A 57,671-nucleotide genomic window follows, 5' to 3' on the forward strand; every position below is an offset into this window, starting at 1 on the left:
TTGTCGACACCACGCCCGAGCAGTGGAAAGCGCAGATCGACACCTGCCTCTATGGCGCGATCCATTGCTGCCACGCGGTTGCTCCGTACATGGAAAAGCAGAACGGTGGCCGTATCATTTCGTTGGTGGGTGACAGCTCTCGCATCGGCGAAGCCAATCTGGCGCTGGCGGCTGCCGCGCGCGGTGGCACCATCGCTCTGGGCAAATCGTTGGCGCGTGAACTGGGAAGGTTCAACGTCTGCGTGAACACCGTTTCGCTCGGTCTGGTGCAGACCGCGCATTCGGACGCTGCGTTCCTGGAAAAGCACATGGAAAAGATCGTCAAAGCCTACCCGGTGCGCCGCATCGGCAATCCGAACGACATCGCACCGATGGTGGCCTTCCTGTCGTCTGACGAGGCGTCGTGGATTACCGGTCAGGTGATCTCGGTCAACGGCGGGTTCTCGATGGTCTGACGTCATCGCGGCGCGCAGCATGGGAACGAAGATCTCATGCTGCGCACCGATCTGATCGCTCTGAACCCGGACCCTGTGGCGCGGCAGAACAAGGCCGCGCCAGAGAGGCTTGCGGATGGGGCGGCCAACCGCAAAATTACCTTTGTATGACAACGCGGTTCAAACTGAACGATCTGTTCGAAGCCAAAGCGTGACCCACAACCCAAGGACAAGGACATGACTCCCTTTACCTTCAACACCACCAAATCGCTGGTTTTCGAGACCGGCGCTGCCGCGCGTCTGGCCGAGGTCGCAGGTAAAACGCTGGGCAACACCGTCCTGCTGATTACGGACCCGGGCCTGCGCCAGCTGGGTCTGGCTGATCCCGCCATCGCTTCGTTGGAGGCAGCCGGCCATACTGTCGCGATCTTTGACAGCGTCGAGGCCGACCCCTCACGCGAAACCCTTATGACAGCGGTCGAATTCGGGCGTGACGCAGGCGCGACAGGGGTTCTGGGCTTCGGCGGTGGTTCTTCATTGGACGTGGCCAAACTGGTGGCGCTGCTGCTGGGGTCGGGAGAAGATCTGGACGAAGCTTGGGGCGTCGCCATGGCCAAAGGCCCGCGCCTGCCCCTCGTGCTGGTGCCGACCACGGCCGGAACAGGGTCCGAGGTCACGCCGGTCTCGATCATCACCGTCGGGGCTGAGGAAAAACGCGGTGTGTCCTCGCCCGTAATCCTGCCTGACATCGCCATACTGGACGCTGACCTGACCGTGGGCCTGCCTGCTCATATCACCGCAGCCACCGGCGTTGATGCGATGGTGCATGCAATTGAGGCCTATGCCTCAAAATCTGCCAACAACAACCCGCTGTCCAAGATGTTGGCGCGCGAGGCTCTGCGTCTGCTGGGGGCCAATATCGAAACCGCCGTCTTCAATGGTCAGGACAAGGACGCGCGCGGCGCGATGCTGCTGGGCTCGATGCTGGCCGGACAGGCGTTTGCGAACTCACCGGTTGCCGCTGTTCACGCGCTGGCCTACCCGATCGGCGGCACGTTCCACATTCCGCACGGGCTGTCGAACGCGTTGGTCCTGCCGCATGTGCTCCGCTTCAACGCACCTGATGCACATGGTCTCTACTCTGAGATCGCAGCGGACGCCTTCCCGCATCTGGCGCAGGTCGAGGGTTCTCAGGCCCGATGCGCCGCGTTCATCGACGCGCTGGCCGATCTGTCCTCGAAACTGGGCATGCAAACCCGCTTGCGCGATGTGAACATCCCCGAAGACGCCATCGGCAAAATGGCCTCGGACTCGATGCTTCAGCAGCGGCTGCTGGTGAACAACCCGCGCGAGGTTTCGGAACAAGACGCATTCAACATCTACAAGGCAGCCTGGTAATGGGTGAGAAAAAACCAATCACAACCCGCGCGGATTATGCGGATTTCTACCCTCTGCAAACGCGCTGGATGGACAACGACATCTATGGCCACATGAACAACGTGGTCCATTATTCATTGTTCGACACTGCCGTGAATGGCTGGCTGGTCGAACGAGGCCTTCTGGACCCGCGCAGCAGCGAAACTTACGGTCTGGTGGTCGAAACCGGCTGCAAATACCATGCCGAGATGGGCTTTCCTGACCGCGTGACCGCGGGTCTGCGTGTGGCGAAACTGGGCAATAGCTCGGTCCGTTATGAGGTCGCCCTGTTCCGCAATGACGATGACAGCGCTGCTGCCGAAGGGTTCTTTACCCATGTCTATGTCAACCGCAAAACGCACCGACCTTCGCCCATCGAAGAGGCCCGCCGCACCGCGTTCCAAAGCCTGATGAAAGAAAAAACCTGAAATGACCCTGAAGCTTTCCGACCCGTCCCTGCTGAGTACCAAGGCTTTGATCGGCGGCCAGTGGCTGCCCGCTGTCGACGGCAAAGAGCTTGTGGTAACCAACCCGTCGACCGGGGCAGAGCTGGCACGTGTTCCATCAGTGTCAGCGGACGAGGTCAAAACCGCGATCAAAGCAGCAGATGCGGCACAAAAAGACTGGGCTGCACGAACCGGCAAGGACCGCGCCGCCATTCTGCGGCGGTGGTTCGAACTGCTGCGCGAAAACCGCGAAGATCTGGGGCGTATTCTGACGGCAGAACAGGGTAAACCACTGGCCGAGGCCATTGGAGAGATCGACTATGCCGCAAGTTTCATCGAATGGTTCGGTGAAGAAGCCAAACGTGTTTATGGCGACACCATTCCCGGACATCAGCCTGACAAACGTATCGTGGTCATGAAGCAGCCCGTCGGCGTGACCGCTTGTGTAACCCCATGGAACTTCCCGGCGGCGATGATCACACGCAAGGCGGGGCCAGCGCTTGCGGCCGGGTGCTCTATGATCATCAAACCGGCAAGCCAGACACCTCTGTCTGCGCTGGCGCTGTGCATTCTGGCAGAGCGCGCGGGCGTTCCGGCAGGGGTTTTGTCTTGCGTCACCGGCTCTGCCCGCGTCATCGGTGCAGAGCTGACGTCCAACCCGATCATCCGCAAACTGTCCTTCACCGGCTCCACCGAAGTCGGCAAAGAGCTGATCAAGCAATGCGCGGATACGGTCAAGCGCACCTCGATGGAGCTGGGCGGCAATGCGCCTTTCATCGTCTTTGATGACGCTGATCTTGACGCAGCCGTCGAAGGCGCAATCGCCTCAAAATACCGCAATGCCGGTCAGACCTGTGTCTGCGCCAACCGATTTTTCGTACAGGCCGGTATCCACGACGCGTTTGTTGAGGCTCTGACCAAACGGGTTAAAGAACTGACCGTAGGCGACGGCTTCTCTGACGGCGTACAGATCGGTCCGATGATCGACATGCCAGCGGTCGAGAAAGTCGAAGAGCTGCTGGCCGACGCGGCAACACGAGGCGGTCAAACCTTGGTCGGCGGCAAACGCCACGCGCTTGGGCAAAGCTTTTTTGAACCAACCGTCGTGACGGGTGTGACATCCGATTTCCAGATCTTCAACGAAGAGATTTTCGGCCCTGTCGCGGCGATTGTTAAGTTCCAAGACCCCGAAGATATGTATGAGATGGCCAATGATACACCCTTTGGCCTTGCCGCCTATTTCTATGGGCAGAACCTGAGCCGGGTCTGGCGCACAGCCGAAGCTTTGGATTTCGGCATCGTAGGCGCAAACACCGGCATCATTTCAACCGAAGTGGCACCTTTCGGCGGCATGAAAGAAAGCGGCAACGGTCGCGAAGGATCAAAATATGGAATCGAAGATTACTTGGAGATCAAGTACTTATGCCTGTCTGTCTGAACAGGCTCTGGTTTGAACTTCAACACGACGCAGACCCAACGGCGCCCTTACAACAACCGGCACAATAGAAAGTTAACCACATGAACACAGCCTTGGCATACCTTATCGCGGTCATTCTCATTGGCGGAGGGGCCGGGCATCTGTTGCAGCCGGACTTCTTTATCGGATTTGTTCCAAGTTGGCTTCCGGGACCTCAGGTGGTGTTTCTGACCGGGTTGATGCAGATCGCGTTGGGCGTCATCACATTGTTGCCGAAAGCCCGTCCTTTCGGAGGCCTGCTGTTCGCCCTTTTGTGCCTGGGCTATATGCCGCTGCACGTTTGGGATCTGTTCCGGGACGATCCGGTTATTGCGCCGCTATGGGTCGCTGCTGTCCGAATCCTGTTTCAAATCGGATTTATTTGGGCCGGTTATCGGGTGTGGTCCGGATACAAAGCTTCTTCCGCACGGTGATCGGCCGCAAAGTCTGGTATCCGGAGGGCCCATTCTGCCATCTGATCGCCAAGGGCGTCGGAAGCGAAGACCTCAAGGAAAAAATACGTAAAAAGAACGGCTTACGAACATCTAACGGCCTGATACGGTTTAAGGAAACGCGCGATTTTTTGGATGTAATAATAAGGAGCGACCCTTGCTTGGTTTCTTACGTAAAAAATCTGCCCCGATTGCGGCGCCGCTTGTCTCTTCAACGGGCAAACCGCCGCGGTTTCCGATTACTCAGAACGAAATCGCCCGGCAAGTTCACATCTTCTACGCCTATGTGCAGGCGGATCACGAGTTATCGGACGTGCTGAACCGCTATATCGAAGACTGGAACGCGCATGAGAAAAAACTTCGGGCGTTCTGGGCCAAGGTCCTGCTGCACGAGCCCGGCTACGAAGGCGCAATGAACCGTGCACATGACGGGGTGGCCGAGTTGTCGCCCGACCTTTTGGAACGGTGGCTAGAGCACTTTCACGACGCCGCTCATGAGGTTCTGCCCGCTGACAGCGCAGACGAATGGGTGCGGATTGCACGGCAACTGGGCAAAAGCGTGATGGCAAATGCTCCGACGCCGGTTCAGGGCGCTGAAACCTGATCCGCGCGCTGATTTTACACAATAAAGAGGGGGCGATTTCACGGCCCCCTCTCTATCGCGTTTGACGCGAAACTGGTCTTGAGCGGCTAACGCGCACCGACAGCGGATCGTCTGAATCAGCCAACTAATAGCAATGCATCAGCACGCATTTGTTAGTATCGACAAAGCTTGGAAAACTTACGGGCGGAGCGAACCGAGAGCGTTAGACGCTCCGCCCGAAGCCCGGATCTCAGGGAAGGAGTGGCGAGAGTCCGGGTGGGAGACGTAATAGGTCTTGCGATTACTGCTTGGTCCAGTTCTGCGACCGGCAAATAATGCCGCCCAGAACGCAGCCTGCGACTTTGAGCTGACCGTTGCTTTTCAGCTCAAGATTGCCGTTGTACCATCTTTCGGTATCCGGTGCGTAGATTTTGCCGCCGCTGAATTCGTTTTCCCCGTCAGAAACCATGTCCTTGATGATCTGCGTGCCAACTGGGGCGCCGTCCTCGGCGTTAGTTTCGGTCATACTACCGCAAAATCCCGCGCCACAGGGCTGGATGTCGACAATGATATAAAGGCCCTCATCATTGGCTTCACTTTTCCACTTGCCGGTGATGTCGGCCAGTGCGGGCATTGCACTTAGCCCCAGGACGGCAGCAGTTGTCAGAATGCGCTTCATGGTGTGATCCTCCCTAGATCAGTTTGGTTATTTGCGGCGTTCATCAAGACCGAGGCTGCGACCGATGATTTCCTTCATGATCTCTGACGTGCCTGCATAGATGCGGTCGATGCGGGCATCCGCGTACAGGCGACAGATCTCATATTCCTCCATGTATCCGGCGCCTCCGTGCAGCTGGACACATTCATCGACGACCCAGCCCTCGACCTCGGAGGTATAGAGCTTGGCCTGGCTGGCCAGTTCGGCGGTCAGCTGTCCGTCGACGGCTTCCATCACGCAGTGATCCACCAGCGTCCAGCAGGTGTCGATCCTGGTGCGCGCGTCGGCCAGCTTGAAGCGCGAGTTTTGGAAGGTGCCGATCGGGCGGCCAAAGGCCTTGCGTTCCTGCACGAAGTCCAGCGTCAGACCAAAGGCCCGTTCGGCGCGCGCGGTGAAGCACCCGGCCGAGACCAGACGTTCTTCGGCCAGGTTCGTCATCAGTGCCTTGAAGCCTTGCGTAGGATTGCCCAGCACGTTCTCTTTCGGGATTTTGACATCCTCAAAGAACAGCTCGGCAGTGTCCTGACTGTGCAGGCCCATTTTCTTCAGCTTGCGGCCGCGCTTGAACCCTTCCATGCCCTCTTCGACCAGAAACAGGCCGACGGCATAGGGGTTTTCGGGGTCGGTCTTGGCCGCCACGATGCACAGGTCCGAGATGATCCCGTTCGAGATATAGGTTTTTGATCCGTTCAGAACCCAGTGGTCGCCCTTGTCGACCGCCCGCGCCTTCATCCCCGCCAGATCCGAGCCCGTCCCCGGTTCGGTCATGGCAATCGACAGGATGGTCTCGCCCGAGGTGACCTTGGGCAGGAACCGCGCCTTTTGTTCGTCATTGGCCAGCATCTTCAGATAGGGGCCGACGATGCGGTTGTGCAGCGGCAGGAAAAAGCCGGGCTCGATCCCCGCCATTTCCTCGATCAGAACCTGATCAAAGCGGAAATCGTCGATCCCCAGCCCGCCATGGTCTTCTTCGGCCCACATGCACAAAAAGCCCTGCTCGCCCGCGGATTTCCAGACATCCTTGGACACGAACCCCTGCGCGCGGAACTCTTCGGTCCGGGGTGCAAGCTCGGCCTGCACCCACTTTTGAACCGAATCCCGAAAGAGGGTGTGTTCCTCTTCGAAGAGGCGACGGCGGATCATTCTGCCGCCACCTGGATTGCGCCGCGCATCTTGTCCAGTTGCGCGTCAGTGATGCGGAAGCGGTCGCCGTATTTCTCGGCCAGCTCATCGGCGCGGGCCTTGAAGGCCTCAAAGCCAACGCCGCGGATGAACTGCAACGCACCGCCGGTATGGGCCGGGAAGCCGATGGCGAAGATCGAGCCGATATTGCCCTCGACCTCGGTGTTCAGCACCCCTTCGTCCAGACAGCGCAGGGTCTCGATGGCCTGACGGTAAAGGATACGGTCTTCGGCATCCTGCATGGACACGTTCAGGTCACGCTCCTTGAACTGGCTCAGCCCGTCCCACAGCGACTTGGAGCCGTCTTCGTGGTAGGTGTAGAAGCCTGCCTTGTCCCAGTTGCGGCCCGCGCGCTTCAGCTCGATCATCTTGTCGCCAACCGCGCGGGTTGCAGTCATATCGACCGGGTAACCATTTTCGACGCCCAGACGTTCATCCAGCGCTTTGTGCGTCTCATAGACCTTGCGCGACAGAACCATCGACACTTCGTCATGCACGGCCAGCGGGCCGACTGGCATGCCGACTTTCCACGCAGCGCGTTCCACGGCAACGGCGCTCAGGCCGTCCTGCAACAGGGCCTGACCTTCATCCATGAAAGTGCCGAACACGCGCGAGGTAAAGAAGCCGCGGCTGTCATTCACGACGATCGGCAGATAGCCGATCTGCTGGACGTAATCATAGGCCTTGCGCAGGGTTTCCTGGCTGGTCTGTTCCCCCATGATGATCTCGACGATCTTCATCTTGTCGACGGGCGAGAAGAAGTGCAGGCCGATGAACCGGCTGGGATCGGGGCAGCTTTCGGCCAGCAGGCTGATCGGCAGGGTCGAGGTGTTCGAGCCATAGATGCCGTCATCGGCCAGTTTCGCGAAGGTGGCCGGGATGACCTTTTCCTTCAGGGCGATGTCTTCGAACACCGCCTCGACGATCAGGTCGGTGCCGGCATAGGTGTCGTCATCATCGGTGGGGGTGATGCACTCCAGCAGCGCCTGCGCCTTGGCGTCGTCCATGCGGCCGCGCGATTTGGCCTTCTCGGTCAGTTTCACCGAATAGCCTTTGCCTTTCTCGGCATTCTCCAGCGACAGATCCTTCAGCGCGGTTTTCAGGCCCCGCGCACCATGGGCATAGGCAATGCCCGCACCCATCATGCCCGCGCCCAGAACGGCCGAGCTGCTGGCCTTCCACTGCTCGTCTTCGGGGCGGACCTTGCCGGATTTGATGCCCTGCATGCCGAAGAAGAAGGTGCTGATCGCAGCCTTGCATTCCGGCGTCTGCATCAACTCGACAATCCCGCGGGTCTCAACCCGCAACGCGCTGTCAAAGCCCATCCGCATCGAGTTGATGGCGATGTCCATGATCTTGGCCGGAGCAGGCAGCAGACCGCGCGTCTTGGCATACAGCATCGTCGGGGCCATCTGCGCCACCTGACGGATGTTCGGATCGGTCGCCTGACCGCCGGGATATGTGAAGCCACGCACGTCCCAGGGCTGGGTCGCCGCTTCGGGGTTGGCCTTGATCCAGGCTTTCGCAGTTGGGATCAGGGCGTCGGCCTCTTCGACCAGCGCATCCACCAGACCGGATTTCAGCGCGGCCGCCGGTTTCAGCTGCTTGCCTTCAACCAACAGCGGCAGCGCCTTTTCCAGACCAATCGTGGCCACCAGACGCACCACGCCACCGGCGCCGGGCAGCAGGCCCAGCGTGGCTTCGGGCAGACCGACAACCGCCTTGGGCGTGTTCAGCACAACGCGATGGTTGCAGGCCAGGCACAGCTCGTACCCGCCGCCCAACGCCGCGCCGTTGATGGCCGCAACCGCCGGAACCGGCAGTTTGTCCAGGCGGCGGAACGGTGCCTTGGTGCGCTCAACATCCGCAAACAGCTCGGCCGAGGTGGCGGTGGCGTTCAGGATCTCGCCCAGATCACCGCCGGCAAAAAAGGTCTTCTTGGCCGAGGCAAACACCACCCCGGTCAGCCCCTCTTCGGCCTCAAGGCGATCCATGATCTCGGTCATGGCGGCCTTCCACGCGGCATTCATGGTGTTGGCCGACTGGCCCTGCGCGTCAAAGGTAACGGTTACGATGCCGTCGGCATCCTTGTCGTAGATATATTCAGCCATTTTCTTATCCCTCACACGCGTTCGATGATGCTGGCGATGCCCATGCCGCCCGCGACACACATGGTGATCAGCGCACGTTTCAGATTGCGGCGTTCCAGCTCGTCAATCATGGTGCCCACCAGCATGCCACCGGTCGCGCCCAGCGGGTGACCCATCGCAATCGCACCACCCACGACGTTCAATTTCTCGTCCGGCACATCCAGATCGCGCTGCAAACGCATCGCGACCGAGGCGAAAGCTTCGTTAATCTCCACCAGATCAATGTCGTCGATGGTCAGACCCGCCTTTTCCAACGCTTTCTTCGACGCCGGTCCGGGGCCGGTCAGCATGATGGTCGGCTCCGACGCGGTCAGCGCCACCGAGATCACACGGGCACGCGGGGTCAGGCCCAGCTCTTTTCCGATCTTTTCATTGCCAACCATGACCAGCGAAGCACCGTCCACGATGCCCGAGCTGTTGCCGGGGGTGTGGACATGGTTGATCCGTTCAATCTCGGGGTAGCGCGACAGGGCCACCGCATCAAAGCCGAACTGACCCGGCTTGACGAAGCTCGCCTTGAGCCCGCCCAGAGTCTGCATATCAGTGTTGGGCTTGATGAAGTCGTCGCGCTCCAGAATGGTCAGGCCGTTGTCGTCCTTGACCGGCACCACCGATTTGTCGAACCAGCCATTGTCGCGGGCATGGGCCGCGCGGCGCTGGCTTTCAACGGCAAAGGCGTCCACGTCGTCGCGGCTCCAGCCTTCGACGGTTGCGATCAGGTCGGCCCCGATGCCCTGCGGCACGAACCCGGTTTGCTGAACGGTTTCCGGGTCTTCCATGAACGGGCCGCCATCCGATCCCATTGGAACGCGGCTCATGCTTTCATAGCCACCGGCGCAGATCAGATCTTCCCAACCCGACGCGACGCGGGCAGCCGCCGCATTGAACGTGTCCAGGCCCGAGGCACAGAACCGGTTCAGCTGCGCACCGGCAACCTTTTCGTCCCAGCCCGCCTTTTGCAGCGCGATCTTGGGCAGCACCGCGCCCTGTTCGGCCACCGGACCCACACAGCCCAGCACCACGTCATCGACGCGGGCGGTGTCCAGATCGTGACGGCCCTGCATTTCATCCAGCAGAGTGGTTACAAGGTTGATCGGTTTCACTTCGTTCAGCGCACCATCGGCTTTGCCCTTGGAGCGCGGTGTCCGGATCGCGTCATATACGAATGCGGCTTCGGTCATCGGAAGTCCTGTATGTTGGATTTGGATTGAGAACCGGCAGCGCGGGCCGCCGGTGGGAATATTTAGGAAATGCCCCGGTCATGCCCTTCCCAGAAGGGCGCGCGCAGCTCGTTCTTGAGCACTTTGTTCATCGCGGACAGGGGCAGCGCGTCGATCAAGGAAATCGAGCGCGGGCATTTGTATCCGGCGATTTTGTCATGCGCATAGGCGCGCACATCGTCAAATGTGGGTTCTTTCCCTTCGGCCGGTACGATCACCGCGTGAACGGCCTCGCCAAACTGCTCATCCGGGATACCGATCACGGCAACCTGAGCGATCTCGGGGTGGGTCGACAGCGCGCTTTCAACCTCGGCCGAATAGACGTTTTCGCCACCCGAAATGATCATGTCCTTGGCCCGATCTTTCAGTGATAGAACGCCATTTTCGTCCAGAACGCCCACGTCACCGGTGCGATAGCCGCCGTTGCGGCGCACTTCGGCGGTTTGCTCGGGGTCGTTGTAATAGCGGCTCATGATGCCCGGGCTATAGAGGACGATTTCCCCGACCTCTCCGGCCGGCAGCGCGGTGCCGTTGTCGTCCTCAATCGCGATGCGCAGCATGGGCGAGCCGGACTGACCAGCCGCCGCGGGATTGGCCAGCGGACCGGTATGGAACTGATGGCCCAGAAAGATGCCGATGCCCGCTTCGGTCATACCGTAAGCTTGCGTCATCTGAACATGCGGCAGGGTCTCAAGGAACTGATCCAGCAAACCCTTCGAGATCGGGGACGCACCGTAGATCTGTTGCTCCAACCCCGAGAAGTCGTCCGCGTCAAAGGCCGGATCGTTCAGATACATCTGGATCATCACCGGCGCCATGCCGATGGACCCGATGTTGTATTTCTTGATCAGCGCCCCGATCAGATCCGGGCGGAAGGCAGGCATCAAAACCATCGGCTGGTTTTGCAGAAGCCGGGAAAACAACAACCCGAAGCCCGCGATGTGGAACAATGGCATCACATTGATGTAAGTCCGTGTCGCAATCGGGAAGTTGTTCGACGCTTGAATCAGCGACGATGCCAAGAGCGAGCGATGGGTGTGCACCACCCCTTTCGGAAAGCCAGTTGTGCCGCCGGTGTAAGAGATCAGGCAGTCGGTCTCGGGGTCACGATCCAGTTGCAGGTCGACGGGATCACCCAGCAGGCTTTCATAGGCGATCGACCCCTCGGGCGCTTCTTTCTGACCGGCATAGATCGAAATCTTCAGCGTCTTCGCCTGATCCTTGATGGCCGCGACGGCGGGCGCAAAGACATCATCGAACACGATCGCTTCGATGCCCGAATGATCCATGGCATAAATCAACTCGGCCGGAGACCAGCGGATGTTCAGCGGAACAGTGACCATTCCGGCCAGCATCGTGCCAAGCATACCCTCAACATATTCCAGCGAGTTCAGGCTGAGGATCGCAACCCGCGCACCCTGCTCCAGGCCCAAACCCTGAAGGCCACCCGCCAGCTTTCGGCTGCGCAGCACGAATTCTTGGGCAGTTTGCGCGCGATCCGTTGTCTCGGTCAGAAGATTGAAGCCGGTAACACTATTATCCAAATGCGCGGCAAGCATGTCCAGATTCATGGACAACGCCATTCCAGAGTTCTGGGCCTCGAGATTCGACATGCTTTCCTCCCTTCAAGCATATGATCCAAACATCGAACGCGGACGGCACCAAGCGGTGGTGCGGCTCGCTATGTTAGTTGATGGCTGTTTAGCAAATAAAACTCAAGCTGCCAATACGGAATTTCACCCCAACGTTGCGGCAGTCGCTTTTACGAGCCCTTGGCGGGCCTCGGCAGCAGTTGGTAAGCACCTGATTTAAGGCTGCTAATCGGTATCGTTTGGTGGAGACGATGCTGAACGGCAGCACCCAGAAGATAGCTGCCAATCATGATCGCAGCAGGAATCGGCTCGATCTCAGGGCTGAATTCACCGCTGTCGATTCCCTCTTGGATGAACCGTGCGATGATGTCGCGAACAAATTCGTGCGCCTCGATCACCGAATCTTTCAACAAAGGCGTATCGGTCAGACTCCCCGCCACCAGAACGAAGTAGGCATTATAACCCGGGTCATTTTGCAGGTCGTCGAAATGAACATCGACATATGTCCGCAGAGCCTGTTCTCGGCTCATGTTATCATTGATAGCGCTTTTGAGTTTATCCAGCTGCGCATCTTTCAAGCGCTGAATCAGCTTCGCGAACATTTCGTCCCGCCGACCCAGCCGCGTTGTTGTCAGTCCTCGACTATACCCCGCCTGCGTCGCGATGTTTTCACATGTCGCCGCCGCGATCCCCTCATCAATGATGATGTTGATCAACGCGTCGAACAGCTTGCGCTCGGACTCTTCGCGGCGCTCTACTTGCTTTCGCGGACGTTTCTGAGCCACTGTCGATGCCACCATGTCTTCCTCCGATACAACCCTGCATAGCAAGTGGTTAGGGATACTTCAAAAACCTTCTACAACATTTCGATTTAACTTAGTAGATGGACATTTAACAAACTTCTTGATATTTACCCTGCGAGGACTTGCTGACTCGCGGCCTTCACCGCCAGAGTCGGGTTTAGAGGAGGAGAAACATGTCCGTTAGCCAACCTGCCGGTGCCAACGTTGCGTTCAAACAGATGAATTTTGAACATCCCGATGGTCCCGAATATGCGCGTCCGCGTGGTCGAGGACAGAATCCCGCCGTCCAAAAAGAGATCGAGTCGCTGGATCCGGTCAAGGATTGTCAGCGCATTGCGTACCTAATGGTGGCCTATGAGTTCCCTCAGGAAATCAACCATGCGCTCAGCATGGCCTACTTCGGCTCGGGCGCGACCAAAGCGGTTGCTGATATCCTGGGCCGTTCGGATTTTCGCGCCGACCCGGTCAAACGTTTCGAAGACACCAAGTTCCTGATCTGGAAGTTCATGGAAAGCGGCTGGGACAATGATCAGGGCCTTCGCGCGATCCAGCATATGAACAAGATACACGGGCATTACAAAATCCGGAATGAAAACTTCCGGCAGGCCCTGTGCGCGTTTATCACCGCCCCCGTCCAATGGATTGACAACTTTGGGTGGCGCAAACTGACCGAGAATGAGCGTCAGGGGTGGCTGAATTTCTGGGTGCGCGTTGGTGAGCTGATGGAAATTGAGGATATCGTCAAATCTCATGAAGAATCCGCTGCCCTCTTGGACTCATATTTCACCGGTGATGAAGAGCTGTCAGAGTACAGCCCCGAGATCGGCGAAACGCAGTTCCAGGCCTTTGTTCAGTTTGCACCGTGGTACAAGAAACCGTTCGAGCGCTATCGCATCAGGGCATTGATGACCCCGGGTCTGGCGCGGGCATATGATCTGAAATACATACCTTTGCCCGGAAAGCTGCCTGTCGTCTTTTACTACAAGCTGAACGCTGTGGCGCGTCGGTATTTCTCGAAATTCGCCTATCCCTACAACATTGACGCTGACCGTGGGCTGCTGACCTATCCGGAACAGCCTCCGATCGTCGAGGACGCAGGCCCGACCTACATCGTCAACAGAATCAAAAAGAAAGCGGCGGAAGCGACGGCAGCTCAGTAAGAGCTGCCTCCGGCACCAGCAAGCGATGGAAAAATCATGAAGATTCAGAACGACTTCACCCGCAAACTGGGTATCGAAAAGCCCATCGTCCAGGGCGGCATGATGTGGGTTGGCCGAGCCGAGCTTGCCTCGGCCGTGTCCAACGCGGGCGGTCTTGGGCTGTTGACCGCCCTGACCTTCCCAACACCGGATGATCTGGCAGCGGAGATTAAACACTGCCGGACGATGACCGACAAACCGTTCGGGGTGAACCTGACCATTCTGCCCTCTGCTTCACCGCCGCCTTATGATGAATACCGTCAGGCCATCATCGACAGCGGTGTGAAGATTGTGGAAACCGCCGGAAGCAATCCCGGACCCCATATCGAAGCCTTCAAATCCGCGGATATCACCGTGCTGCACAAATGCACATCGGTCCGCCACGCGCGGTCTGCCGAGCGTATGGGCGTGGACGTCATCTCGATCGACGGGTTCGAATGTGCGGGCCATCCGGGTGAAGACGACGTACCGGGGCTGATCCTGATCCCGGCAGCCGTGGACGCCGTCAATATCCCCGTGATCGGATCGGGCGGATTTGGCGACGGGCGCGGTCTGGCCGCGGCGCTGACGCTGGGCGCACAGGGCATCAACATGGGCACCCGCTTCTGCGCGACGGTCGAGGCCCCCATTCACGACAACGTCAAACAGCACATCGTTTCGACCGATGAGCGTGGCACCAACCTGATCTTCCGCAACCTGCACAACACCGCCCGTGTCTCAAAAACCGGAGTGTCGGATGAGGTTGTGGAATTGCTCGCCCAGCCGGATGCAACCTTCGAGAACGTGGCCCATCTGGTGCGTGGCTACAAAGGTCGCGAGGCGCTTGAAACAGGTGATCTGTCCGCGGGCCTGGTCTGGGCCGGTCAGGTGCAGGGTCTGATCCACGACATCCCAACCTGCGCTGAACTGCTGGATCGTATCATCTGTGACGCAGGCGAGATTCTGAAGCGCCAAGCGGCACTGGTTGCCTGACAACGCTGACCGTTCCCCGCCTTAACTCTGCAAGGCAGCACAGAACTAAAACCAAACAGCCCGGCATGATCTGTGCCGGGCTGTTTGGTTCTGTGCACGCGATCAGAAGTAACCGCGTCAGGCCACGTTCTGATACCGTGAAACAAATTCTTTCTGCTGATGGTTTTCCGGGATAAACGCGGCTGCCTCAGGTCTGATATCCGGTGCAATCTGCTCGGGCAGCAAATTTCTGACTTGCTCGACATGTGCCTCAGAAAGCGTATTCAAAGCCTCTGGCCCCAGAAACAGGCTTTCGCTCGGCGCTCCGTTGGCAATGACAACCTCGTGGCTGTCCAGCAGGACATGGAAATACTCCACCTCTTTCACGCTATCGTCGACAAAAACGCCGGGCAATGCGGTCAGCTTGATCGCAGAGATCAATACGTCCTCAACTCCGAACATGGTTCTGGCAATATCAGAACTGATCAGCATCCTGTGTTGACGGGACACCAGCAAGTCGCTGACGGGTAAGTTGTTGCCCAATGCGCCTGCCGTTATTCGGATCGGGCGCAGCTTGTGGTTTTCCTCCAACTCTGCGGCGCTGATCGCAGTCCGACCGATCCAGCGCAGGGGCCGTGCCTCACCGCTGATGGTCACAACTTGATCGGCATTCGCTGGGTACGAACAGGATGGTCTCAGATCTTCGACCTTCTTCACGCCTTCAGTGGTCTCGATCAGAGTACCGGAACAGAAACACACGACCGACGTCGTGGGCGTAGGCGGTTCATCAACGCGATTCCCGAAAAAGTCGAACTGAACGCTTGAGCCGGTCGGAGCTGGCGGAATGGTTGTCGTGGTCAGCCCATCCGCCGCACCGCCGACGGCCGTAATGTTTGAAGTCGACGAAACGCCGTCAATCTCAAAAAACGAAATTACGTCACCGCCAGGGCCGGTGTCCGTCAAGGCGTATGCCTCGACCGGGCCCCCGCCATTGTCCGGTCCGGTCAAAAAGCTGGTACCACCTTGCACGATCCCGGCAGGAACGTCAGACACCCCAACCTGAAAGATCACAAATCCGGGCGACGTGGGATGTGGAAACGAGGTGACGGTATCAAGCGAAACCTCGGCGGCCAGCGATCCATCCGCCTGATACAGGGAAACGACAAAATCGGACGATCGCGCGGCTTCATCCACGCTCAGCGTCACTTCGAGGAATTCGGGTTCTCCTCCCGGCGCCAAACTGATGAAGTCCTGATAGTGAATTTCTGAGATGAACGCCATTTCGTTTTCCGCAGTCCGAGTTTGCACGGTACACGACGCTTCTTGAAACGAGGGGCGAAAAGGATTCGAATTGAAGATTCTTCACTACAAGGATCTTCAGGATGTTCGGATTTCTCCTCACCCCTCTGATGACAACGCTAAGCCCACATTTTGATCTGAGCAAGACGCGATTGGAGACCCTGGCCATAATGCTGATTGGTCTGGCAAACGGTCGAACTGTGAACCTTGGTCATCTGGCGAGTCAGTTCCCCGGCAGCGCTCTTCATGCATCGAGTTATCGCCGCCTTCAGCGCTTCTTCCAGCATGTTCGATTGGATGGAGATGTGGTTGCGCGGTTGATTATCTGCCTGCTTGATCTGAAGGGTCCAAAGCTCCTTGCGCTGGACCGGACCAACTGGAAGTTGGGCAAGACCGATATCAACTTTCTGGTTCTGGCGATCGTGACACGCCGCTTCAAGGTGCCTCTGATGTGGTCGCTTCTGGGTAACAGCGGTAATAGCTCAACGCGGCAACGCAAGAAGTTGATCCGACGATATCTTCGAGTGTTCGGGGCATCTTCCATTGAGGCTCTGCTGGCAGACCGGGAGTTCATTGGGGATAAGTGGTTGGATTTTCTCGCTGAAAACAACGTTCCATTCGTCGTCCGCTTACGCGAAAACATGCACATCCACACCGAAGACGGACGCCGGTTCCAGTTGCGTTCGCTGCTGCGCAAACGCCGCAAGGGCCAATGGAAAGGCTGGCTGGGCGGCATGGCGCACACGCCCAAGAACCTATTTCGCTTTCAGGGGAAACGGATCAAAGGTGGCGAGTTGATTTGGGTCGCAACAAACATCGACGCCCCAAAAAACCCACTCAAACTCTATCGCAAAAGGTGGGGCATTGAATGCCTCTTCGCAGATGCCAAAACTCGTGGCTTCAATATCGAAGACACTCACATCACCGACCCGCACAAGCTTGCGACACTCCTTACGATCGTTGCGCTGGCCATGACCTGGGCATACCGATGCGCAAGTCAGGCGATGGGCCGACAGGGGATCCCGAAAAAAGCCCACAAGCGGCGGGCAACGTCATGGTTCAGGGTCGGGTTCGACGCGCTCCGACGTTGGATCTTATATAACCCGGAAAAGGCTCTTCAGGCCTGGCGACGAACCTGCCCAAAGCGGTCGCTTTCAAGCCCCAAAATGGAGCGCGTTTGGCCATGAGTCGTGTACCATGCCGAGTTTGGGAGATATGGTAGTAAGTAGCTTATTTTAATTGGTTTCTTAGGGTTAGCCTTATCAGGTAAATTCACAGCAATGTAATATCCCTTGTTCGCTGTACCGCCGTGATTTGCAGTTTTTTGCTGACCACGCGCATTGCTTACCAAAACAGTTATTTTCCCGGATCGTCTCTATGGACGAATGTTTGCCCGTCCCTTTCCAATAGGGTCTGATCAACAGATTGCGCCATTTATTGGTTTCCGGCAGGCGACCAGGAATTGGCACTTTGATCGTGGCGGGGGTTGGCTCTCATGTCTGAAATGCTTCTCAACACTGCCGACGGTGCAGTCTCACGGGTGCGCATGATTACCAGCCGCCGCAGTTTAACCGAGATCAAAGCATCCTGTAGCTGACAAGGACAAACACATGAAAACGCGTTTCACCGAAATGTTTGGCATCGAGCACCCGATCGTGCAGGGCGGCATGATGTGGGTCGGCACGGCCGAGCTTGTCGCCCCCGTAGCCGAGTCCGGTGCGCTGGGATTCCTGACGGCGCTGACGCAGCCAACGCCCGAGATGCTGGCCAAAGAGATCGCCCGCTGCCGTGATATGACGGACAAGCCCTTTGGCGTGAACCTGACGATCCTGCCCTCGCTGACACCCCCGCCTTACGAGGAATACCGGGCGGCCATTATCGAAAGCGGCGTGCGCATTGTTGAAACGGCGGGGTACAAACCGGCGGAACATATCGAGGATTTCAAATCCCACGGGGTGAAGGTTATCCACAAATGCACCGCCGTGCGCCATGCCCTGTCAGCTGAGCGTATGGGCGCCGATGCCATTTCCATCGACGGGTTTGAATGCGCAGGCCATCCGGGGGAAGACGATATTCCCGGTCTCGTGCTGATCCCCGCCGCCGCCAACAAAGTCTCGATCCCGATGCTCGCCAGTGGCGGGTTCGGCGACGGGCGCGGTCTGGTCGCGGCCCTCGCGCTTGGCGCAGACGGGATCAACATGGGCACCCGGTTCTGTGCCACGAAAGAGGCCCCCATTCACGAGAACTTCAAGCAGGCGCTTGTCGATGGCGATGAAACCGCCACCGATCTGATTTTCCGCTCATACCGCAACACCGCCCGTGTCGCGCGCAACCCGATCAGTCAGGAGGTCCTGAAGCTCGAAGCCGAGGGTCGCCCGTTCGAGGACGTCGCCCATCTGGTCAAGGGCGCGCGTGGGCGTGAAGGTCTGGAAACCGGCGACACGTCTCATGGCATTTGGACGGCGGGGACTGTTCAGGGGATCATCAACGACATCCCCTCAGTGCAGACCCTTGTCTCTCGCATCATTCAAGAGGCCGAAGAGATCATTTCCGGCAGGCTGGACGCGACGCTGGGATAAGACCGCGCGCGCATCCGCCTGTGGTTACTGCAACAGCCCGATCTTTCGCCCGATTGCGACGGCCTGACCGCGGCTGGACACGTCCATTTTGGAGTTGATATTGCGCAAATGCGTGCGAACGGTGCTGTTTGAAACAGAAAGCGCGTCGCTGATATCCGAATTGGAAAACCCTTGATTCAGCAACTCGAGGATTTCCAGCTCTTTCGGTGTCAGCGGCTCTAGCGGCAGGCCCAAGTCTTCTTGCGTCGCGACCGGCGGGGTTGGGAACAATGTCAGCAACTCTTGCAGCCAGTCCACAAACAAAGGGTCTCGCATAGCGCGATTTCCTTGCAGCGCGCCCTGAGCATAAGCCTGAATTGCCTCGGCCACGGCCGGGCCTTCGTCCAGAATGATCCGCAGATAGCCTTCACTGGCGCATTGGTGCAACAACCGCTCCAGCTTGGGCTTGGCCTCGGCCAGATTGCCCATCCGGTTCAACGCCGCGCAGTCAAGCAGGCCCAGAACCAACGCACGACGGAGGCGGTTCTGTTCCCGGCACTGACGCAGATGCGGTTCAATCATGTCTCGCGCGGTTTGCGGGTCTCCGTCCAAAAGCTCGACCCGAATTTGATGCAACGCCGGGGTTTCCAGATCGCTGGCGATGAGATGCTCGCCTTCTACCCGCTTCCACAAGTCGTCATCCGCGGTATTGACGATTTCCTTGCGTGCCAGATCATACTGGGCGAGCCGCATGTAAATCCGAGCCCGTTCCAGCCGCGCCCCATGGGACACGCGGGTCAAGCCTTGCCGCAGACCCAGTTCTTCAAGCTCGGCAAGGTAGTAGAAAGTCTGATCCAGATCACCGTTTACGAATGCGATCCGCGCCAGCATGACATAACACAGCACAAGGTGGTCAATCGGACCGACTTCACGAACAAAAGGCAGATGAAACCGCAGTTGCGTTTCCGCGCGTTGAAGATCGTTGGCTTCGTAGTAACAACAGGCCAGCGGAATACCGGCCATCAGGTTGCCGTTGGTTTTATGACGCGCACCTGACCGCGTCGTTCCTGCTGCCACCCGAAAGCGCGCGGTTGCTTCACGCAGCCGACTTTCCATCAGGTCGATCAATCCCTGTACGGATTCCGCGAACATCACATTGAAAACATCGTCATCTTCGGGGTTCAGAGACCGCGCCTGCTGAAGTGTTTTGCGCGTCGCAACGTAACGCCCTTTGATAAAGTAGGCATAGCCCAGAGCGTTCAGAAACACCGTTGCGACATAGCTATCGACCTCATCCACATCGGGCAAAGCCTGCACGCCGACCTCGATGGCACTGTCAAAATCATCCATGAAGGACAACAATTGCATACGCAGGCACAAAGCTTCGACATTCATAGAGCTGGAGTGTGTCCAAACTTGATTGTCGATCAAACTGTGCGCTTTTTTGGGGCCTTCCGAAAACAGAACTGCCCAGGCTTGCTGAAGCATCAGATCAGGCTGCGCGTTGATCATCTCTTTTGGCAAAGCCCCAAAGCATTGGTTCAGCAGACGGAACCGACCCTGGCGCAAAAGGGCTCGGCCGACGCGAGACAACAGACTGATCGCTGACTCAGTGTCGCCACCCCTGATCGCGTGATCTATCGCCCGAACCTCGCGACCCTGTTCGATGTGCCATTCCATGGCCGCACGATGTAGGCCTGCAATGAGATCGGGGTGGTCTCGCTTCGCGCGATCTTTCAAATAGCGCAGAAACAACCCGTGATACCGATACAAAAGTCCGTCGGCCCCTTCGATCTGCGATACAAAGACGTTCTTTCGCATCAGATCGAGGAGGATTTCAGCACTGTTGCCCGGTTCATAAATCCGGTCACAGAGTTCGGGATTCAGATCCTTCAGAACCGAAGTGCGCAACAGAAAATCCTGAATCTCAGAAGACTGCGCATCGAAGACCTCATTCGCCAGAAACTCGGACAAAGCCGAGTTGCTGCCCGTGAGTTGAGGCAACACCTTGCCCAGATCGGTCCCGCGCTCGATCAGCATACGCACAAGGCGCAAGGCCAGCGGCCATCCTTCCGTGCGGTCGTTGATTTTCTGCACGTCAACAACCGACAATGCTGATTGCTGACCTTTGCTGAGAAACTCCAACGTTTCGTCGACCGAAAACTGCAGATCTGTCTGGTTCAGTTCCAGCAGTTTCCCCCGCGCACGCAGCATCGGAAGCCTGAGTTCCGGCAGGCTGCGTGTCGCAAGAATGATACGGCCATGTGACGGCAGAACGTCTACCAGCTCCCTGAGAAATTCAAGCACCGGCCATTCGGTCAGGTGTTCCCCTTCATCCAGAAAAATGGCGAAGGGTTCTGAGGCACGACCAACCGTTTCAAGCAAAGCCGCCGCTTTTTCTTCATCAGTTCCGAACCCGGTCTGCCCGGCTGTTTGTCCGGTTTCGACCAATCGCTGCATACATTCGTTCAAGCACGTCAGAAACCGGCCCAGATCGTTGTCAGCTGAATCCAGCGTCAGCCATGCAACCCGCGTGCCGCGCTGACTCAATCGGCGGCAGCAATCCGACAGGATCGACGTTTTTCCGTACCCTGACGGAGCAAACACCACCGTCAACGGGGCCCAATGCCCTTCGTTGATGCGGCGCACAACTTCGGGTCGTGTGATCTGATCCGCCGACGAACGCGGCATCTCAAGCTTCGAGCGGATTTGCGACCGAATTCCGCTGTCACTGATTTGACGGGGGTCCTTGGTCACAGTTTGCATTTGGCAGTCCTACAGCTTTTGAGCCCCACCATACGCAAGATTTTGGCGGTCTGCATCCACCGCAACGTGGCGAGTTCGTCCAAAGCGACGAAGCCCAAAGGGGTAAGCCATCCTATAAACACGTGAATCGCGCGCCAGCAAGGGGGGAGAGCTTTGCAACTGACGCACAGTCTCAGGACCGTACCGCTAACACCGCTTTTGTCGTCGGTGCGCAGAAATTCATCCGCGAATTCGATCAATTGACCCTCAATCGAAATGATCAACTGCTGGAGGCCAAGCTCACGCCTTCGCTCGGTCGGCTCAAACACTGATCGAAAGCCATTCCATACACAGGAGGAGATTTTATGAAAAACTCAATTAAAGCGGCACTCGCAGGCGCGTCGATTGCCTGCGCCAGCATGGCCAGCGCGGCTGATCTGAACTTTGCGGGGGGTTGGCCGCCAAATTCCGGCCCGACAAAAGCCATCGAAGGCTTTGCAGAGGCCGTAGGTGAATACAGCAACGGCGAAGTCAACGTTCGGGTATTCCCGCTCTCCCTGCTCAGCTTTGGCGAGATCAATGGCGGATTGCAGGACGGCATCGCCGATATGGCCGTGAACCTGACGCCCTATTTCCCGGCAGAGTTCCCCAACCTGAACATGCTGGCGGAATACGCGATGCTGACCGAGTTGGAAGAGTTTTCGGGCGAGCTTGCGGCGGCCGCCTATTCCGGCGCGATCACCGAATATATCATAACGAACTGCCCGGACTGCATGAATGAAGTCGCAGCCCAGAACCAGGTTTATATGGGGTCGGCGTCAAGCTCGGTCTATGCGCTGCAATGTGTTGTGCCGCTTGAAACGGTTGACGATCTCAAGGGCAAACGCATCCGCGCGGCGGGCGCATACTGGGCGCGTTGGGCAGAAACTGTTGGCGCGGTTCCGGTTTCGATGTCGATCAACGAAACACTGGAAGGTCTGAACCAGGGTGTTGTCGATTGTACCGCTAGCAACACGGCCGACTTCCTGAACTTCGGCTTTGTCGACGTTGTTGACCACGTCTATCTCGGCCTGCCGGGTTCTCTGTTCATCGCGCCTTTCTCGATGAACAAGGACACATGGAACGGGCTGTCGGCTTCGGAAAAAACAGCGCTGATCAAAGGCAACGCCAAGCTGATGGCCGACATGACCTGGGTTTTCGTGGAAGAAGGTCGCGCCGGACGTGAGAAGGCCGAAGAAAAGGGGATCACGTATGAGACCGCATCCCCTGAACTGGTCGCTCTGAACCGGGAATTCGTGGCCAATGACAAAGATGGCGTGGCCGCGATCTACAAGGAACGGTTCGGCATCGAAGGCGGCTCGGACGCGCTGGCTGCCATGACCGAGTTGCTGGGCAAGTGGACGGCCCTCGTCTCTGACGCGACCGGCCCAGAAGACCTGAGCGAGATCTACTGGAACGAGATTTTCGCCAAGATGGATGTCGCGAACTACGGCAAATAAAGCCCGTTCGAACAAAACCACTCAGGCGCGCATGGTCAGCGCCTGAGTGATCAGATTTTGGAGGCCACAAATGTACATGATCGGGCGGTTTCTCTCGCTGCTGTCGAAATCCGCGTCGATGATCGGAGCCGTTTGCGTGGTCCTGATGATGCTGCATGTGACCGCAGATGTTGTCGGACGATATGTATTCAACGCGCCTTTGCCCGGCACAATCGTCATCGTGGCGAATTACTACATGATCATCCTCGCCTTCATCGCTCTTGGCGTGACCGAGGAAAAGCGCGGCCATGTTTCGGTTGATATCTTCTACAACCTGTTTCCGAAAAAGGCCCAGACCGGCCTCAGCGTTTTGGGCGGGCTGTTTACGGTGGCGGTCATTGGTGCCTTGATGATTGCGGGCTGGTCAGAGGCGGTCAAGAAGACCAAGGCCCAGACCACCATGGAACAGGGATCGAGCCTGATCGAAGTCTGGCAAAGCTATTGGGCGATCCCCATCGGCGCGGGCCTGATGCTGCTGATCGCGGCCTATCATCTCATCACAACACTCACAGGTGCGCGCAGCGGCCTGGATGATACTGACGCAGAAGAGACTTTCATCAATGACTGATGTTGGAATTGGCCTGACGGGCCTTGCAACCCTGATTGCGTTGATTGCAGCACGGGTGCCGATTGGGGTGGCCCTGATTGGTGTCTCGTTTGGCGGGTTGTGGATTCTGGTCGGGCCGCGGGTTGCGTGGGGCGCGCTCAGCCTCGTGCCGTATAAATTTACGTCAAGCTGGATTCTCAGCTCTGTCCCGATGTTCCTGTTTCTGGGCTTCATCAGCTATCACACCCAGCTGACGCGTGGTATGTTCAACGCCGCCCGGATTTGGCTGTCGAGCCTACCCGGCGGGCTGGCCATCGCCTCGATCTTTGGCTCGGCCGGTTTTGCGGCAGTATCTGGGTCGTCCATCGCCTGCTCGGCCGCCATGGGTCGGATCGCGATCCCGGAAATGATGAAGCACAAATATCACCCCGAACTGGCCACTGGCACAGTGGCGGTCGCGGGTACGATCGGAGCCATGATCCCTCCGTCCATCATCCTGATCCTCTACGGGGTGATCGCGCAGGTGTCGGTGTCCAAGCTGTTTCTTGGCGGCATTGTGGCCGGTTTGATGACCGCGTTTGGCTATACGATGGTGGTGCTGATCCGAGTCTGGTTGAACCCGTCTCTGGCCCCCGAACGTGATCCCAGCGTGGGATTTGCCGAAAAGATCGCTGCGCTCAAGGAAACCTGGCCCATTCTTCTGATCATGGTCGGGATATTTGGCGGCTTGTTCGGCGGCATCTTCACCCCAACCGAAGCAGGCGCGGTCGGCGCTTTCCTTGCCTGCCTCGTGGCGATTTTCACCCGGGAAATGACCTGGGGCAGGTTTTCACAAGCCATCCGGGAAACACTTGTGACCACCTCTGCCCTGTTGCTGATCGCCGTTGGCGCAAGTTTGCTGACCCGCTTTCTGGCGCTTTCGGGCGCGGGCGATTTCCTGTCCGGCAGCATCCTGTCCTTGACGTCAAATCCCGTACTTCTGCTGGTCGGGATCGTCTGCGTTTACCTGCTGATCGGCATGTTCCTGGAACCGATCGGAGCGATGCTGCTGACCCTGCCGATTGTCCTTCCGATTGTGGATTCCTCAGGCTGGAGCTTGCTTTGGTTCGGCGTCGTGCTGACCAAGCTTCTTGAGATCGGCATGATCACAGCGCCCATCGGCATGAACGTCTTTGTCATCAAAAGCGTGGTGGGGAACCTTGTCTCGACCTCAGCGATCTTCCGGGGCGTGGCCTGGTTCATCGTCATGGACCTCATCCTTGTCGCCATACTCTGCGCCTTTCCGCAACTGGTGCTCTGGCTACCGACACTGGTCGGATAGGACGTTCGATGCCGCATCAAACACTGACACAGAGGCTACGCCTCGAACCCGAGAAAGGAAACGCGCGTGTCTATCAATGAATTCATGACGACCATCGCGGCGCCATTGATTTTGGCCAGCGTGATGTTCTCGCTTGGGCTTGAACTTAAACTCGCCGACTTCACGCGCCTGCTGCGACAGCCCAAAGCCGTCCTTGTCGGCCTTGGCAATCAGATGCTGCTGCTGCCTGTCGTGGCCTTCGCTTTGTGCTACGCGTTCAAGCTTCAGCCGGAACTGGCGGTTGGCCTTATGATCATCGCGCTGTGTCCCGGAGGGTCCACGACCAACGTGCTCTCCAAACTTGCAGGTGGCAACGTGGCGCTGTCGGTGTCTCTTACGGCATTGGCGTCTCTGCTGGCCTTCCTGACCGTGTCGCTGCTGGCCAGTTTTTCGGTGGTGCATTTCATGGGGGTTGATCCCGGTGAAATTGACACGGCGAAGCTGACATTCAGCCTGTTCCTCATGTCGTTCTTTCCGATTGTTCTGGGCATGGGGCTGACGCATTTTCTGCCGCGTGCAGGAACGGCTTTGGCAAGGTTCATGATGCCCGTTTCGCTGCTGTTGCTGCTGCTTCTCGTGGTCGGGATTCTGTCGCGGAATACCCACCTTCTGGTCGAATGGGGCGGCATTCTGCTGGCACCGATCTGCCTCATGATCGCGGTCATGCTGGCACTCGGCCTGCTAAGCGCCAAGGTGACGGGACTTGAATCCCGGGACGCCACGACAATCTCTATTGAATCTGGCATTCAGAACGGAACCATGGCCATCGCCGTCGCGGTAATCCTGAATGCGCAGGTCCTCGGCACCCCTCAGGGCGCGGAAACGGCGTTTATGATGCCCGCTGCCATCTACACCTTTGTCATGTACGGAATGAGCATTCCGTTCGTAATGTGGCGTCGCAAATATCATGCCGCGCAACGGCCCGGCGGCCTCGAAAGCCAGTCCGCCTGATCGGACCATCAAGGGCCAAATGAACCATATCAGGCTGGGAATCACCCGGGCTGATTGCTTGTCGGCCTTTGCGATAGGTTCAGGACTACCGCGTGTCACCCCGTACAAACCTATATTTTTCTGGCGTCCGCCGAAAATTTGCGGCGTTGAGCCCTCGCCTCGTCTCTTGCGACGATGCCGTTCATGTTCCGCTGGACTAGGTTTCTTCAGCTTCGTTTCGTCCGAGGAAGGAATGGCGCTATCGCAAATGCAGGGGGCAGCGGGCCATGAGCCGGTTCAAGCATATCATCTATGGCGTGGAGGCGCGGATCGCGACGATAACGATCAATCGCGCTGAGCACATGAACACGATTTCCGTGCCCGTCATGTATGAGATGATTGATGCCTTGGACAAGGCCGATGCGGATGACGATGTCCGCGTGGTGATCTTCACCGGGGCCGGTGACCGCGCCTTTTGTGCAGGCGCCGACCTGTCGGGCGGGTCAGACTCGTTCGATCTTGAAGGCGGTGAATCTAAGGTAGACCTGCCGAAGATCGACGGGGTTTATCGCGATTGGGGCGGGATGCTCACAACGCGCCTGTTTCGATGTCTCAAGCCGGTGATTGCAGTCGTGAACGGAGCCTCTGCCGGGATCGGCGCAACGATGCAGGCCGCGATGGATATCCGGATCGCATCGAACAAAGCCAAATACGTCTTTCCGTTCACCCGTCGCGGGATCGTGCCGGATGCTGCCTCGTCGTGGTTTCTGACACAGATTGTTGGCCTTCCAACCGCGCTGGACTGGACGATGACCGGTCGTGTTGTGCCGCCTGAGGAAGCGTTGGAAAAAGGCATGGTCAGCGCCCTGCACGCGCCCGAGGACCTGATGCCCGCAGCTTTGAAGATCGCCCGCGAGATCGTGGAGAACACCTCGCCCGTTGCGGTCGCGCAAACCCGCCAGATGATGTGGCACTTTGCAACCGCCGACCACCCGATGGCGGTGCATATCGCCGACAGTCGCGCCTTGCAGATGCGGGGCGCAAGTGCCGACACCCGCGAAGGCATCGCAGCCTTCCTGGAAAAGCGCCACCCCGATTTCCCTGACAAAGTTTCCGACGGGTTGCCCTTGACCTTCCCGGATCGGAGCCCTTCGAATGAGCCCGTTCAAACCTAAAGATACACACGCACCGCACTGACGGCGCGACCAAGAAGACCAAAGGACCTATCTCTCATGCCCGGACCACTTAGCGGCTTGAAAATTATCGAAATGAACGGCCTAGGCCCTTGCCCTCTGGCGGGCCAGCTGTTGGCGGATCAGGGTGCTGAGGTCATCGTGATCGACCGAGCCTCGGCCAAGGCGGATCCGACGGATGTGAACCGTCGCGGCAAGCGGTCCGTTGCCCTGAACCTGAAGTCCGAGGCCGGAAAACAAGCGGCACGTCGCTTGATTGCCAGCGCGGATATCCTGATCGAAGGATTCCGTCCCGGCGTCATGGAGAAGCTGGGTCTGGGGCCCGAGGCCTTTCAAGCCGACAATCCGGGCCTGATCTATGGCCGCATGACCGGCTGGGGTCAGACCGGACCGTTGGCGCAGACGGCAGGTCACGACATCAATTACCTGTCGCTGTCCGGTGCCATGCACGCCATCGGGACAGCGGAACAGCCGGTACCACCGCTGAATCTGGCTGCTGACTACGGCGGCGGAACCATGTTCCTGATCTTCGGGATTCTGTCCGCGCTGTATGAACGCGGCCAATCCGGCAAGGGCCAAGTGGTCGACGCGGCCATGGTCGATTGCGTCCCCGCGATGATGGGCCTGCTTCACAGCTTCCTTGCACGTGGCTGGTGGAATGAAACCCGCGGCGACAACATTCTGGACGGGGCCGCACCGTTCTATCGCTGCTATGAAACCGCAGATGGCAAGTTCATCTCGGCCGGACCGATCGAGCCGCAGTTCTTTGCGATCATGGTTGAAAAGGCGGGACTGCCCGCAGACGATCTGAAACGCCAGAACAACAAAGCCGACTGGGCGGACATGTCAGCCAGCTATGCCGCGATCTTCCGGCAGAAAACCCGCGACGAATGGGTGGAGATCTTTGACGGGACCGACGCTTGCATCGCTCCGGTTCTGACATTCTCCGAGGCTGAAACTCACCCCCACAACCAGGCACGCGGCATCTTCACCCGTGTCGGAGATGTCATGCAGGCCGCCCCTGCCCCGCGCTTTGACCGGACCGCACCGGATGCGCCGCAACCCCCACATGCTCCGGGTGCCGACAGCGCCGATGTGCTGGCCGAGGCCGGGCTGACCCAAGACGAAATCGCCACCATGCGCGAAAACGGAGACCTGACATGAGCGAGCAAACCGTTCTGCTGACCACCGCAAACGCGGTTGCAATCATCACGCTGAACCGACCAAAGCAGGCCAATGCGTTCAACGCTGCCATGCGCGCCGAGCTGCTGGACGCCGTCACCAAGGCCAACGCTGACGCCTCGGTTCGGGTTGTTGTGATCAAGGCGGCAGGCTCGGTCTTCTGTGCGGGTGCCGATCTGGCCGAGCCGCCGGTTGTTCCGATCTCAAAGCAGATCGAGGGCGAGTACAAACCGATCCTCTCGGCCATTGCCGACAGCGAAAAACTGTATATCGCGCAGGTCCAAGGCTCGGCCGCCGGGATCGGGGCAGCACTGGCCATGACCTGCGATTTTGCCACTATGAGCGCGTCTGCAAACATCTACATGGCCTTTGCCGCGATTGCTCTCGTACCGGATGGCGGGGCCTCTTGGCTGCTGGAGCAAGCGCTGGGTCCGCGTCGGGCGCTGGAGATGATCGTCGAAGCCCAACGTCTGAAAGCCGACGAATGCCTCGCCAATGGTCTGGCGAACAAGGTCTTTGGCGATGACGATCTGGACAAGGAAACGCTGGCCTGGGCGCATTCGCTCAGCCAGCGCGCGCCGCTGGCCATGGCCCATGCCAAGGCACTGGTCCGTAACGCCAATCAGATGACGCGTGACGAGGCGATCAGCGCCGAGGCTGCCGCGCAGGATAAGCTGACGATTTCCAATGATTTCCGCCGCGGTGTGCAGGCCTTCATGGCCCGCGAGAAACCAGTTTTCGAAGGCAACTGACGACCTGCGACGGGCTAAGGGAGGACACCTTATGAACGACATGACACAGACCGATATCGGATTGACCGGAACTCTGGCCGCCATGCGCAAAGCGCACAGTGAAGCGCCCGAGGTCAGTCTCGCCACCCGCAAGGATCGGCTGAACCGTCTGGAACAGGCGTTGCTGGAGTGGGAGCCGAAACTGATCGAGGCAATCTCGGCCGATTTCTCGTACCGCAACCCGGCCGAAAGCGCCAATTTCGACATCACTCTGCCGATCGGAGCGATCCGTCATACCCGCCGCAATCTGCGCAAGTGGATGAAGCCGCAAAAGGTGCATGTGCCAATGCACATGATGCCTGCGAAGGGGCGGATTTATCCGCAGCCTCTGGGGGTGATCGGTGTCATCTCACCGTGGAACTTCCCGGTCAATCTGGCGATCATCCCCTCGGCCGAGGCGCTGGCCGCCGGCAACCGGGTGATGTTGAAACCGTCGGAACTGACGCCCAGAACTTCGGAAGTACTAGCCGAAATGGTGGCCAGCACGTTTGATCCTTTGGAATTTACGGTGATCAATGGCGGCCTCGATGTGGCAGCCGAGTTCTCGGCCCTGCCATTCGATCACCTGTTGTTTACCGGTTCGACCAATGTCGGCCGTATCGTGGCCGAGACCGCCGCGCGCAACCTGACGCCTGTTACGCTGGAACTGGGTGGTAAATCCCCGGTCATTCTGGGCGAGCATGGCGACATCGCGCGCGCTGCCGAGCGGGTTGTTTTCGGCAAATGCTCGAACGCCGGGCAGATCTGTCTGGCCCCTGACTACGCCTTGGTTCCTCGCGCCAAAATGGCGGAATTTGTCGCGAAAGTGAAAGAAACCATCGACAGTTTCTATCCGGACTTTGGGGCGTCTTCCGATTATGGGGCGCTGATTGATGACCGTCATCTGAACCGCTTGCAAGCCATGGTCGAAGAGGCACGCGCGCAAGGTGCTGAGGTCATTCAGGGCAGCGGCTCCGCCCAAAATGGCGAGCGCAAGATGTCCCCGACGATCATCGTCGACCCGTCGCTGGACTCGGCGGTCATGCAAGAGGAAATCTTTGGCCCGATCCTGCCGGTCATCCCCTATGACAGTGTCGAGCAGGCCCAGCAGCTGGTCAACAGCCGCGCCCGGCCACTTGCCTTGTATGTGTTCTCAAACAGCAAAGCAGAATGGCAAAGCTGGCTGTCGGTCACCACGTCCGGCGGGGCCTGTGTGAATGAAACCCTGTTCCATGCAGCCATGGACACTCTGCCCTTTGGCGGCGTCGGACCGTCCGGCAGCGGTGCGTACCACGGCAAGAAGGGATTCGAGACGTTCAGCCACATGAAATCAGTCATGATTCAGCCAAAACTGAACGGAATGTTCTTGTTCAATCCGCCAAAAACCAAGCTCAAGCGGCTTGTGGGACACACTTTCCGCAAATTGGTGTAACGGGGAGTAATATTTTTGCTGGCTGTTTAACAAAGTGTTAATAGGTTTTTTGTTGGGCATTCAACAAAACATACGGAGCACTCCGAGCAGCCATTTCAGAAGGCAGCTTGTCACACTCAGGACTGCCACTCACGGTTTCGAGACGAGGGAGGAAAATCTATGAATCGAAACACAGCCATCGGAGCCGCTTTTATTGCGGCGACCGCGTCCACAGCAACAGCAGGTGGATTTGACCTGACGGGACAAAGATTGGAGGATCTTTTCCAGACGGGCCGCTACGCATCGGGCCAGATTGTATTCTTCAGCCCTGACATCTCGGGTACGACTGGCCCGTTTGGACCGGTTCCGCAACAAAGCACCGGCGACACGGCCAACAGCGTTTTTGATTACAACCTGTCCTTCAAAGACGACATCAATGACAAGTGGTCCTACCTTGTTTCAACCGGGCAACCTTTCGCTCGTGAGTCCGTCTATTCAGAGGGCTTTTTCACAGGCGGCGCGGCCGAAGTTACAGTCCAAGAGCTGACAGCCCTGCTTCGGTACAAGTTCACCGATCGCATTTCGGTTTACGGCGGACCTCGCTTGTATCGCGGACAAGGCAGCGTCGACTCACCATCGCCATTTGTTCCGGACACTGTTGATCTTGATACGGATTACACCGGCGGGTTTGTCATCGGCGCAGCCTATGAAATTCCGGAATACTTCGCCCGCGTATCGCTGACCTACAGCAGCGACGCAGAGCTGGACATGAATACCACATCGGGCGGCGCGGCATTTGGTGACGGCAACACCGTGGTCGAGATCCCTCAGTCGATCAACTTGGCGGCCCAGGCGCCGATCAACCGCAAAACTCTGCTTTTCGGTGACGTCCGTTGGGTTGAGTGGTCCGAGACCGAAGTGAACCCGGGCGGGGACGGCGACATTGGTCCCATTGGTGAACTGGTCCCCAATATTGTGGACCTGGAAGACACGATTACCTACCGTTTGGGCGCGGCCTACCAGTTCAATGACAAGTTCACCGGCCTCGTCGGCATCAGCTATGAAGATGGCGATGGCGAGGCACTGAACGGGCTGTTCAACCGGGTAGACGGCTACGTTGCGTATTCGATTGGGGGTATCTACTCGCCGACTGAGAACGTCGATATCCGTCTGACCGTCAGCTATGCCAACCTCGGAGATCGCTCCGGTGCGGTGGGTACTCCGCTGGGTCCGGTTCCGACGTCCTTCACCGACAACAGTGCGTATTCCGTTGGTCTGAAAGTCGGCTTCCGGTTCTGATCCGAAAGCAAAAAGCCAACTGATTGGCTCCAAGCAAAATGGCTACACGCAGATACCGGTATTCGGCCTGTCTGCGTGTAGCCCAAGATTGACCAACCCCCACTTACAGTCACATCCGCCCCCTACCCCGGCGGTTTCACGACCGGGGTTGGCAAACACGACCGTTTGCCTTTGGAAGAAAACGGTGTGTAGGAATGTACTCCGACCCCCAAACACAAGTCACAAAAATGGGCAGCCGAAGCTGCCCAAGTTCAGAGGGGAGAATCTTTATTCCAAGTTGGGTACGACCAGTGTCGGAATGGTCGATCTGCGCAAAACCCGCTTCACGACCGTGCCAAGAAACGTGTGCGATGTACCTTGTTCATGGGACCCCATCACGATGAGGTCACAACTCAGCTTTTTGGCACGTTTCAGGATTTCTTCGGCCGGGTGACCATCCACAAGCTCGATCGAGGACACGGCAGAGTATTTCTCCTGATCCTCGACGGAAAGCGATTTCAGGAAGGCCTGCTGATTGTCCTTCAGAAGCCGCTTCACCGCAGCATGCCGGTCTTTAATGGCCTGCTGGCGTGATTTGTCATCCTGAATGAACATGTTCAGCGTGACGATGGCATCCTGCGACAACGGCTCGGTTACGTGCAGCACATGGGTTTTCGCCCCATGTGCTATCGCGATGCTCAGCGCGTGTCGCAGCGCATTGTCGGCGTTTTCGGAGAGGTCCGTCGCGACCAGTATATTGTCGATTTTTGGTAGCATTGTCTTCTTCCTTAATGTCGCCGATCAGTACCCAAAGAACCTTGGGAGCCACAGCGCGATCTCAGGCACGAAAGCGATTATGAAGATCGCCACCGTGTTGATGAAGGCAAACGGCAGAGCCGCCAGCGAGATGCGCTCGATCGAGATGTTGGAGATACCCGAGGCAATGAACAGGTTCTCGCCCAAAGGCGGAGTTTGGAACCCGATGCCCAGCGTACAGACCATTACAACACCGAAGTGAATCGGGTCGATTCCCATGCTGTAGGCCACTGGCAGCATGACCGGAACCAGGATCAGGATCGTTGCCAGCGTCTCCATAAACATGCCCACAAACAGCAGGAACAGGATCACCAAAGTCCAGATGATGTAGATGTTGTCTGTGATCGACAGCATTCCATCGGCAATGATCGCGGGGATCTGGTTTTCAACCAGCAACCGGCCAAACACAGTTGCTGTGAACATGATCAGCAGCACACGACCGGTCAGCCACGTTGTGGTCTCCAGCGAAGTGAACAGCTTCTCCCACGACAGTTCGCGGTAGATGAATGCGCCTACGATCAGCGTGTAGAAGATGGCGACAATCGCAGCTTCGGTCGGGGTGAAAAAGCCTGAATATATCCCGCCCAGAATAACCAGCGGAGCCATCAGCGCCCAGAATCCACGGTACATCTCGCACCAGATTTGACGGGCGGACCAGCCTTCGGTCGTACCTTTGTAGCCGTGCTTACGTGCCAGGATATAGTTCATGATCAACAGGCTTCCGGCAATCAGGAAGGCCGGGAAAAAGCCAGCGATGAACAGTTTCGGGATCGACACGGTCTGGAAGGTGCCGTGCTCAGCAACCGCGTCAGGTGGGGGCGGCATACCCAGCGCCGCGATGCCGAAGATAATCAGCGGAATTGATGGCGGGATCACAATGCCCAGCCCGCCCGACGAGGCGGTGATGGCCGATGCATAATCTCGACTGTAGTTGCGCTGGATCATCGCAGGGATCATCAGCATCCCCACCGCAGCCGTCGTCGCCGGACCGGAACCCGAGATCGCACCGAAGAACAGGCAGGCAAAGACCGCAGCGGCAGACATACCGCCGGTGAAAGGCCCGGCAAAGCTCTCGGCCACGTTGATCAGCCTGCGCGACAGGCCCGAGGCCTCCATCAATGCACCGGCCAGAATAAACGCGGGCAGCGCCATCAGGGGGAACGAACCCACCGAGGTAAAGGCGATCTGAACGAACTTTATCGGGTTTTCATCCAGCACCAGGAACGTGATCATCGTCGACACGCCCAGTGCAACCGTGATCGGCGCCCCTATAAACAGCAGCAGAAGGAAACCGCCAAACAGGATATAGATAATCTCGGTGCCCATTACTTGTTCCCTTCTTCGCCAAGCTCGGCGCGGATTTCTTCAAGGTCGACCTTGTCGGGATCGCGCAATTCCTCGTTCAGAACGAGCCTCTGGTAGTTCACTTGAATGATGCGGAAGGTCATCAGGCTGAAAGCAATGGGAAGAACGATGTAAACCCAGCTTAGGTGGAACCCGAGGGTCTGCGACGACTGGAATTTGTTCATCCGATTGAAAATGAAATCCAGCGCCAGATAGACAAAATACAGGTTGAAGCAGATCCAGAACAGGTCCGCGAACGCCTCGATATACTTGATCGCGCGATCCGGCAGGAACTTGAACTGGAATGTCACCCGGTTGTGGGCGCCCATCTTGGCCGCATAGCTCGCGCCAAAGAAGACGAACCACACGAACATGTAGATAGACAGCTCTTCCACCCAGGAGAACGAGAAATTGAATACTGTCCGCACGACAACCTGAAGGAACAACAAGCAAACAAACGTCGCCAGAAGAAACCGGCAGAGGTAGCTTTCTATGTTGTTGAGGATCCCCAAAAAGGTTTTCATTTGCCCCTCCTTAGAAGTGAGAGAGCGCCGCTTGGGCGCTCTCTGGATCTTCTTTCATTGTTACTGAGAGACCGGCTCACGGCCGATTGCGGCCAGCACGGCGTTGAGTTTTTCAACACCGCCGATGCTGTCATAGAACTTGGGCCAGACCGCGGTGGTCGCCAGTTCGATGAACTCTGCTTCGTCGTTTTCAGGAACGTGGATTTCCATGCCTTTTTCAACCAGCAGTGCTTTGATCTCGGCTTCTTTGTCCCGCAGGAACTGGGCCGAGGCTTGGGTCGCATATTTGCCTGCCTCCAGAACAGCAGCCTGATCTTCGGCGGACAGATCCTGGAACACTTGCTCGGAGATGATCAGCGGTTCAATCGAGAAGATGTAGCGGATTTCGGTGACGTAATCCTGCACTTCGTAGAACTTCATCGCGTTGATGGTGGTGTAGGGGTTGTCCTGACCGTCCACAACTTTGGTCTGCAAACCGGCGAAAGTCTCGGACCAGGCCATCGGGGTCGGGCTGATGCCCCAGGCCTTATAGGTGTCGATCATAATCTCGTTCTTGGGAACGCGGATGACCAGGCCTTCCAGATCGGCCACCGACTTCACTGGTTTCTTCGAGTTCGTCAGAACGCGAAATCCGGTATAGGTCCAGGCGATGATGCGGACACCGGCGTCATTGATAGTGTTCTCGGTCAGCTCAGCGCCGATCGGGCCTTGCGTCAGGGTTTCGGCGTCTTCAAGGCTGAGAATCACGTAAGGCAGCGTGAACACACCCACGGTCGGCGAGAACGGTGTGACGTTGTTGATCGCCAGCAGCGACATGTCCAGCGTGCCGATTGCAGCTTCGTTCACTGTGTCCTGTTCCGATCCAAGCTGACCATTCAGGAACAATGTCGCGGTGTGATTGCCGCCCGATAGCTCTTCCAGCTTTTCCTTGAATGCGAGGCCGGTGGCTTCCTGGCTGGACCCGCCGCTGTCACCGACAGCGATCTTGAAATTCTTGGCGCTAGCCGGCGCAGCCAGTGCCAATGCGCCAAGCGAAGCAACCGCCGCAAATGTTTTGATACCGTTGAGCAGTGTCATAAAACCTCCTCCTCCTGTAGGTTTTTTGGAAAGTGTTCCGACATGAACAAGCGCCCGTCTGGCCCACTTCGCACGAACTCTATGTTGTTTTGACCGTTCGGCTAAGATAAAGTAGTCGACGTAAAGGTGCAGAAAAGTACACGTAAGCCGTGCCAAAGAAAAAAGCCATCACAAGCATTTCTGACGTCGATATTAGGCTTCTTCAGGTCTTCCGTACAGTTGTTTGGTGTGGCGGGTTCACAGCTGCCGAGTTCGAACTGAACATCAGCCGGTCAACGATCAGCAAACATATCGCCGATCTTGAAACCCGGCTGGGCGCGCAATTGTGCCATCGTGGGGCGGCGGGTTTCTCCCTGACATCTGATGGTCAGCATGTGCTCGACTCTTCAAACGAGCTGTTTCTGGCGATCGACAAGTTTCAGAACGGGCTGGGCGATGTGCGGTCGGAATTGACTGGAAAACTGCGTATCGCGTTGTTTGACCATTCTTCTTCCAACGAGGAATCCAACCTCTACGAGACAATCCAAAGGTTCATCGACAAAGCGCCCGGCGTGACGCTGGACATTTCGATGGAGCCGCCGAACGTCATCGAAGAGGGCGTCATCAACGGGCGTTTTAATCTAGGCATTGTGCCGCTTCACCGGCAATCGCCGATGCTGTCCTACTCCGAACTCTACGTAGAAAAGATGCGGTTGTTTTGCGGCCGGGACCACGAGCTGTTCCAGTCGGCGTCGGATGTCATCTCTATTGATCAGCTTCGAAAATACAATTACGCCGGTCTCAGCTTCAATTCGCCCAACATGGCGGTTCACCAAAAGTTGATGCTCAGAAAGTCTGCATTTGTTCAAAACGAAGAGGCTTTGATCCTGTTGGTTCTGTCCGGCCGGTACCTTGGTTTTGTTCCGACACATAAAGCCCGCTCTCTGGTCAGCGACGGTTATCTCAAACAGATCAATTGCTCTGAGGCCCAATTTTCTACGACCATGGCGGCGATTGTCAGAAAAAGCGCGTCCAAAGGGCGAAGGCTAAACTTGTTCTTGGATATTTTACGCTCTGCTCACAACAATCGGATCTAGCGTTGCATTTCCATTCTTATTCGCATGCCCGTTTTCATATTGTGAAATGAGCAAGAAGTTCCGGGACGGCAGAGGCAACCAACGCTTCGTTGTTTAACGGATGGCATCCAGAAACAATCGCACCGTCTGGTTTTCCAGCCTGGCGACGGGAACGACGCTCACATAGTCCTTCTTCATCGGCAGGCGCGTTTGGCTTGGACATAGAAGCGCGCCAGAAGTAATTGACGCTGTGACCAGAGCAGATGGCACAAGCGCCATGCCGGCGCCGCGATGCGCCAGCGCTATGGCCATCGACAGATCGTTGGTCCGAAAACCGGGGTCGGTCCACTGTTTCTCTTTCCATCCAGCTGCTTTGCGCCAGTCGCGCCAGAGCGGCTCGCTTGCGTAGCTTGGACCCCAGTTGTTGTGAATGAGCGTCGCGTCCGGGACATGGCATAACTGACCCTCAGGGTCGGCATACCGTGCCCAGAATTCGGGCGAACAAACTGGAACCGCAACGTCCGAAAACAGAGGCATTTCAACGTGACCAGAGTACATCGTCGATTCATACGTCAAGCGGACATCAATCGCGTCGCGCTCGAACTCTATGGGGTCTTCCTGCACTCTGACATCCAGAGGAATGTTGGTTTGCGCACGGAACGCGATGGCCTTGTCAAGAAACCACCGCTGGGAGAGGGCTGGCAATACGCTGACCACCAGACGGCGCCCCGGCCTTTCATCGCGCGCGATTTGGACCGCATCAGACAGGGCGTGAAAGGCTTCGGCGAGCTTGGGGTACATCATTTCCCCGGCGTCGGTCAGCGAGATCCGGTTGCCTTTGCGCAGAAAAAGCTTCTTGCCCAAGTGGTCCTCAAGGCCTTTGATTTGCAAGCTGACAGCCGCAGAACTGACGCCAAGTTCCTGACCGGCCAGCACAAAACTGCCGCATCTTGAGGCCGCTTCGAAGGCCCGCAGAGCCGTCAGAGGGGGAAGGTTGTGCATGTCATCCTACAGATTTTCTTATGGTACCTAATAATTTTTCTGGTTGGAGTTGTCCATAATTTGCGCTTCATGAGGTCAGGGAGGACATGCCATGAAACATCTGTTGAACCTTGACGCGTATCCCTTGGATCGTCCGAACAGTGCGGAATATGCTGCGCTGGTTCAGAAATGCCGCGCGGATATAGAGGCTGATGGCATGTTCAACCTACCGGGTTTTTTCCAGCCGGGTGTCGCGCAAGCCGCTGCGGATGCGGCCAAGCCTGCAATGGACACCGAGTCTTTCCGCCACGCGCGAAAACACAATATCTACTTCAAGGATAAAGTGCCCGGTATTGACGACACGCATCCGGCAATGACCAAACGACAGACGATCAACCACACTCTGACCGCCGACCAATTGGAGGGGAACCCGGTCATCGAAGTCTATGAATGGCCCCCATTTGCGGATTTCCTCGCTGCAACCATGGGCAAGGACCGTCTGTACCCTATGGATGACGCAATGGCGCGTGTGAATGTGCAGGCGACCCGTGCTGGCGAGGGGCTGAACTGGCACTTTGATCGCTCAGAATTCACCACGACGATCCTGCTGCAAGCCCCTGAAATTGGAGGCGAGCTGGAATATCGTAAAGATTTGCGCACGCCTGGGAATGAGAATTTTGATGGTGTCGCAGCGGTGCTGAATGGCACAGACCCCGAAATCAAACGCATCATGCCCGAGCCCGGCGCGCTGAACGTTTTTCGGGGCGTGAACACGCCGCACCGCGTCGTTCCCGTTCAGGGGCAGACCGAGCGGGTGACCGCCATATTCTGTTACTACGAACGACCCGGCGTCGCCTTTACGGCAGAAGAACAGATAGGGTTCTACGGTCGCGCCATATCGTGAAAACGGCCCTGTAGAAGCACCGCTGTTTTCGCTTTGGCATGGTTGCTCTGGCGATTTGCGAGCCTTGAACACGGGGACATTTTTGAAACGGGCTCAGCCAAAAAAGTGGGGCTCGCCATGTTCATAACTGTCTATTCGCAAGAACCGCCGCTGCTTTTGAGATGCGGCACAAGAACCTGAAGCGGATGTTTCGGTGAAGCACCCGTAAACCGAGCTGTTTGACAGCGACATGAAAAGCCCGTGACCAACACATTCTCAGGCTGGTTGGCGAGTTTTTCGCGCCACGACAGATCAAACAGTTTTTCAGAGACCTCGAGGTTTTGAGCCTCATGCCCAAAGGTCCCGGCCATGCCGCAGCAACCGGTTTTCTGACCCGTCACTTTGATCCCGAAATGCCCAAAAACCCTTTGCCAGGCCTCTTGGCTTGCGGTGCCCGCACTGTTTTCCGAGCAATGGGTAAAGAGTGAGAAAGAGACCTCCGGCGCCGGATCCGCCTTTTGCGCAGTACGTCCTTTCAAAGCATTCGTCAGGAATTCTTCAATCGGTTGAACAGCGGGCAGTTCCTGAGTGATTTCAGAAAACTCGTGCTTGAACATCGAGGTAAACGCGGGCTCGACTGATACCAACATCGCGCCAGATCGCTCAAATTCAGCCAGTTTATTTAGGGTTTTTCGGCCTGCCCGCGAGAATGCCTTTCGATGTCCGATCGTGTAACCGGGCTTGCCAGTCGCAAGGACACCGCTGCGTTGCACCGTGAAACCCAAGCTTTCAAGTGCCTCAGCCGCCGCGTCAAGAACAGCACCGTCGAATGTTCCAAGGAAGAAGTCTTCCACCAGAACAACGCGGGTCTGATCTCCGACTGCTCTGACGTTGCGGGACAAAGGCGATGCAGGGCGCACCTTGGGCAAACCAACCAAACCCAATCGATCAAAAACAGGCCGTAGTATTGAGAACGCCAGATTACTCAGGCGCGGCATAGCCCGCATCAACGGTCCCATCGGTTCAAGCAGGGCAATCAACCGATAGGGGATCGGGCGGGATTTGCGCTGAAAGTAGGATTCAAAGAACCGGCTGCGCATCTTTGGTACGTCGACCTTGACCGGGCATTGGCTGGCGCAGGCTTTGCACCCCAAACAATCCGCCATGATCGGGTAAATCTGGTCTTCAAACCGCTGCAAGGGATCACGCGCGCCGCCCTGATCTGCGACTGTCTTGCGGCGCGCCCATTCTCGGAGCAGGGTGGACCGCCCCTTGGGACTGCGCCTGCGATCTCCGGTCGCTTTGTAGGAGGGACACATAGCATCATCGAAATCACGCCCCATGCACTGGCCGTTGCCATTGCACTTGATCGAGAGCTCGAACTCCACTTGCAACTGATCTGCGATTTGCGCGTCCTTTGGGCCGCGAAATGGCACTGCGTCCAGCGGGTCCAACCGCATATCCGGGTTTGGCGCGGCGATCTTACCGGGGTTCAGTCGGTTTTCCGGGTCAAAGATATTTTTGACCCTGCAAAGTGCGCGATAAAGAACAGGGCCGAAAACATCCGGTACGTATTCTCCTCGAAATCCTTTGCCGTGTTCGCCCCAGATCAAACCGCCATGTTTCTTGGCAAGGGCATTGACCGCATCCGAGACGCCTCGGATCTGATCAGCATCCTCTGACAGGCGCAAGTCGAGCGCCGGGCGCACATGCACGCAGCCCACATCTGCGTGACCAAACATGCCAAAGGACAAGTTTCGCTTCTCCAGCAATTCCGCAAATTCGATCACGAAATCCGCGAGGTTTTCAGGCGGCACCGCTGCGTCTTCGACAAACGGCGTCCCCTGCTTTTTCGGATCCATCCGTCCCAAAAGGCCAACGCATTTGGACCGGAGCCCCCAGATTTCCTGAATCTGCACCGCATTGCGTACGACTTGACTACTTAGGACACAGGCCGGTTGGTTTTGCGACAATCGCTCAAAGGCTTCGATTTTCTCGACCAATTCGCTTTCGGAATGGCCGGAGATTTCGACGAAGTTCAACCCCTTAACGGGGGCGGATTGCTCTGTGCCCAGAACAGGTTCGATCAAGCTCCAAACCGGGTCTTGCTGGGCCAGATCCAGAATCTTGTCGTCGATAAATTCGATGGCGACTGGATCAGCAGTGACCAGCCGCGCCACGTCCCGCAACGCGGATTTCATGTTGTCATAGGCCAGCACAACCAAGGCGCGGTGTGATGGCTTGCGCAGCAATCGAACCGTCAACCGCTTGGTCAGCGCCAATGTGCCTTCGGACCCGCAGAGCAGTTTCACCAGGTTGAGGCCGTCCTCAGCATCCAACTGCTGAAGGTTATAGCCCGTCAGCCGCCGGTTCATTTTTGGGAAGACCCGCTCGATCTCATCCCGGTTCGACTGCACGATGTCGCTTAACTCGGCTCCCAACGCATTAGGCATCTGTGCCGCGCCAGGATCAGAGGTCGCATGCAGTTCCTGCCCATCGGCCAGAACCACATCCATGGATTGCATATGATCCGAGGTCTGGCCGTAAACGCGCGATCCTTTGCCGGACGCATCGGTCGCCGCCATGCCGCCAATTGTGGCGCGCGAAGCGGTCGAGACGGTTGGCGCGAAGAACAGGCCGTGTTTTCCGGCCTCGCGGTTCAATTGATCCAGAATGACGCCGGGTTGAACAACGGCGATGCCCGCCTCTGGGTCGATGGATTCAATCTGCGTAAGATAGCGAGAGCAATCGACCACAACAGCTGAGGTCAGAGATTGCCCGTTGGTTCCGGTTCCGCCCCCGCGCGCTGTCAGCGTCACGCCATGCTTGGCGGCCAGCTGCGCGATGATGTCCAGATCATCCGGATGTTTGGGGAACAGGACGGCTTGCGGCGGCACCTCGTAGATCGAGTTGTCGGTCGAAAAGACCGCAAGTGTCGCTGCATCACAGGCGATCTCGCCCCCAAAGTCGGCGAGAGGAAGGGCCGACAGGAAAGGGGCGAGATCAGAACTGACGGATGTCAGTGTCTCAGGCTGCATCAGGAACCGACAGCAGATGGGTTTGACCCAGCACCTCAAGCGCGGCCACAAGGCTTTCTGTCTGCGCTTTTTCATACAGCGCGACTTCGTCCTGAACGGATGCACCCAGCGCTGTTTCAAACGCGCCCTGGTTTGCTGCCGTGCTATAGTTCGACTGCGCATCGGACCCGAGGTTCGACTGGAAGATGCCCGCAGCGGAAACCGGCAGGAAGTCTTCGTAGGTCTGCGGATCAGCGACCAGGTGGCCTGCGGACAGCAGTTCTTCGATGGACGCAGCCTGCGGCACTGCCTTGTCGGTGGTTGCCCGGTATTGGAAGAACGCAATGTCTTCGCGGCGCAACACGTCGTAGTCATCCGGGAAGCTGGCAAATTGCTTGGCCAGTTCTTCCACGTAGTCCGCCGCACCTTCGCCCGCCGGGCCGACAGATGCGTTGGCACGGGTCTTGTTCAGGGCCTCGTCATACATCGCACGACCTTTGGCGGTCAGCGCTACGCCACGCTGTTCAATCTCACCGAACCGCGCCGTGTGAGTGCCACCATCCGCTTCGGTCTGACCGTAGAAGATCACCGATTCCTCAAGCGCCTTGAACGAGGTCTGGCGAAGGAAGATCGGTGCCTTGCGGCGCGAGGGACCCTCGATAATCGCTTTGGGAGTAATGCCGCGTTTGGGCATGCCTTCCTGAACCGCGTCGATATCCAATGCACGCGGAGTCAGGTGGTTGATATGCGGGCCTTTGAAGCTGACCACATCCGCGATCAGGCGGTGCGCGTCGTGCAGGCGGCCATAGGTGTTGCTGCACACGGTGGCTTCGTTGTGCCAGCGGAATGTCTCCAGCGCCTCGGAGACGAATTCCTTGGCTTCGGCTTCGGTCAGACCGCCATTTGCCTCGGCAACGCCCGCAAGCTCAAGCGCGCGATCGGTAAAGATTTTGCGGTTGGCCAGAACGGATTCAGCCTTGGCCGCCAGTTCCCGGTCTTCCACCAGCTCAAGGCGCAGCAGGGAACAAAACACGCGGAACGGGTTGTTGTTCAGCGATTCCGGGTCAATCGGACGGAAGGCCGTGGAGTGGACGGGGATACCGGCGACGGACAGGTCGTAATATCCGACCGGGAACATACCCATGACGGCAAAGATGCGGCGAATGCCAAACAGTTCCTCGGGCGTGCCAACACGGATCGCTCCGTGGCGTTCGATGCCCAGACGACCCAGTTCGCCGCTGTCTTCCATGCGCTTTTTCAGCTCGGGATCTTTTGCCAGCGTTTCTGCGTTCACGTCATTCACAAGATCAATGAGCGTGCCGTATTGCGGAACTTCCGTGCGGTACATTTCAGACATCGCGCCTGAAAACAGGGTGCGGATCTCATCAGGGTGCAGGAATTGGGTCATCGGTTTGTCCTAAAGGATTGGATAGATGGTCGTTTGTTAGGGGGTAAAAAATGCCCGCCGCCGAAGCGGCGGGCCGAGGGGGGAGGTTAAGGGAGGCTTAGATGTCGAACTTCACGCCCTGCGCCAGAGGCAGCTCGGCCGAGTAGTTCACGGTGCTGGTCTGACGACGCATGTACCCTTTCCAGGCGTCCGAGCCGCTTTCACGACCGCCACCGGTTTCTTTCTCGCCGCCGAAGGCACCGCCAATTTCCGCGCCGGACGGACCGATATTGACGTTTGCGATGCCGCAGTCAGATCCAGCCGCCGAGAGGAAGGTTTCCGCCTCGCGAACGTTCAGGGTGAAGATGCACGACGACAGACCCTGCGGGACGTCGTTTTGCAGCGCAATCGCCTCGTCCAGAGTTTCGTATTCCATCACGTAAAGGATCGGAACGAAAGTCTCGGTTTCGACGGTTTTGGTCTGGCCCGGCATCTCAACCACGGCGGGTTTGACATAGGCACCGCCCGCAACACCGTCATCCGAGGTTTCGCCACCAAAGACCTTACCGCCTTCGGCTTCGGCCGATTTCAGCGCCGCCGCCATCGCATCCTTTGCGCCATGGTCAACCAGCGGGCCGATCAGAGTGCCTTCGACACGCGGGTCGCCGACCGGCAGGTTGGCATAGGCCGATTTGATCTTGGCCACCAGATCATCTTTGATCGACTTGTGGACGATCAGACGGCGCAGCGTGGTGCAGCGCTGACCTGCGGTACCAACAGCCGAGAAGACAATCGCGCGAACAGCCATTTCCAGATCAGCCGAAGGCGCAACGATCATTGCGTTGTTGCCGCCCAGTTCCAGGATCGGACGACCCCAGCGCGCGGATACTTTCGGGCCAACGATGCTGCCCATGCGGGTCGAGCCAGTTGCGGATACGATCGGAACGTCTTTGCTGTCGACCAAGGCCGCGCCGACATCTGCGCCACCGATAACCAGCTGCACCAGACCTTCGGGCGCATCGTCGCCAAAACGGGCCAGCGCTTTTTCCATGATCTTCATCGAAGCAATTGCGGTCAGCGGAGTCTTTTCCGAAGGCTTCCAGATCACCGGATCGCCGCAGACCAGCGCAATCGCAGTGTTCCAGCACCAGACTGCAACTGGGAAGTTGAATGCAGAAATCACGCCAACGGGACCCATCGGCTGCCAGGTTTCGCGCATGGTGTGGCCGGGGCGTTCGGACGCAACGGTCAGACCGTACAGCTGGCGCGACAGACCGACTGCAAAGTCGCAAATGTCGATCATCTCCTGAACTTCGCCCAGACCTTCCGAAGTGATCTTACCGGCTTCCAGCGTAACCAGCGCACCAAGATCGTCTTTGGCCGCGCGCAGTTCTTCGCCCAGCAGACGCACCAGCTCACCACGGCGCGGGGCCGGAACGGTGCGCCACGCTTTGAACGCGGCCTGCGATTTTGCGATCACGGCATCCATGTCAGATGCGGGCGTTTCGGCAATTTTCGCGACTTCTGCGCCGTCGATCGGCGACACAACGGTCAGCGTGCCGCCTGTCAGTTCAGCGTCCGTGAAACCGTTTGCCTTAAGAACCTGTGAATGTTCCATCTTGTTTCCTCTTCTTTCCCTGTCGGGTGTTCGCGTTTAAGATTTTGTGATGTCGGTCATTGCCACTTTGATGCGCGCCACGCCTTCGGTCAGGTCTTCCTGCCCATAGGCGTAAGAAATCCGGGCGTATCCCGGCAGACCAAATGCCCGGCCCGGCACAATCGCGACATGTGCGGTTTTCAACAGCCATTGGCAGAAAGCAGCATCATTTTCCTGACCGCTCAGTTCAATGGCTTTTTCGATGCACGGGAAGGCATAGAACGCGCCGTCCGGTGTGCTGCATTCGAATCCGGGGATGTCATTCAGCGCCGACACGATAAAGTCGCGGCGTTGTTTGAAGGCTTCGTTGCGCTCGGCCAGAACGGTCTTGTCGCCCAACAGGGCTTCGACCGCAGCCGCCTGTGCAACCGAACAGGTGCCAGAGGTCACCTGCCCCTGAACCGCCGTCATCGCTTTGATGATTTCAACGGGGCCAATGCCCCAACCGATGCGCCATCCGGTCATCGCCCAGGCCTTGGACACACCGTTCACCACAACGGTGCGGTCCGCCAGCTCGGGCACAGCTTTAGTGAAACTCTGGAAGTCGCCATAGCTGAGATGCTCATAAATCTCGTCAGAGACCACCCAAACTTGGGGGTGACGCTTCAGAACCTCGGCCAGGGCCTTGTATTCTTCTGCGCTGTAGATCGCACCAGACGGGTTTGACGGGGAGTTTAGCATCACCCATTTGGTGTTCTCAGTGATTGACGCTTCCAGAGTTTCTGGGGAGATCTTGAAACCTTGATCCATCGGGCAAGGCACGGTGATCGCCTTGCCGCCCGCAATCGCCACGATATCGGAATACGTGGTCCAGTACGGGGTCGGAATGATAACTTCATCGCCATCGTTCAAGGTGGCGGTCATGATGTTGCTCAGCACTTGTTTCGCGCCGGTACAAACGATCACGTTTTCGGGTTGAACGCCTGCGGTGTTTGCAATTGCCTTACGCAGCGCTGGGGTACCCGCCGTAGGGGTATAGCTGGTCTGACCCTCCAAGGCCGCCCGATGCGCTGCCTCGATGACCGGAGCTGGTGTGGGGAAGTCGGGCGCGCCGGTCGACAGTGCAACAATATCCTTGCCCTCAGCCCGAAGCTTTGCCGCGTTTTCCGAAATCTGAACGATTTCAGAAACTTCAATGTTCTGAATGCGTTGTGCGCGGGTAAAGGAATGATCATATGGCATGTTGTGCCCTGTTTTCGGTTTTTGAAGAAGACAACCAGAGGAGTCTTCGGATTACGGTATGTCGTGTTGATAAGGTTTTACCATGAGACAATGCACCGTAAAACGCATAGAAAAGGCATTTCTGAATGAGTAAAACTCAAGTATTACTACTCATATGAAAGATCAAAAAACGATTCCCAGCCTGGCTTTGTTGCGTTGCTTTGAGGTTGCGGCGAAGTACCAGAGCTTTTCTGCGGCGGCAGAAGAGCTTGGCCTGTCACAAGGTGCGGTCAGCCGCCATGTCAAAGACCTCGAATCCTTTGTCGGGGCCGCTTTGTTTCAGCGCGAAGGCCGTGGTGTACGCCTGACTTCGGCAGGCGATACCTTGTCGCGAGAGGTCAGCTCAGATCTTGAACGACTGCGCGATACATTCAGCCATGCCATTGCCTCGGGCGCGCATCGCGAGGTCATCCGCTTGTCGGCTCCGCCCACATTTTCCAGCCGCTGGCTCTTACCGCGTTTGCCAGCCTTTCAACGGGACCACCCGGATATCCAATTCGTGGTGAGCAGCCGACAAGGACCGTACGATCTGACCGAAGCGCGTCATCACATCGCCATTCATTTCGGGGCCTGGGACTGGCCGAATGCGCGGCTGTCCCCGCTTTGCCCGGAAAGCCTCATCGTTGTTGCCGCTCCGTCGCTGTTAGAAACCCTGCCGGACACAGACGATATAAATGAAGTCTTGCGTGACCTGCCGCGCCTGCACCTGAGCAGTCGCCCTTATTTATGGGAAAACGTAATGCAGCTGCACGGAATAAAGGCGGAAGCCGTCCGGAGTGGCAGCTACTTTGACCAGTTTGGATTGGTGATCTCTGCGGTTGTCTCAGGCATGGGCGCGGCCATTTTACCTGCCTACCTGATTGAAAGAGAGCTTTCTGCCGGCAGTCTGATCAAGCTGTCCGAGCTTCCCGCAGATGACAGTCGCCGCTATTTCATTGCAACGCCATTAACGGATCAATGGCCGATCATAACCGAGTTCGCACGCTGGCTGCAAAGTCAGGTCTCGGCAAAGGGATAGTTTACTGTTTCGAAGCAACTGCAAGAGGCAGCCGGGTTCACGATACCAGCGTCAGACCCACATGTTTCTTAGGCATGATGCCCGCCCCACGACAGAACTTGGTCGCAAGAATGATCGTGGAATCCACTGATTTTACACCGCGCAATTGCGCAATCTCGGTGATCAGCTCTTCGAGGTCTTCCGAGCACGGAACCTCGACCTGACACATCAGATCGTAGTGACCGGAAACCGAGTTGCAGCTTTGCACTTCGGGCAGGTTCTGCAACCCATCAATCAGGTGCCGCGTCAGGCTGCGCTCGCAGACCAGATGCAACATCGCTTTGGTCGAACTCTCGCCTTCGCTGATACGCACGATCGCTGAATATCCCAGGATAATATCGTTGCGCTCCAGCCTCATGATACGTTCGTTCACGGTTGAACGGGCAACCCCGAGTTTTCGGGCCAGCTCAGCTGTCGAAATCCTCGCGTTCTCCTCCAACAGGGCAAGGAGATTGCGGTCTGTAGCGTCTTTTAAAGCCTTATGCATCGAATCATCCCCTCCGTTGTTGATTAAAAAACTTTAGCCACGATCAACCATGCGGAAAATTCTTGTTTATGGATTGTTTGATGACTAAAACTCATCATAGATGCGCCGCTTTGTTCCCTCTCTCTCTGCTTTGACCGCCTTTGAGGCGGCTGCACAGCATTTGAATTTCACCCGAGCGGCTGGGGATCTGAACCTGACCCAAAGCGGGATCAGCAGGCAGGTGAAACATCTGGAGGACCTGCTTGGCACGCGCCTGTTTGACCGCTTTGGCCCAAGGCTTGTTCTGACCGACGCTGGCACTGCATACGCGAAAGAGGTCAAACGCATTCTGGACGATCTCGAGAAATGCTCGATCGACATCGTGCGGGGCTGGAAGGAAGAAGAGGCAATCCAGATTGGCGCCCTGCCTAGCGTGGCATCCCGTTGGCTTGCGCCTAAAATCAAACGCTTCGCCACGCAGTTTCCGACATCTCTTCTTGAAATCACCACCGTAAACGAAGATGTAAATTTCGAGGAAACTCACCTGGATATTGCGGTGTTACGCGGGCGCGGTGGCTGGACAGCGGCGCATGCCGTCGAGTTGTTCCAAGAGCTGTTTGTTGTTGTCGCCGCACCATCCCTGATCCCGGTCGGGTCTGAGCTGCGCCCGGAACAATTCCGGGACTTCCCGCAATTGCAAAACGCCCAACGCCCCGACAACTGGATGAAGTGGATCAAGGCAACTGGGCAGCAGATGCCGGGTTCCCTGCAAGGGCTGCGCTTTGGAAACACAAGCATCCTGATCAACGCCGCAATCAGCGGAAGCGGGATCGCCGTTGTTCCATCATTCCTGGTTCAGCAGGAAATCAACGACGGCGTTTTACACACTCCGTTTGGACCCAAAATCAAAAGCGGCGAGTCGTATTATGCGGTCTACCCGCAAAGAAAAGCCAATTGGAGCGCGCTTCTGGTGCTGCGCGATTGGCTTGCTTCTGAGAGTGTGGCGCTGAAAACAGAAGCGCGAAATCTGAATTCGTAAATTTTTAAATCGCCTAGATGGCAAGCGGGGCGCCGACGTCTGTGTCAAACTCGCCTGCAAATCTCGCCAAAAATAAGAAAACCTGACCCGTTTTGATACGGATCAGGCTTCGTCAGATGGTGCCGGCAATTGGGCCGACACCTTTAGACTGTTTCGTGCAACGCGGTTGGCAGTTAGGACGCTGCCACCTGCTCCTTGCCCTTAATGGCAAGCCCAAGCGCGATCATCAAGGCAAGCACACCAACGGCAATTCCGAACCGAAGTTCCAAGGCCAGCGGATAGCTGAACGCAAGCCCTACCCCAGCCATAAGTGCCAGCAGCCGCAGAGGAACCATGACGCGTTGCATCCAGAACCCGATCGCTCCGACGCTGATACAGGTGACGGCAACGATATTGATCAGGAAGATCATGATCGTGTCTGTAACCGGCCCTTGCCACATGATCGCTGGTGTAAAGACAAAGCTGAAGGCAACGATCAAACCGCCGATGGACATCTTCCATGCCTCAAAACCGGTGCGCAGCGCATTTGCCTTGGCAATTACCGCTGCCGTATAGGCCGCGATGGACACAGGCGGCGTCGCGTCGGCCATGATGGCAAAGTAGAAGACGAACAGGTGCGCACCCAGCATTGGCGCTCCGAGGTCAATCAGAATGGGGGCACCAACAACCGACACGATCAGATATGCCGGAGTTGTGGGGACGCCCATGCCCAGGAACAGGCTGACCAGCGCCACCATGATCGCCGCAATCCAAAGCTGACCGCCCGAAACGTCAGAGACGATATTGCCAATCGCGATCACCAGACCGGTGGTCGTCAGGCCCGCAACGATCAATCCGGCGGCGGCAACGGCAAGGGCAACGATACAGATCAGCTCACCCGCTTCGCCCAGAGCATAGAATATTTGCTTGGGACCAATCCGGTGGCCGGGTCGCAGCCAGCTGACCACAATCGCGGAACTGATGGCCCAGATCGCGGAATAGGTTGGAGAGAATCCACTCATCAACATCGCAAACAGGATCGTCAGCGGCAGCAGAAGGTGAATGTCTTTCAGAACATCGCGCCAGGACGGTAGTTGATCTTCCGGGATACCGGACAGCTTCAGCCGCTTGGCTTCAAGATGCACCATGATCAGCATGGTCGCATAGTACAGCACCGCACCCAAAGCCGCGCCGACGATGATCGTGCGGTAGGGAATGCCGGTGATTTCAGCCATCAGGAACGAGGCGGCCCCCATAACGGGCGGCATAATCGCACCACCGACACTGGCGGCAGTTTCAACGCCCCCCGCAAACGCCGGGCGATAGCCAAGACGTTTCATCAACGGGATCGTGACAACCCCGGTCGAGGCCACGTTGGACACCGAAGACCCACTCATGGTGCCGAACAGGCCCGAACTGATTACGGCAACCTTGGCCGGACCGCCGGAGTATTTACCGGCAGCAGCCTCACCAATGCGAGAGAACAGGTCTGCTGCACCACTGGCCCGAACAAACGCACCGAAGGTGATGAACACGGCAACCAGCGTCGCCGAAATCCCCATCAGAGGCCCATAAATGCCGCGACCGTTGATCAGCATCATCGTTTCGACGACATGATCTACGCTCATCGCGCGATAGTTCCAGAGGCCGGGCAGATACTGCGCCACGAACATGTAGACGATCACACCGACGGCCAGACCCGCCAGAATGGGGGTCAGCGCGCGGCGTACACCCTCAAGGATCAGCAGGACGGCCAGAATACCAAGATAAAGCTGCGTATCCGTCAGCGGAGTCAGATACTCGGAACGCTGATAGATCGTGGTTGAGTTGAGATACATGTAAAGACTGGGCAAAAGGCTCAGCCCTGCCAGTATCCAGTCCAGCACGGTTGGACGGTTTCGCCAATCGCCGAGATTTACCTTGGGGTTATCCGCGACATCCTCGGGCATCTCAACCGCGCTGCTGGGAACGCGCGCGGGAAACAGCAAAAACACCAACGGCAGGTACAGCATGAAATGCAGAGCCCGCAGCGTCAACGGCTCAGGCCAGCCGGTCACCGCGTAGTAAATATGCAAGGCCGTAGCCCCTGCTGCCCAGGCCTTTATGCCGAGGCCAACCTTTCCTTTGATCGTACGCATTTTCCTACACCCTGCCCTTTCCAGAAAGCTGATGATTTACCGAAAAATCATAGCCAAATCGTTTAAGTGTGACCGGCCACGAGGGCCGATCACAAGCTTCAGTTCGCCAGATGATTACTTGTAGCCCAGCTCTTCATAGGCTTTCAGCGCACCCGGGTGCATCGGGATTGTTGTGTCCCAACCGCTTTCAGGCTTGAAGTTCGCAAGGCTCGAGTGAATGGAACCGAAACGATCCTGGTTCTCAAGCAGTGCCTTGGTCAGCGTGTAAACGGTGTCTTCCGGAACGTCAGACGATGCGATCAGGATTGTGCCCATAACCGGCGCGGCCAGTTCACCATCCTGTACCGAGGCGTCATATGTGCCAGCGGGGATCGAACCTTTGGCATAGCCATAGGTGCTGCTCAGGTGGTCGATGACGTCTTGCGGGAACGGAACCAGTTCCGCGTCACGACGCGATTGGCTGATTTCGATCACAGCTGCACCGGGCAGGCCCAGAGCGATGAACAGATAGTCGATCTGACCGTCTTTAAAGGCGTTTACGAGGTCCGAGTAGCTGCCCTGAACGATCTTGCCGCCACCCTCGCGGATTTTGTCATAGGAAGTTCCATAGTAATCCATGACGCGGGTGAAGGTCAGTTCTTCGGAAGACCCGGTTTTGGTCACGCCGATTCTCAGCCCGTCCGTGGTCAGCGCTTCTTCCAGGCTCAGGGTCTGGTCATCTGCGCGGACAAAGTGGAACGGGTTGTCGGACCAGCCCTTGCCGATTGCCATGACCTTGCCATGTGCATTCGGATAAGGATCGTTGCCGTTCACGGCTGCGAAGGCCAGAAAGTCCAGACCCATGCCGATCTGGCTCAGGCCCGCTTCCAGCTTGGCCGGGTTGTCCTTGCCGCCGCCCGGAACAACTTTGATGTTCAGGTCGGTTTTTTCCATGACCAGAGTCGCGAGACCACCACCCATGCCATACCAGCCGCCGCCAAGCTGACCTGTGGTCCACTCCAGCGATTGTGCCAGTGCTGCGCCGGATTGCAGCGTCAGCGCTGCAACGCCTGCGGCGATCATTGTTTTGAACTTTGTTTTCATTACTTTTTCTCCTGTTGAAGTCTAGTTTCGTGTTTATGCTGCGTTGTGTTTCCATCGCAAGGCGGTGAAACGATCAGGCCCGAACGGGGCCGCATCTATCGGTGGGATTGCCCCTTCCATCAGATCTGCAAGTATCTTAGCCGTACCGGGCGCCGTACTGAAACCAATATGTTGGTGTCCGAATGCCAGCCACAGTTTGCGCGCACCTTTCAGTTCGCCAATGACCGGTCGGCTATCTGGCATCGTGGGCCGACTGCCGAGCCAAGGATCATCCTGAACACATTGCCCCAAGTCAAATGCCTCGCGCGCCGCTTGTTCAGCCAAATCCAACTGAGCGTGATTTGGTTCGGCTGCAACATCTGTCAGCTCGACCCCGGTGGTCAGCCGCAGCCCCTGTTCCATCTGAGACAAAACATATCCGCCACCGATATCATAGATCGGACGGTTGAGCTTTGCATTCCCCAAGTTGCCTTCGAAATGCCGGTGATAGCCACGTTCGAAACCCATCGGCACAGAGACGCCAAATCGTTTCAAAAAGGGTTTGGACCAAGGTCCAAGCGCAACAACAACCTGATCTGCGGACATCGCGCTATCGGCACATTTGACTGTCCAGCCGGATTCGTTCTGCTGCAAATCGCTGACTTCGGACCGCACGATCCTGCCGCCACGGGACAGAAACAGCTTTGAATAGGCCTGAACCACGTGCCCGGGCGAGTCGACTGAAAACGTGTCCTTGATCCAAAGACCTTTGGCAAAGATCGGGTTCAATCCGGGTTCAAGATCCTGAATGTCCTGCTTACCCAGAACCTCAGTGTCCAGACCAAAGCGGTCAAAGGCCTCACGTGTCCGGGCACCGTCTTCAAAGCTTTGCTGGGTGCGATGTAAAAAGATCCAACCGGCCTCGTTGAGGCGGTCCGCTGCATTGGCTTCGGCCAACAGGCTTTTGTGGCCGTCGGCGGAACACTGAATCAGCGCGTTCAGCGCGGTCATTGTCTCATCGCAGGTCTTAGTTCGCGCATTGAGCAGAAAGCCCACAGCCCATTGCAAATTTCTAAGCAGAAACGGCACCGAATACCTGAAACCGGTTCCCCGGTTACTCAGCAATCCCGGGAGGCGTTTCCACAAGCCCGGATTATTGAGCGGCATCAGAGACGATGTGGCCATGACGCCAGCGTTTCCGTAAGACGTCTCTTCACCGGGATCGCGTCGATCGACCAAGGTGACGTCAGCCCCTCTGGACAAAAGCTCAAGCGCCGCGCAGACGCCGACAACTCCTGCCCCCAGAACAATAACTGACTTCCCTGTTACTGACGCCATAGTATCTCCCATTTAACTAGGCTGGCAGGTAATGATGGCGTGACCAACAAGCATTCTGCCGGAGTTGGGCCGGTTAAACCGTTAAAGTGTCGAATTCACCCGAAACGGTTCTAACCGGCCTTACCCTTTGTTCGTTCAAAGGTATTTGACGTCCTGTGCATCCAGGCTCAGCGGGTCTTCGCCACGCTTGGTCAGCCACGAGTACACCGGCGGGACCCGGTCGGCGATGGATTCCACGTGAACGTCGATCAGGCACGGTGCCTGTTTGTGCGCGAAGGCAGCGGCAAGTGCGTCGTCGAACTGATCCGCATTCTTCGCGGTGAAGGCTTTCATGTTGAACGCCTCGGCAATGGCCTGCCCTCGGGGCGGCGTAAAGTCGACACCGAAGGTCTGGTTATGACCTTTCAGACGGTGCAGACTTTTGATCCAGCCAAAATGCCCGTTGTTGAACAGGATCAGGATCGCAGGAACGCCAAGGCGCACCACGGTTTCAAGCTCGCCCACGGTCATGCCGAATGAGCCATCGCCAAACATGCCGATGGGGCGACGGGTCGGATCGGCTCGCCACGAGCCAACCACCGCAGGCAGGGCCGAACCCAGTCCGCCAAAGGCGCGCGGAATGGCCAGCCGTGTCCGCGGATCGTTGATCTTGAGGAAGCGGGTCATATGCGGCGTCGGCGTCCCGGCATCGGAATAGATCAGCGCGGGTTCACCCGATTTCACCAGTGCCTCGTTAAAGCAGCGCACTGCACGCTCGGGGCGCAGCGGGGTGGAATCGTTGTTCAGAAGGACCTGCGCGTTGTCCCAGAAGTTCGACCGCAACGTGTTCAGATGATCAACCCAAGGCTGGGTTTTGGTGGTGTCCACATCTTCGGGGATCACGTCCAGCAGGTCCGACAGAACCAACCGCGCGTCCCCGGCAATCGACAGAACGTTTTCATAGTTGTTGGCCATGATCTCGGGATCAATGTCGATCTGCGCCACACGCTTGTTGAGGGTGAGTTTCGGGAACTTCCAACCAATCGTCACAACCGACCCGACCCGAGAGCCGATGAACAGGACAAAGTCGCTTTCTTCCATCGCGCGGTTGGCATGAGGGTGGAAGCCGTTGTCGCCGATGACGCCAATGGCCAGATCGTGGTTGTCGGGCATGGTGGGCTGACCGGTCATGGTGGTGCAGACCGGGATGTTCAGAGTTTCACCCAACTTCTGCACCAGATCACCGGCGCAGGCACGAACGACACCGCCGCCCGATACGATCAGCGGTCGTTCGGCCGCTTGCAGATTCTCCAGCATCTTTTCCACCAGTCCGGGGGCGGGACGGGTCGGGAAGGCGGGGAAAGTTTTACATTCTTCTTCGACATGCAGCGAGATTGTCTCAGGATCAATCTCTTCCATCAGCATGTCTTCGGGGATTTGCAAGTGAACGGCACCGGGTTTGCCGGATGTCGCAACACGGAATGCGCGGCGAATGATTTCGGGCAGCATGTCGGCGCGTTTGACCTGCACCGAGGATTTGGTCACAGGCTCAAACAGCCGCGCACAATCCAGTTCCGTCAAAACACCGCGGCCCTCGCCACGCAGCGGCACGTCAATCGTCAGCGCAATCACCGGGATGGAGGACGCGTTGCTTTCAGCGATCGGCGGCAGGGTGTACATCGCACCAGCGCCGGACGGGCATTCGACAACAGCGACGCGGTTGGTGAAACGTCCATAGGCATCCGCCATGAACCCGGCAGAACGCTCATCGCGCGCCATCACATGGGTGATTTCATCCGTCTTAACCTGCAACGCTTCGTAAAGCGGAACATTTGTGTCACCAGGGACACCAAAAATCGTATCGACCCCATAGTCGATCAGCATTTGAACCAGGATATCGGCGCCGCGCATAGTGCTCTCCACAAAAAATTCGTTGAGGATAAGCTATTGTGCAGAAGAGGCGGAACCTACCACCACATCGCCGGAAAACCCCGGAGAAAATTGCAAAGTGCCGGGTGGTTGAAACGGTTGTTTGCCTAAATAGCCCAACGCAGGAGGCACAATACACTGCTATTCCCCTGCATCTTGACCATTTCGCGCGGCTAAAAATGCAACGGACAAATCTCGTTTCTTCTCAGAGAGAATGACATTGTGAAACCGGGACGCGCGTCTTCGAAACCTGACAGATCGGTTCTCTGTCGGATCGACTAACTGCCCCAGGTATCCGACAGTCGGAACCCTTCTGGAAACGGATCGCTTGGGTCCAACCCGATCTGGCTGAACCCGTAGATCCAGCACTGCCCGGACACGCGGTTTTGCGTTGCCTCGTAAGGGCCGACCTTGGTGACATTCAAAAGCTCGGTAGTGAACTCACTGCCGATAATCGAGCGCGACACGGCTATGTCGCCCGGCTTGGCCAGCCCTGTTGTGTGGCGCACTGCCATGTTGGCATTCGATCCTGTGCCGCAAGGCGATCTGTCGGCCCGACCCGGGCGCAATGTTGTGCAAGTTCGGACCGCTCCATCCGAGTCGGCAGACCGGAACATGACGTAGGCCAGACCGTTCAGAGCCGGAGTTGTCGGATGCGGCGCATCTTCGGTTTCGGCGATCATGTTGCGTAGGGCAACGCCCTGAGTGGCAAGCTCGCGGGCGTTGTCCGGAGTGATCGTCAAACCGATCTGGTCCACATCGACCAGCGCATAGAACACGCCGCCGAAACACAGATCATAGCGGATCGTTCCCCAGTCCGGGGTCTCGATTTCACAGTCCTTCTTGGCTACAAAAGACGGCGGCATGTCGAGGGAGACTTTAGTCACCTTGCCACCTTCGCAGGCAGCGTGTGCGCGCACGAGGCCAGCCGCCGTGTCCAAGGTCACAACGGTTTCGGGTTCCACCATCGGGATCGCCCCGGTTTCCAGCAAAGCGGTCACTGCGCACATGGCGTTCGAGCCTGACATGGCATGTGCCTGATCCGGTTGCAGAACAATGAACCCAACATCAGCCGCCGGATCGCAGGCGGGCACCAGTAGACAGAACGACCCCGCCGGGGCCGAACGCGGTTCCGAGCACAAAAGCTGGCGCAGGCTGTCATCGACCTTGTTCAGATGATCCAGCTTGTCGGCCATGGTCGCACCGGGAATGTCCAGTACTCCGCCGGTCACGACACGACCGATCTCGCCAGCGCAGTGCACATCGACCGTTTGCAGAGTTCGGGACCAGCGCATGGGTTTGTCCTTTTCGTTTCTTCAGGCCACGGCCTGAGCACCGGTAATTTCCACCACCGAGCCACACAGGTATTGCGCCTCATCCGAGGCCAGAAATGCCACAAGGGCGGCGATCTCATCCGGCTCGCCAATCCGGCCAAATGGCACCAGCGCGTTCAGATCGTCAAGACTGCGGCCCGACCTTGCCAGATTGCTTTCTAGCATGGGCGTTCGGACCTCACCCGGAGCCACGCCATTCACGCGAATGTTGTCCGGCGCATAGTCGCGGGCGAGGTTCTGGGTGAAGGCCACAACAGCGGCCTTCGTGGTGTTATAGGCGATATGGCCGGGGGCCGGGTGCATCCCCCATTGCGACGCCGTGTTGACGATAGCCCCGCCGCCTTGTTCCTGCATTACCGGGATGACCTCCTGACACATATGGAACAGCGCATCGACATTCACGGCGAAAGACTGCTGCCAATCCTCAGGCGAAAGTTCCATCAACGCGCCCCGCCGCATCAGCCCGGCATTGTTGCACAGCACGTCTATCTTGCGCCCTGCGCCGGTCCAGTTTCGGACGAAGCTTCGGATTTCCGCAGGATCGGTCAGGTCGAACGCATGCGCTTCTGCCTGACCACCGGTGGCCCGTATCTTTCCGGCAACCGTTTCCGCCCCGGCGACATCTGCATCAGCGACGCAAACCAAAGCGCCTTCATCGGCAAACCGCTGGCAGATCGCGGTGCCGATCCCGCCTGCTCCGCCGGTGACGACAACAGATTTCCCTTCGAACCGCATCATGACCTCATCTGACTTGCGCCATTTACATCCAGAACCGCACCGGAAAGCGAGGCCTGCGAGGGTCGCAGAACAAAGGCGACAAGCTCGGCAAGTTCTTCCGGCTCGGCCATCTGGCCCAGCGGAATGCCCGACAGGGCCGCAGCCTCGCCATGGGTGCGGATGTAACCCTCGGACATCTCGGTCCGCACCCAACCCGGCGCTATCGCCACTGCCGTGATCCCATCGGCCCCAAAACCCCGCGCGATGCTTTGGGTCAGGTTGATTAGGGCGGCCTTGGTCGCGCCATAAGACATCGCCTCGGCCCGGTAACCCCCCTGCCCCGCGCGCGAAGCCATGTTGACGATCCGCCCACCGGCTTGCGTCCTGAAATGCCGAATGGCTGCGCGGCTCAGATCGGCGGCGGCCATCAGATTGACCTGAAGATCACCCTGCCAAACGCGATGCCACGCCTCCAACGGGTCATCCACGGATGAAGCCGTGAGAATTCCTGCATTGTTGATCAGCGCATCTATGCGGCCCACTTGGACCTCGGCGGCATCCCACAATTCGCTTGGCCCCTTCGGATCGGACAGATCGGCGGCAAGCGCGATTGCTCCTTGCCCGATTTCTGCCGCCAGAGCCTCGGCACGCGCCGCGTTGTTGTTATAGTGCAACAGGACACGCGCGCCCTCGGCCGCCAATTCGCGCGCGATGGCCTGACCAATCGACCCGGTGGCCCCCGTTAACAGAACGGTTTTACCTTGCAGCGCACAGGTCATTCTGCCTTCCCCCCGGACTCTTTGCGCGCATTGCTCAACCGCTGCATAACGCTGTCGAGCCCCGCTTTCAGAGCCTCCGGACCTCCGGCATTTGCAAAGACTTCGAACAGTTGGGCGTTCAGTCCAGCCGGTGTGGAGTGTTCCTCCCGCAGCGTCTCATAAGGTTTGTCGCGATCTTCCATGGTGGTATGCGACAGACCGGAAAAAACCCCACTGAGGTAGCGTTGCGCATCTACCTGCCCGATCCCATTGGATTGCATCCAGTCCGCCGCAGCCCCCAGGACACCAAAATACGTCCCCATCACGGCGCTGGCGGCAGCGAAGGCGTCGAACTCTTCCACAGTTCGGGCGCTGACCACCGTCCCCAGCGGGCCAAACATCGCCTCGCCCACCGGGTCCTGCGGGAACAGAACTGTCACGCCGCGATGATGGGCGACTGAGGGCAAGGGGATCGCGCGGAACAGGTGTACAGGCGTGCC

The 57,671-nt window shown here is 57.6% G+C and carries 49 protein-coding genes (2 of these 49 running past the window's edge); 23 read left to right on the plus strand and 26 right to left on the minus strand.

Annotated elements, in window-relative coordinates:
* From ACOQOY_RS21690 to ACOQOY_RS21715, 6 genes are all read left to right on the plus strand, one after another.
* Positions 1-455 carry the 3' portion of an SDR family NAD(P)-dependent oxidoreductase gene (locus tag ACOQOY_RS21690; RefSeq protein WP_420587462.1) on the plus strand. 301 nt of this gene lie to the left of the window's left edge, so only the last 455 of its 756 coding nucleotides appear in the window; its start codon lies beyond the left edge, outside the window; it ends in the stop codon at positions 453-455.
* A gap of 216 nt (positions 456-671) precedes the next feature.
* Positions 672-1,832 carry an iron-containing alcohol dehydrogenase gene (locus ACOQOY_RS21695; protein ID WP_420587463.1) on the plus strand — a complete coding sequence of 387 codons (1,161 nt, stop codon included), beginning with the start codon at positions 672-674 and terminating at the stop codon, positions 1,830-1,832.
* Entirely contained in the window at positions 1,832-2,278 is a 447-nt protein-coding gene (locus ACOQOY_RS21700; RefSeq protein WP_420587464.1) for an acyl-CoA thioesterase, read from the plus strand. Before ACOQOY_RS21695 ends, ACOQOY_RS21700 begins: the two co-directional genes overlap by 1 nt.
* Before the next feature lies 1 nt (position 2,279).
* A complete protein-coding gene (locus tag ACOQOY_RS21705) occupies positions 2,280-3,734 on the plus strand; it encodes an NAD-dependent succinate-semialdehyde dehydrogenase (protein ID WP_420587465.1) in 1,455 nt (484 codons plus the stop codon).
* A 92-nt stretch (positions 3,735-3,826) separates the two neighbouring features.
* Positions 3,827-4,186: a hypothetical protein gene (locus ACOQOY_RS21710; protein ID WP_420587466.1), complete on the plus strand. Its 360-nt coding sequence runs from the start codon at positions 3,827-3,829 to the stop codon at positions 4,184-4,186.
* A 175-nt stretch (positions 4,187-4,361) separates the two neighbouring features.
* Complete coding sequence (locus tag ACOQOY_RS21715) at positions 4,362-4,808, plus strand: group III truncated hemoglobin (protein ID WP_420587467.1); 447 nt, start codon at positions 4,362-4,364, stop codon at positions 4,806-4,808.
* A 280-nt stretch (positions 4,809-5,088) separates the two neighbouring features.
* Here the strand turns inward: ACOQOY_RS21715 and ACOQOY_RS21720 are convergent, their stop codons facing one another.
* From ACOQOY_RS21720 to ACOQOY_RS21745, 6 genes are all read right to left on the minus strand, one after another.
* Positions 5,089-5,466: a DUF2147 domain-containing protein gene (locus ACOQOY_RS21720; protein ID WP_420587468.1), complete on the minus strand. Its 378-nt coding sequence runs from the start codon at positions 5,464-5,466 to the stop codon at positions 5,089-5,091.
* A gap of 27 nt (positions 5,467-5,493) precedes the next feature.
* Positions 5,494-6,648, minus strand: coding sequence for an acyl-CoA dehydrogenase family protein (locus ACOQOY_RS21725; RefSeq protein ID WP_420587469.1), 1,155 nt, complete (start codon positions 6,646-6,648; stop codon positions 5,494-5,496).
* Positions 6,645-8,798 (minus strand): 3-hydroxyacyl-CoA dehydrogenase NAD-binding domain-containing protein, encoded by a 2,154-nt coding sequence (locus ACOQOY_RS21730; protein WP_420587470.1) that lies wholly within the window; start codon positions 8,796-8,798, stop codon positions 6,645-6,647. Before ACOQOY_RS21730 ends, ACOQOY_RS21725 begins: the two co-directional genes overlap by 4 nt.
* Positions 8,799-8,809: 11 nt before the next feature.
* Entirely contained in the window at positions 8,810-10,018 is a 1,209-nt protein-coding gene (locus tag ACOQOY_RS21735; protein WP_420587471.1) for an acetyl-CoA C-acetyltransferase, read from the minus strand.
* 62 nt (positions 10,019-10,080) lie between these two features.
* Positions 10,081-11,670, minus strand: coding sequence for an AMP-binding protein (locus tag ACOQOY_RS21740; protein ID WP_420587472.1), 1,590 nt, complete (start codon positions 11,668-11,670; stop codon positions 10,081-10,083).
* A 149-nt stretch (positions 11,671-11,819) separates the two neighbouring features.
* Positions 11,820-12,449: a TetR/AcrR family transcriptional regulator gene (locus ACOQOY_RS21745; RefSeq protein WP_420587473.1), complete on the minus strand. Its 630-nt coding sequence runs from the start codon at positions 12,447-12,449 to the stop codon at positions 11,820-11,822.
* 176 nt (positions 12,450-12,625) lie between these two features.
* Here ACOQOY_RS21745 and ACOQOY_RS21750 point away from each other — a divergent pair, with 176 nt between their 5' ends.
* Both ACOQOY_RS21750 and ACOQOY_RS21755 read left to right on the plus strand, forming a co-directional pair.
* Positions 12,626-13,612 (plus strand): oxygenase MpaB family protein, encoded by a 987-nt coding sequence (locus ACOQOY_RS21750; protein WP_420587474.1) that lies wholly within the window; start codon positions 12,626-12,628, stop codon positions 13,610-13,612.
* A 36-nt stretch (positions 13,613-13,648) separates the two neighbouring features.
* Positions 13,649-14,623 (plus strand): NAD(P)H-dependent flavin oxidoreductase, encoded by a 975-nt coding sequence (locus ACOQOY_RS21755; protein ID WP_420587475.1) that lies wholly within the window; start codon positions 13,649-13,651, stop codon positions 14,621-14,623.
* Between the two features lie 117 nt (positions 14,624-14,740).
* Here ACOQOY_RS21755 and ACOQOY_RS21760 read toward each other — a convergent pair whose 3' ends face one another.
* Complete coding sequence (locus ACOQOY_RS21760) at positions 14,741-15,883, minus strand: Hint domain-containing protein (protein WP_420587476.1); 1,143 nt, start codon at positions 15,881-15,883, stop codon at positions 14,741-14,743.
* A gap of 101 nt (positions 15,884-15,984) precedes the next feature.
* Between ACOQOY_RS21760 and ACOQOY_RS21765 the strand changes: the two genes are divergently transcribed.
* Positions 15,985-17,088, plus strand: coding sequence for an IS4 family transposase (locus tag ACOQOY_RS21765; protein ID WP_420583443.1), 1,104 nt, complete (start codon positions 15,985-15,987; stop codon positions 17,086-17,088).
* Positions 17,089-17,511: 423 nt separating this feature from the next.
* On the plus strand, positions 17,512-18,480 hold the full coding sequence (locus ACOQOY_RS21770; RefSeq protein ID WP_420587477.1) for an NAD(P)H-dependent flavin oxidoreductase: 969 nt from the start codon (positions 17,512-17,514) through the stop codon (positions 18,478-18,480).
* Positions 18,481-18,504: 24 nt separating this feature from the next.
* Here the strand turns inward: ACOQOY_RS21770 and ACOQOY_RS21775 are convergent, their stop codons facing one another.
* The gene (locus ACOQOY_RS21775) at positions 18,505-21,225 is read right to left on the minus strand and encodes a LuxR C-terminal-related transcriptional regulator (RefSeq protein ID WP_420587478.1); all 2,721 of its coding nucleotides are present in this window, start codon (positions 21,223-21,225) and stop codon (positions 18,505-18,507) included.
* Between the two features lie 344 nt (positions 21,226-21,569).
* On the opposite strand from ACOQOY_RS21775, the gene ACOQOY_RS21780 reads away from it, so the two are divergent.
* The 9 genes from ACOQOY_RS21780 to ACOQOY_RS21820 all read left to right on the plus strand — a co-directional run bounded on the left by ACOQOY_RS21780 (position 21,570) and on the right by ACOQOY_RS21820 (position 31,434).
* Complete coding sequence (locus tag ACOQOY_RS21780) at positions 21,570-22,703, plus strand: C4-dicarboxylate TRAP transporter substrate-binding protein (protein WP_420587479.1); 1,134 nt, start codon at positions 21,570-21,572, stop codon at positions 22,701-22,703.
* A gap of 70 nt (positions 22,704-22,773) precedes the next feature.
* Entirely contained in the window at positions 22,774-23,310 is a 537-nt protein-coding gene (locus tag ACOQOY_RS21785; protein ID WP_420587480.1) for a TRAP transporter small permease, read from the plus strand.
* The gene (locus tag ACOQOY_RS21790) at positions 23,303-24,610 is read left to right on the plus strand and encodes a TRAP transporter large permease (RefSeq protein ID WP_420587481.1); all 1,308 of its coding nucleotides are present in this window, start codon (positions 23,303-23,305) and stop codon (positions 24,608-24,610) included. Before ACOQOY_RS21785 ends, ACOQOY_RS21790 begins: the two co-directional genes overlap by 8 nt.
* 66 nt (positions 24,611-24,676) lie before the next feature.
* Positions 24,677-25,600 carry a bile acid:sodium symporter family protein gene (locus ACOQOY_RS21795; protein WP_420587482.1) on the plus strand — a complete coding sequence of 308 codons (924 nt, stop codon included), beginning with the start codon at positions 24,677-24,679 and terminating at the stop codon, positions 25,598-25,600.
* A gap of 266 nt (positions 25,601-25,866) precedes the next feature.
* Positions 25,867-26,754, plus strand: a complete 888-nt coding sequence (locus ACOQOY_RS21800; protein ID WP_420587483.1) for an enoyl-CoA hydratase-related protein — start codon at positions 25,867-25,869, stop codon at positions 26,752-26,754.
* 57 nt (positions 26,755-26,811) lie between these two features.
* Positions 26,812-27,936 carry a CaiB/BaiF CoA transferase family protein gene (locus ACOQOY_RS21805; protein ID WP_420587484.1) on the plus strand — a complete coding sequence of 375 codons (1,125 nt, stop codon included), beginning with the start codon at positions 26,812-26,814 and terminating at the stop codon, positions 27,934-27,936.
* Positions 27,933-28,706 carry an enoyl-CoA hydratase/isomerase family protein gene (locus ACOQOY_RS21810; protein WP_420587485.1) on the plus strand — a complete coding sequence of 258 codons (774 nt, stop codon included), beginning with the start codon at positions 27,933-27,935 and terminating at the stop codon, positions 28,704-28,706. The genes ACOQOY_RS21805 and ACOQOY_RS21810 overlap by 4 nt, the downstream gene beginning before the upstream one ends.
* A gap of 31 nt (positions 28,707-28,737) precedes the next feature.
* Positions 28,738-30,156, plus strand: a complete 1,419-nt coding sequence (locus ACOQOY_RS21815) for a coniferyl aldehyde dehydrogenase (protein WP_420587486.1) — start codon at positions 28,738-28,740, stop codon at positions 30,154-30,156.
* Positions 30,157-30,315: 159 nt separating this feature from the next.
* Entirely contained in the window at positions 30,316-31,434 is a 1,119-nt protein-coding gene (locus ACOQOY_RS21820; protein WP_420587487.1) for an OmpP1/FadL family transporter, read from the plus strand.
* Between the two features lie 267 nt (positions 31,435-31,701).
* Here ACOQOY_RS21820 and ACOQOY_RS21825 read toward each other — a convergent pair whose 3' ends face one another.
* From ACOQOY_RS21825 to ACOQOY_RS21840, 4 genes are read right to left on the minus strand one after another with little or no spacing between them, the layout of a single operon-like run.
* On the minus strand, positions 31,702-32,190 hold the full coding sequence (locus ACOQOY_RS21825) for a universal stress protein (protein ID WP_420587488.1): 489 nt from the start codon (positions 32,188-32,190) through the stop codon (positions 31,702-31,704).
* A gap of 24 nt (positions 32,191-32,214) precedes the next feature.
* Positions 32,215-33,555 carry a TRAP transporter large permease gene (locus ACOQOY_RS21830; RefSeq protein WP_420587489.1) on the minus strand — a complete coding sequence of 447 codons (1,341 nt, stop codon included), beginning with the start codon at positions 33,553-33,555 and terminating at the stop codon, positions 32,215-32,217.
* Positions 33,555-34,097 carry a TRAP transporter small permease gene (locus ACOQOY_RS21835; protein ID WP_420587490.1) on the minus strand — a complete coding sequence of 181 codons (543 nt, stop codon included), beginning with the start codon at positions 34,095-34,097 and terminating at the stop codon, positions 33,555-33,557. The genes ACOQOY_RS21830 and ACOQOY_RS21835 overlap by 1 nt, the downstream gene beginning before the upstream one ends.
* Before the next feature lie 60 nt (positions 34,098-34,157).
* Positions 34,158-35,174: a TRAP transporter substrate-binding protein gene (locus tag ACOQOY_RS21840; protein WP_420587491.1), complete on the minus strand. Its 1,017-nt coding sequence runs from the start codon at positions 35,172-35,174 to the stop codon at positions 34,158-34,160.
* A gap of 149 nt (positions 35,175-35,323) precedes the next feature.
* On the opposite strand from ACOQOY_RS21840, the gene ACOQOY_RS21845 reads away from it, so the two are divergent.
* Positions 35,324-36,250 (plus strand): LysR family transcriptional regulator, encoded by a 927-nt coding sequence (locus ACOQOY_RS21845; RefSeq protein WP_420587492.1) that lies wholly within the window; start codon positions 35,324-35,326, stop codon positions 36,248-36,250.
* 93 nt (positions 36,251-36,343) lie between these two features.
* Here the strand turns inward: ACOQOY_RS21845 and ACOQOY_RS21850 are convergent, their stop codons facing one another.
* Positions 36,344-37,231, minus strand: a complete 888-nt coding sequence (locus ACOQOY_RS21850; protein ID WP_420587493.1) for a LysR family transcriptional regulator — start codon at positions 37,229-37,231, stop codon at positions 36,344-36,346.
* Between the two features lie 91 nt (positions 37,232-37,322).
* On the opposite strand from ACOQOY_RS21850, the gene ACOQOY_RS21855 reads away from it, so the two are divergent.
* Positions 37,323-38,114: a HalD/BesD family halogenase gene (locus ACOQOY_RS21855; protein ID WP_420587494.1), complete on the plus strand. Its 792-nt coding sequence runs from the start codon at positions 37,323-37,325 to the stop codon at positions 38,112-38,114.
* Positions 38,115-38,245: 131 nt separating this feature from the next.
* Here ACOQOY_RS21855 and ACOQOY_RS21860 read toward each other — a convergent pair whose 3' ends face one another.
* From ACOQOY_RS21860 to ACOQOY_RS21875, 4 genes are all read right to left on the minus strand, one after another.
* Positions 38,246-41,131, minus strand: a complete 2,886-nt coding sequence (locus tag ACOQOY_RS21860; RefSeq protein WP_420587495.1) for an FAD-binding and (Fe-S)-binding domain-containing protein — start codon at positions 41,129-41,131, stop codon at positions 38,246-38,248.
* On the minus strand, positions 41,121-42,518 hold the full coding sequence (locus ACOQOY_RS21865) for a VOC family protein (RefSeq protein WP_420587496.1): 1,398 nt from the start codon (positions 42,516-42,518) through the stop codon (positions 41,121-41,123). Before ACOQOY_RS21865 ends, ACOQOY_RS21860 begins: the two co-directional genes overlap by 11 nt.
* Before the next feature lie 97 nt (positions 42,519-42,615).
* Entirely contained in the window at positions 42,616-44,115 is a 1,500-nt protein-coding gene (locus ACOQOY_RS21870) for an aldehyde dehydrogenase family protein (protein ID WP_420587497.1), read from the minus strand.
* 36 nt (positions 44,116-44,151) lie between these two features.
* Positions 44,152-45,336, minus strand: coding sequence for a pyridoxal phosphate-dependent aminotransferase (locus tag ACOQOY_RS21875; protein WP_420587498.1), 1,185 nt, complete (start codon positions 45,334-45,336; stop codon positions 44,152-44,154).
* Positions 45,337-45,490: 154 nt separating this feature from the next.
* Between ACOQOY_RS21875 and ACOQOY_RS21880 the strand changes: the two genes are divergently transcribed.
* Positions 45,491-46,393, plus strand: coding sequence for a LysR substrate-binding domain-containing protein (locus tag ACOQOY_RS21880; RefSeq protein WP_420587499.1), 903 nt, complete (start codon positions 45,491-45,493; stop codon positions 46,391-46,393).
* A gap of 37 nt (positions 46,394-46,430) precedes the next feature.
* Here ACOQOY_RS21880 and ACOQOY_RS21885 read toward each other — a convergent pair whose 3' ends face one another.
* Entirely contained in the window at positions 46,431-46,919 is a 489-nt protein-coding gene (locus tag ACOQOY_RS21885; protein ID WP_420587500.1) for an Lrp/AsnC family transcriptional regulator, read from the minus strand.
* 100 nt (positions 46,920-47,019) lie between these two features.
* On the opposite strand from ACOQOY_RS21885, the gene ACOQOY_RS21890 reads away from it, so the two are divergent.
* Positions 47,020-47,937 (plus strand): LysR substrate-binding domain-containing protein, encoded by a 918-nt coding sequence (locus ACOQOY_RS21890; RefSeq protein WP_420587501.1) that lies wholly within the window; start codon positions 47,020-47,022, stop codon positions 47,935-47,937.
* Positions 47,938-48,110: 173 nt separating this feature from the next.
* Here ACOQOY_RS21890 and ACOQOY_RS21895 read toward each other — a convergent pair whose 3' ends face one another.
* The 8 genes from ACOQOY_RS21895 to ACOQOY_RS21930 form a co-directional block, all read right to left on the minus strand.
* A complete protein-coding gene (locus ACOQOY_RS21895; RefSeq protein ID WP_420587502.1) occupies positions 48,111-50,054 on the minus strand; it encodes a TRAP transporter permease in 1,944 nt (647 codons plus the stop codon).
* 114 nt (positions 50,055-50,168) lie between these two features.
* Positions 50,169-51,137 (minus strand): TAXI family TRAP transporter solute-binding subunit, encoded by a 969-nt coding sequence (locus ACOQOY_RS21900; RefSeq protein WP_420587503.1) that lies wholly within the window; start codon positions 51,135-51,137, stop codon positions 50,169-50,171.
* 33 nt (positions 51,138-51,170) lie between these two features.
* Positions 51,171-52,454, minus strand: a complete 1,284-nt coding sequence (locus tag ACOQOY_RS21905) for an NAD(P)/FAD-dependent oxidoreductase (protein WP_420587504.1) — start codon at positions 52,452-52,454, stop codon at positions 51,171-51,173.
* A 135-nt stretch (positions 52,455-52,589) separates the two neighbouring features.
* On the minus strand, positions 52,590-54,344 hold the full coding sequence (locus tag ACOQOY_RS21910; RefSeq protein WP_420587505.1) for a thiamine pyrophosphate-binding protein: 1,755 nt from the start codon (positions 54,342-54,344) through the stop codon (positions 52,590-52,592).
* Between the two features lie 296 nt (positions 54,345-54,640).
* Positions 54,641-55,657, minus strand: a complete 1,017-nt coding sequence (locus ACOQOY_RS21915) for a proline racemase family protein (protein ID WP_420587506.1) — start codon at positions 55,655-55,657, stop codon at positions 54,641-54,643.
* Between the two features lie 21 nt (positions 55,658-55,678).
* Complete coding sequence (locus tag ACOQOY_RS21920) at positions 55,679-56,434, minus strand: SDR family NAD(P)-dependent oxidoreductase (protein WP_420587507.1); 756 nt, start codon at positions 56,432-56,434, stop codon at positions 55,679-55,681.
* Entirely contained in the window at positions 56,431-57,192 is a 762-nt protein-coding gene (locus ACOQOY_RS21925) for an SDR family NAD(P)-dependent oxidoreductase (protein ID WP_420587508.1), read from the minus strand. Before ACOQOY_RS21925 ends, ACOQOY_RS21920 begins: the two co-directional genes overlap by 4 nt.
* A protein-coding gene (locus tag ACOQOY_RS21930) for a pyrroline-5-carboxylate reductase (RefSeq protein WP_420587509.1) crosses the window boundary here: on the minus strand, positions 57,189-57,671 show its 3' portion. The gene runs 315 nt beyond the window's last position; the window shows 483 of its 798 coding nt (coding positions 316-798); its start codon lies beyond the right edge, outside the window — the gene reads right to left on this strand; the stop codon is at positions 57,189-57,191. Before ACOQOY_RS21930 ends, ACOQOY_RS21925 begins: the two co-directional genes overlap by 4 nt.

It is taken from the genome of Ruegeria sp., assembly GCF_965221235.1.
Taxonomy (GTDB): Bacteria; Pseudomonadota; Alphaproteobacteria; order Rhodobacterales; family Rhodobacteraceae; genus Ruegeria.

Coding starts and splice junctions, on each gene's coding strand:
- ACOQOY_RS21895 (WP_420587502.1), bottom strand. CDS start 50,054: ATGCGTACGATCAAAGGAAAGGTTGGCCTCGGCATAAAGGCCTGGGCA.
- ACOQOY_RS21745 (WP_420587473.1), bottom strand. CDS start 12,449: ATGGTGGCATCGACAGTGGCTCAGAAACGTCCGCGAAAGCAAGTAGAG.
- ACOQOY_RS21830 (WP_420587489.1), bottom strand. CDS start 33,555: ATGGGCACCGAGATTATCTATATCCTGTTTGGCGGTTTCCTTCTGCTG.
- ACOQOY_RS21705 (WP_420587465.1), top strand. CDS start 2,280: ATGACCCTGAAGCTTTCCGACCCGTCCCTGCTGAGTACCAAGGCTTTG.
- ACOQOY_RS21790 (WP_420587481.1), top strand. CDS start 23,303: ATGACTGATGTTGGAATTGGCCTGACGGGCCTTGCAACCCTGATTGCG.
- ACOQOY_RS21725 (WP_420587469.1), bottom strand. CDS start 6,648: ATGATCCGCCGTCGCCTCTTCGAAGAGGAACACACCCTCTTTCGGGAT.
- ACOQOY_RS21840 (WP_420587491.1), bottom strand. CDS start 35,174: ATGACACTGCTCAACGGTATCAAAACATTTGCGGCGGTTGCTTCGCTT.
- ACOQOY_RS21865 (WP_420587496.1), bottom strand. CDS start 42,518: ATGACCCAATTCCTGCACCCTGATGAGATCCGCACCCTGTTTTCAGGC.
- ACOQOY_RS21900 (WP_420587503.1), bottom strand. CDS start 51,137: ATGAAAACAAAGTTCAAAACAATGATCGCCGCAGGCGTTGCAGCGCTG.
- ACOQOY_RS21915 (WP_420587506.1), bottom strand. CDS start 55,657: ATGCGCTGGTCCCGAACTCTGCAAACGGTCGATGTGCACTGCGCTGGC.
- ACOQOY_RS21805 (WP_420587484.1), top strand. CDS start 26,812: ATGCCCGGACCACTTAGCGGCTTGAAAATTATCGAAATGAACGGCCTA.
- ACOQOY_RS21820 (WP_420587487.1), top strand. CDS start 30,316: ATGAATCGAAACACAGCCATCGGAGCCGCTTTTATTGCGGCGACCGCG.
- ACOQOY_RS21730 (WP_420587470.1), bottom strand. CDS start 8,798: ATGGCTGAATATATCTACGACAAGGATGCCGACGGCATCGTAACCGTT.
- ACOQOY_RS21905 (WP_420587504.1), bottom strand. CDS start 52,454: ATGGCGTCAGTAACAGGGAAGTCAGTTATTGTTCTGGGGGCAGGAGTT.
- ACOQOY_RS21695 (WP_420587463.1), top strand. CDS start 672: ATGACTCCCTTTACCTTCAACACCACCAAATCGCTGGTTTTCGAGACC.
- ACOQOY_RS21880 (WP_420587499.1), top strand. CDS start 45,491: ATGAAAGATCAAAAAACGATTCCCAGCCTGGCTTTGTTGCGTTGCTTT.
- ACOQOY_RS21870 (WP_420587497.1), bottom strand. CDS start 44,115: ATGGAACATTCACAGGTTCTTAAGGCAAACGGTTTCACGGACGCTGAA.
- ACOQOY_RS21835 (WP_420587490.1), bottom strand. CDS start 34,097: ATGAAAACCTTTTTGGGGATCCTCAACAACATAGAAAGCTACCTCTGC.
- ACOQOY_RS21885 (WP_420587500.1), bottom strand. CDS start 46,919: ATGCATAAGGCTTTAAAAGACGCTACAGACCGCAATCTCCTTGCCCTG.
- ACOQOY_RS21850 (WP_420587493.1), bottom strand. CDS start 37,231: ATGCACAACCTTCCCCCTCTGACGGCTCTGCGGGCCTTCGAAGCGGCC.
- ACOQOY_RS21780 (WP_420587479.1), top strand. CDS start 21,570: ATGAAAAACTCAATTAAAGCGGCACTCGCAGGCGCGTCGATTGCCTGC.
- ACOQOY_RS21815 (WP_420587486.1), top strand. CDS start 28,738: ATGAACGACATGACACAGACCGATATCGGATTGACCGGAACTCTGGCC.
- ACOQOY_RS21740 (WP_420587472.1), bottom strand. CDS start 11,670: ATGTCGAATCTCGAGGCCCAGAACTCTGGAATGGCGTTGTCCATGAAT.
- ACOQOY_RS21920 (WP_420587507.1), bottom strand. CDS start 56,434: ATGATGCGGTTCGAAGGGAAATCTGTTGTCGTCACCGGCGGAGCAGGC.
- ACOQOY_RS21735 (WP_420587471.1), bottom strand. CDS start 10,018: ATGACCGAAGCCGCATTCGTATATGACGCGATCCGGACACCGCGCTCC.
- ACOQOY_RS21890 (WP_420587501.1), top strand. CDS start 47,020: ATGCGCCGCTTTGTTCCCTCTCTCTCTGCTTTGACCGCCTTTGAGGCG.
- ACOQOY_RS21860 (WP_420587495.1), bottom strand. CDS start 41,131: ATGCAGCCTGAGACACTGACATCCGTCAGTTCTGATCTCGCCCCTTTC.
- ACOQOY_RS21800 (WP_420587483.1), top strand. CDS start 25,867: ATGAGCCGGTTCAAGCATATCATCTATGGCGTGGAGGCGCGGATCGCG.
- ACOQOY_RS21770 (WP_420587477.1), top strand. CDS start 17,512: ATGAAAACGCGTTTCACCGAAATGTTTGGCATCGAGCACCCGATCGTG.
- ACOQOY_RS21910 (WP_420587505.1), bottom strand. CDS start 54,344: ATGCGCGGCGCCGATATCCTGGTTCAAATGCTGATCGACTATGGGGTC.
- ACOQOY_RS21785 (WP_420587480.1), top strand. CDS start 22,774: ATGTACATGATCGGGCGGTTTCTCTCGCTGCTGTCGAAATCCGCGTCG.
- ACOQOY_RS21720 (WP_420587468.1), bottom strand. CDS start 5,466: ATGAAGCGCATTCTGACAACTGCTGCCGTCCTGGGGCTAAGTGCAATG.
- ACOQOY_RS21825 (WP_420587488.1), bottom strand. CDS start 32,190: ATGCTACCAAAAATCGACAATATACTGGTCGCGACGGACCTCTCCGAA.
- ACOQOY_RS21700 (WP_420587464.1), top strand. CDS start 1,832: ATGGGTGAGAAAAAACCAATCACAACCCGCGCGGATTATGCGGATTTC.
- ACOQOY_RS21760 (WP_420587476.1), bottom strand. CDS start 15,883: ATGGCGTTCATCTCAGAAATTCACTATCAGGACTTCATCAGTTTGGCG.
- ACOQOY_RS21855 (WP_420587494.1), top strand. CDS start 37,323: ATGAAACATCTGTTGAACCTTGACGCGTATCCCTTGGATCGTCCGAAC.
- ACOQOY_RS21925 (WP_420587508.1), bottom strand. CDS start 57,192: ATGACCTGTGCGCTGCAAGGTAAAACCGTTCTGTTAACGGGGGCCACC.
- ACOQOY_RS21765 (WP_420583443.1), top strand. CDS start 15,985: ATGTTCGGATTTCTCCTCACCCCTCTGATGACAACGCTAAGCCCACAT.
- ACOQOY_RS21775 (WP_420587478.1), bottom strand. CDS start 21,225: ATGCAAACTGTGACCAAGGACCCCCGTCAAATCAGTGACAGCGGAATT.
- ACOQOY_RS21875 (WP_420587498.1), bottom strand. CDS start 45,336: ATGCCATATGATCATTCCTTTACCCGCGCACAACGCATTCAGAACATT.
- ACOQOY_RS21810 (WP_420587485.1), top strand. CDS start 27,933: ATGAGCGAGCAAACCGTTCTGCTGACCACCGCAAACGCGGTTGCAATC.
- ACOQOY_RS21755 (WP_420587475.1), top strand. CDS start 13,649: ATGAAGATTCAGAACGACTTCACCCGCAAACTGGGTATCGAAAAGCCC.
- ACOQOY_RS21750 (WP_420587474.1), top strand. CDS start 12,626: ATGTCCGTTAGCCAACCTGCCGGTGCCAACGTTGCGTTCAAACAGATG.